Annotated in this window: 55 protein-coding genes (1 of these 55 running past the window's edge); 25 read left to right on the top strand and 30 right to left on the bottom strand. The window is 56.6% G+C overall.

Annotation, left to right across the window (positions count from 1 at the left end):
* The 14 genes from ACR0ES_RS15805 to ACR0ES_RS15740 all read left to right on the top strand — a co-directional run.
* Positions 1 to 387: hypothetical protein (locus ACR0ES_RS15805; RefSeq protein ID WP_480488061.1), on the top strand; the 387-nt coding region annotated here is incomplete at its 5' end.
* An 89-nt stretch (positions 388 to 476) separates the two neighbouring features.
* Complete coding sequence (locus ACR0ES_RS15800) at positions 477 to 1,277, top strand: transporter substrate-binding domain-containing protein (protein ID WP_480483375.1); 801 nt, start codon at positions 477 to 479, stop codon at positions 1,275 to 1,277.
* Between the two features lie 72 nt (positions 1,278 to 1,349).
* Positions 1,350 to 2,012 carry an amino acid ABC transporter permease gene (locus ACR0ES_RS15795; protein WP_209507537.1) on the top strand — a complete coding sequence of 221 codons (663 nt, stop codon included), beginning with the start codon at positions 1,350 to 1,352 and terminating at the stop codon, positions 2,010 to 2,012.
* A gap of 11 nt (positions 2,013 to 2,023) precedes the next feature.
* On the top strand, positions 2,024 to 2,686 hold the full coding sequence (locus tag ACR0ES_RS15790) for an amino acid ABC transporter permease (protein ID WP_480483377.1): 663 nt from the start codon (positions 2,024 to 2,026) through the stop codon (positions 2,684 to 2,686).
* The gene (locus ACR0ES_RS15785; RefSeq protein WP_267366726.1) at positions 2,683 to 3,405 is read left to right on the top strand and encodes an amino acid ABC transporter ATP-binding protein; all 723 of its coding nucleotides are present in this window, start codon (positions 2,683 to 2,685) and stop codon (positions 3,403 to 3,405) included. Before ACR0ES_RS15790 ends, ACR0ES_RS15785 begins: the two co-directional genes overlap by 4 nt.
* Before the next feature lie 37 nt (positions 3,406 to 3,442).
* Positions 3,443 to 4,402, top strand: a complete 960-nt coding sequence (locus tag ACR0ES_RS15780; protein ID WP_480871265.1) for a dihydrodipicolinate synthase family protein — start codon at positions 3,443 to 3,445, stop codon at positions 4,400 to 4,402.
* Entirely contained in the window at positions 4,393 to 5,325 is a 933-nt protein-coding gene (locus ACR0ES_RS15775) for a 4-hydroxyproline epimerase (RefSeq protein WP_480871264.1), read from the top strand. The genes ACR0ES_RS15780 and ACR0ES_RS15775 overlap by 10 nt, the downstream gene beginning before the upstream one ends.
* Before the next feature lie 66 nt (positions 5,326 to 5,391).
* Positions 5,392 to 6,642 carry an NAD(P)/FAD-dependent oxidoreductase gene (locus tag ACR0ES_RS15770; RefSeq protein ID WP_480871263.1) on the top strand — a complete coding sequence of 417 codons (1,251 nt, stop codon included), beginning with the start codon at positions 5,392 to 5,394 and terminating at the stop codon, positions 6,640 to 6,642.
* Positions 6,643 to 6,657: 15 nt separating this feature from the next.
* The gene (locus ACR0ES_RS15765) at positions 6,658 to 7,758 is read left to right on the top strand and encodes a cis-3-hydroxy-L-proline dehydratase (protein WP_480623681.1); all 1,101 of its coding nucleotides are present in this window, start codon (positions 6,658 to 6,660) and stop codon (positions 7,756 to 7,758) included.
* 8 nt (positions 7,759 to 7,766) lie between these two features.
* Positions 7,767 to 8,792, top strand: a complete 1,026-nt coding sequence (locus tag ACR0ES_RS15760) for a trans-3-hydroxy-L-proline dehydratase (protein ID WP_480559080.1) — start codon at positions 7,767 to 7,769, stop codon at positions 8,790 to 8,792.
* 226 nt (positions 8,793 to 9,018) lie between these two features.
* Entirely contained in the window at positions 9,019 to 9,699 is a 681-nt protein-coding gene (locus ACR0ES_RS15755) for a GntR family transcriptional regulator (protein WP_480478132.1), read from the top strand.
* 71 nt (positions 9,700 to 9,770) lie between these two features.
* Positions 9,771 to 11,285, top strand: a complete 1,515-nt coding sequence (locus tag ACR0ES_RS15750; protein WP_480871262.1) for an aldehyde dehydrogenase (NADP(+)) — start codon at positions 9,771 to 9,773, stop codon at positions 11,283 to 11,285.
* 397 nt (positions 11,286 to 11,682) lie between these two features.
* Positions 11,683 to 12,603 carry a FecR family protein gene (locus ACR0ES_RS15745; protein ID WP_480871261.1) on the top strand — a complete coding sequence of 307 codons (921 nt, stop codon included), beginning with the start codon at positions 11,683 to 11,685 and terminating at the stop codon, positions 12,601 to 12,603.
* A gap of 45 nt (positions 12,604 to 12,648) precedes the next feature.
* On the top strand, positions 12,649 to 14,868 hold the full coding sequence (locus tag ACR0ES_RS15740; RefSeq protein WP_480871260.1) for a CHASE2 domain-containing protein: 2,220 nt from the start codon (positions 12,649 to 12,651) through the stop codon (positions 14,866 to 14,868).
* Between the two features lie 83 nt (positions 14,869 to 14,951).
* On the opposite strand, the gene ACR0ES_RS15735 is transcribed toward ACR0ES_RS15740, so the two are convergent.
* From ACR0ES_RS15735 to ACR0ES_RS15710, 6 genes are all read right to left on the bottom strand, one after another.
* Positions 14,952 to 15,947, bottom strand: a complete 996-nt coding sequence (locus tag ACR0ES_RS15735; RefSeq protein WP_480483400.1) for an ABC transporter ATP-binding protein — start codon at positions 15,945 to 15,947, stop codon at positions 14,952 to 14,954.
* The gene (locus ACR0ES_RS15730) at positions 15,944 to 16,978 is read right to left on the bottom strand and encodes a Gfo/Idh/MocA family protein (protein ID WP_480483403.1); all 1,035 of its coding nucleotides are present in this window, start codon (positions 16,976 to 16,978) and stop codon (positions 15,944 to 15,946) included. The genes ACR0ES_RS15735 and ACR0ES_RS15730 overlap by 4 nt, the downstream gene beginning before the upstream one ends.
* Entirely contained in the window at positions 16,975 to 17,814 is an 840-nt protein-coding gene (locus ACR0ES_RS15725; RefSeq protein WP_267366204.1) for a carbohydrate ABC transporter permease, read from the bottom strand. The genes ACR0ES_RS15730 and ACR0ES_RS15725 overlap by 4 nt, the downstream gene beginning before the upstream one ends.
* Before the next feature lie 12 nt (positions 17,815 to 17,826).
* Entirely contained in the window at positions 17,827 to 18,741 is a 915-nt protein-coding gene (locus ACR0ES_RS15720; protein WP_267366203.1) for a carbohydrate ABC transporter permease, read from the bottom strand.
* Between the two features lie 65 nt (positions 18,742 to 18,806).
* Positions 18,807 to 20,060: an ABC transporter substrate-binding protein gene (locus ACR0ES_RS15715; protein WP_267366202.1), complete on the bottom strand. Its 1,254-nt coding sequence runs from the start codon at positions 20,058 to 20,060 to the stop codon at positions 18,807 to 18,809.
* A 24-nt stretch (positions 20,061 to 20,084) separates the two neighbouring features.
* Entirely contained in the window at positions 20,085 to 20,972 is an 888-nt protein-coding gene (locus tag ACR0ES_RS15710; protein WP_480483407.1) for an N-acetylmuramic acid 6-phosphate etherase, read from the bottom strand.
* 166 nt (positions 20,973 to 21,138) lie between these two features.
* On the opposite strand from ACR0ES_RS15710, the gene ACR0ES_RS15705 reads away from it, so the two are divergent.
* From ACR0ES_RS15705 to nagA, 4 genes are read left to right on the top strand one after another with little or no spacing between them, the layout of a single operon-like run.
* Positions 21,139 to 22,017: a glucosamine kinase nucleotide-binding domain-containing protein gene (locus ACR0ES_RS15705; RefSeq protein WP_480871259.1), complete on the top strand. Its 879-nt coding sequence runs from the start codon at positions 21,139 to 21,141 to the stop codon at positions 22,015 to 22,017.
* Complete coding sequence (locus ACR0ES_RS15700) at positions 22,014 to 22,769, top strand: GntR family transcriptional regulator (RefSeq protein ID WP_209507520.1); 756 nt, start codon at positions 22,014 to 22,016, stop codon at positions 22,767 to 22,769. The genes ACR0ES_RS15705 and ACR0ES_RS15700 overlap by 4 nt, the downstream gene beginning before the upstream one ends.
* Positions 22,770 to 22,798: 29 nt before the next feature.
* Positions 22,799 to 23,827 carry an SIS domain-containing protein gene (locus tag ACR0ES_RS15695; RefSeq protein WP_480773802.1) on the top strand — a complete coding sequence of 343 codons (1,029 nt, stop codon included), beginning with the start codon at positions 22,799 to 22,801 and terminating at the stop codon, positions 23,825 to 23,827.
* Complete coding sequence (gene nagA, locus ACR0ES_RS15690; RefSeq protein WP_480871258.1) at positions 23,824 to 24,957, top strand: N-acetylglucosamine-6-phosphate deacetylase; 1,134 nt, start codon at positions 23,824 to 23,826, stop codon at positions 24,955 to 24,957. Before ACR0ES_RS15695 ends, nagA begins: the two co-directional genes overlap by 4 nt.
* A gap of 58 nt (positions 24,958 to 25,015) precedes the next feature.
* On the opposite strand, the gene ACR0ES_RS15685 is transcribed toward nagA, so the two are convergent.
* Together ACR0ES_RS15685 and ACR0ES_RS15680 are read right to left on the bottom strand one after the other, a co-directional pair.
* Positions 25,016 to 25,903 carry a c-type cytochrome gene (locus tag ACR0ES_RS15685; protein ID WP_480871257.1) on the bottom strand — a complete coding sequence of 296 codons (888 nt, stop codon included), beginning with the start codon at positions 25,901 to 25,903 and terminating at the stop codon, positions 25,016 to 25,018.
* Positions 25,904 to 25,917: 14 nt separating this feature from the next.
* Positions 25,918 to 26,385, bottom strand: a complete 468-nt coding sequence (locus ACR0ES_RS15680; protein ID WP_480559064.1) for a c-type cytochrome — start codon at positions 26,383 to 26,385, stop codon at positions 25,918 to 25,920.
* An 86-nt stretch (positions 26,386 to 26,471) separates the two neighbouring features.
* Here ACR0ES_RS15680 and ACR0ES_RS15675 point away from each other — a divergent pair, with 86 nt between their 5' ends.
* The 3 genes from ACR0ES_RS15675 to ACR0ES_RS15665 all read left to right on the top strand — a co-directional run bounded on the left by ACR0ES_RS15675 (position 26,472) and on the right by ACR0ES_RS15665 (position 29,488).
* The gene (locus ACR0ES_RS15675) at positions 26,472 to 27,317 is read left to right on the top strand and encodes a LysR family transcriptional regulator (RefSeq protein WP_480871256.1); all 846 of its coding nucleotides are present in this window, start codon (positions 26,472 to 26,474) and stop codon (positions 27,315 to 27,317) included.
* A gap of 300 nt (positions 27,318 to 27,617) precedes the next feature.
* Positions 27,618 to 28,547: an MBL fold metallo-hydrolase gene (locus tag ACR0ES_RS15670; RefSeq protein WP_480871255.1), complete on the top strand. Its 930-nt coding sequence runs from the start codon at positions 27,618 to 27,620 to the stop codon at positions 28,545 to 28,547.
* On the top strand, positions 28,544 to 29,488 hold the full coding sequence (locus tag ACR0ES_RS15665) for an MBL fold metallo-hydrolase (protein WP_480871254.1): 945 nt from the start codon (positions 28,544 to 28,546) through the stop codon (positions 29,486 to 29,488). The genes ACR0ES_RS15670 and ACR0ES_RS15665 overlap by 4 nt, the downstream gene beginning before the upstream one ends.
* A 1-nt stretch (position 29,489) precedes the next feature.
* On the opposite strand, the gene ACR0ES_RS15660 is transcribed toward ACR0ES_RS15665, so the two are convergent.
* The 14 genes from ACR0ES_RS15660 to ACR0ES_RS15595 form a co-directional block, all read right to left on the bottom strand.
* Positions 29,490 to 30,548, bottom strand: a complete 1,059-nt coding sequence (locus ACR0ES_RS15660; RefSeq protein ID WP_480871253.1) for a YeeE/YedE family protein — start codon at positions 30,546 to 30,548, stop codon at positions 29,490 to 29,492.
* A 52-nt stretch (positions 30,549 to 30,600) separates the two neighbouring features.
* On the bottom strand, positions 30,601 to 31,824 hold the full coding sequence (gene hemA, locus ACR0ES_RS15655; RefSeq protein WP_480871252.1) for a 5-aminolevulinate synthase: 1,224 nt from the start codon (positions 31,822 to 31,824) through the stop codon (positions 30,601 to 30,603).
* 1 nt (position 31,825) lies between these two features.
* Positions 31,826 to 32,260 carry a DUF302 domain-containing protein gene (locus ACR0ES_RS15650; protein ID WP_480871251.1) on the bottom strand — a complete coding sequence of 145 codons (435 nt, stop codon included), beginning with the start codon at positions 32,258 to 32,260 and terminating at the stop codon, positions 31,826 to 31,828.
* Between the two features lie 80 nt (positions 32,261 to 32,340).
* On the bottom strand, positions 32,341 to 33,603 hold the full coding sequence (locus tag ACR0ES_RS15645; protein ID WP_480773811.1) for an FCSD flavin-binding domain-containing protein: 1,263 nt from the start codon (positions 33,601 to 33,603) through the stop codon (positions 32,341 to 32,343).
* Between the two features lie 25 nt (positions 33,604 to 33,628).
* Complete coding sequence (locus tag ACR0ES_RS15640) at positions 33,629 to 34,309, bottom strand: c-type cytochrome (protein ID WP_480773812.1); 681 nt, start codon at positions 34,307 to 34,309, stop codon at positions 33,629 to 33,631.
* Between the two features lie 29 nt (positions 34,310 to 34,338).
* The gene (locus tag ACR0ES_RS15635) at positions 34,339 to 35,379 is read right to left on the bottom strand and encodes a c-type cytochrome (RefSeq protein ID WP_480773813.1); all 1,041 of its coding nucleotides are present in this window, start codon (positions 35,377 to 35,379) and stop codon (positions 34,339 to 34,341) included.
* A complete protein-coding gene (gene soxC, locus ACR0ES_RS15630) occupies positions 35,363 to 36,634 on the bottom strand; it encodes a sulfite dehydrogenase (RefSeq protein ID WP_480773814.1) in 1,272 nt (423 codons plus the stop codon). The genes ACR0ES_RS15635 and soxC overlap by 17 nt, the downstream gene beginning before the upstream one ends.
* Positions 36,635 to 36,699: 65 nt before the next feature.
* The gene (soxB, locus tag ACR0ES_RS15625; protein ID WP_480773815.1) at positions 36,700 to 38,397 is read right to left on the bottom strand and encodes a thiosulfohydrolase SoxB; all 1,698 of its coding nucleotides are present in this window, start codon (positions 38,395 to 38,397) and stop codon (positions 36,700 to 36,702) included.
* Between the two features lie 87 nt (positions 38,398 to 38,484).
* The gene (soxA, locus tag ACR0ES_RS15620) at positions 38,485 to 39,330 is read right to left on the bottom strand and encodes a sulfur oxidation c-type cytochrome SoxA (RefSeq protein ID WP_480539213.1); all 846 of its coding nucleotides are present in this window, start codon (positions 39,328 to 39,330) and stop codon (positions 38,485 to 38,487) included.
* Between the two features lie 70 nt (positions 39,331 to 39,400).
* Entirely contained in the window at positions 39,401 to 39,730 is a 330-nt protein-coding gene (gene soxZ / locus ACR0ES_RS15615; RefSeq protein ID WP_209507503.1) for a thiosulfate oxidation carrier complex protein SoxZ, read from the bottom strand.
* 34 nt (positions 39,731 to 39,764) lie between these two features.
* A complete protein-coding gene (soxY, locus tag ACR0ES_RS15610; RefSeq protein ID WP_209507502.1) occupies positions 39,765 to 40,181 on the bottom strand; it encodes a thiosulfate oxidation carrier protein SoxY in 417 nt (138 codons plus the stop codon).
* A 46-nt stretch (positions 40,182 to 40,227) separates the two neighbouring features.
* A complete protein-coding gene (gene soxX / locus ACR0ES_RS15605; protein WP_267366181.1) occupies positions 40,228 to 40,704 on the bottom strand; it encodes a sulfur oxidation c-type cytochrome SoxX in 477 nt (158 codons plus the stop codon).
* A gap of 131 nt (positions 40,705 to 40,835) precedes the next feature.
* A complete protein-coding gene (locus ACR0ES_RS15600; protein ID WP_480488024.1) occupies positions 40,836 to 41,414 on the bottom strand; it encodes a thioredoxin family protein in 579 nt (192 codons plus the stop codon).
* Positions 41,415 to 41,428: 14 nt separating this feature from the next.
* Complete coding sequence (locus ACR0ES_RS15595; RefSeq protein WP_267366182.1) at positions 41,429 to 42,169, bottom strand: cytochrome c biogenesis CcdA family protein; 741 nt, start codon at positions 42,167 to 42,169, stop codon at positions 41,429 to 41,431.
* A gap of 80 nt (positions 42,170 to 42,249) precedes the next feature.
* Here ACR0ES_RS15595 and ACR0ES_RS15590 point away from each other — a divergent pair, with 80 nt between their 5' ends.
* Genes ACR0ES_RS15590 through ACR0ES_RS15580 form a run of 3 tightly spaced genes read left to right on the top strand, consistent with a single transcriptional unit; the run spans position 42,250 to position 44,137 of the window.
* Entirely contained in the window at positions 42,250 to 42,624 is a 375-nt protein-coding gene (locus ACR0ES_RS15590; RefSeq protein ID WP_480488022.1) for a hypothetical protein, read from the top strand.
* A gap of 52 nt (positions 42,625 to 42,676) precedes the next feature.
* Positions 42,677 to 43,033 carry a metalloregulator ArsR/SmtB family transcription factor gene (locus ACR0ES_RS15585; RefSeq protein ID WP_480483447.1) on the top strand — a complete coding sequence of 119 codons (357 nt, stop codon included), beginning with the start codon at positions 42,677 to 42,679 and terminating at the stop codon, positions 43,031 to 43,033.
* Between the two features lie 42 nt (positions 43,034 to 43,075).
* Positions 43,076 to 44,137 (top strand): YeeE/YedE family protein, encoded by a 1,062-nt coding sequence (locus tag ACR0ES_RS15580; RefSeq protein ID WP_209507496.1) that lies wholly within the window; start codon positions 43,076 to 43,078, stop codon positions 44,135 to 44,137.
* A 92-nt stretch (positions 44,138 to 44,229) separates the two neighbouring features.
* Here the strand turns inward: ACR0ES_RS15580 and ACR0ES_RS15575 are convergent, their stop codons facing one another.
* The 6 genes from ACR0ES_RS15575 to ACR0ES_RS15550 all read right to left on the bottom strand — a co-directional run bounded on the left by ACR0ES_RS15575 (position 44,230) and on the right by ACR0ES_RS15550 (position 50,400).
* A complete protein-coding gene (locus ACR0ES_RS15575; RefSeq protein ID WP_480773816.1) occupies positions 44,230 to 46,035 on the bottom strand; it encodes an ABC transporter ATP-binding protein in 1,806 nt (601 codons plus the stop codon).
* A 1-nt stretch (position 46,036) separates the two neighbouring features.
* Positions 46,037 to 46,966: an ABC transporter permease subunit gene (locus tag ACR0ES_RS15570; RefSeq protein WP_209507494.1), complete on the bottom strand. Its 930-nt coding sequence runs from the start codon at positions 46,964 to 46,966 to the stop codon at positions 46,037 to 46,039.
* A gap of 10 nt (positions 46,967 to 46,976) precedes the next feature.
* Positions 46,977 to 47,900, bottom strand: a complete 924-nt coding sequence (gene oppB / locus ACR0ES_RS15565; RefSeq protein ID WP_480871250.1) for an oligopeptide ABC transporter permease OppB — start codon at positions 47,898 to 47,900, stop codon at positions 46,977 to 46,979.
* 66 nt (positions 47,901 to 47,966) lie between these two features.
* Entirely contained in the window at positions 47,967 to 49,595 is a 1,629-nt protein-coding gene (locus tag ACR0ES_RS15560; protein WP_480773817.1) for a peptide ABC transporter substrate-binding protein, read from the bottom strand.
* Positions 49,596 to 49,834: 239 nt separating this feature from the next.
* The gene (locus ACR0ES_RS15555) at positions 49,835 to 50,137 is read right to left on the bottom strand and encodes a hypothetical protein (RefSeq protein ID WP_480773818.1); all 303 of its coding nucleotides are present in this window, start codon (positions 50,135 to 50,137) and stop codon (positions 49,835 to 49,837) included.
* A 14-nt stretch (positions 50,138 to 50,151) separates the two neighbouring features.
* On the bottom strand, positions 50,152 to 50,400 hold the full coding sequence (locus ACR0ES_RS15550) for a hypothetical protein (RefSeq protein ID WP_480773819.1): 249 nt from the start codon (positions 50,398 to 50,400) through the stop codon (positions 50,152 to 50,154).
* Between the two features lie 80 nt (positions 50,401 to 50,480).
* On the opposite strand from ACR0ES_RS15550, the gene ACR0ES_RS15545 reads away from it, so the two are divergent.
* Positions 50,481 to 50,645: a hypothetical protein gene (locus tag ACR0ES_RS15545; RefSeq protein ID WP_480539211.1), complete on the top strand. Its 165-nt coding sequence runs from the start codon at positions 50,481 to 50,483 to the stop codon at positions 50,643 to 50,645.
* 195 nt (positions 50,646 to 50,840) lie between these two features.
* Here the strand turns inward: ACR0ES_RS15545 and ACR0ES_RS15540 are convergent, their stop codons facing one another.
* Positions 50,841 to 52,352, bottom strand: a complete 1,512-nt coding sequence (locus tag ACR0ES_RS15540; protein WP_480773821.1) for a class I adenylate-forming enzyme family protein — start codon at positions 52,350 to 52,352, stop codon at positions 50,841 to 50,843.
* Positions 52,349 to 52,719, bottom strand: the final stretch of a protein-coding gene (gene sauS / locus ACR0ES_RS15535) for an acylating sulfoacetaldehyde dehydrogenase (RefSeq protein WP_480871249.1). 1,051 nt of this gene lie beyond the right edge of the window; 371 of the gene's 1,422 nt are visible here — the last part of the coding sequence; its start codon lies beyond the right edge, outside the window; its stop codon occupies positions 52,349 to 52,351. Before sauS ends, ACR0ES_RS15540 begins: the two co-directional genes overlap by 4 nt.

Genomic DNA, 52,719 nt, shown 5'->3' with positions numbered 1-52,719 from the left:
TCTACCAAAGCATCGAAAAACAAATGGGACGAGAAAAACTCAACCAACTCCTCGACCTGCTCGAAGAACTACAAGCCGTCAAAGTCTGACCGAACGCGCATTTGGCTGCGCGGGTCAGCATTGCCGCTTTTCTTTGAAAGACACAGGCTGGAGTTGCCTGGGCGACCGCACACTCCCATCACAAAAGGTATTCCGTCTCAAGCTGAAATCTCCCCAGCCTCTGAGCACAATGCACCTTCACGTTTGACGACGGGCCACGTTCAGCCAAAAACCTCCAACTCCAGTAGCACATGGTGTCAAATCCATTTGGCCGCCAACGAACGAGGGCCTTCCACGCGGGCCAAGTCAGTCATTTCAATCACATCCAAGAGCCACGACACCTTTTGAAAGCTGGCTTTTCCTGCTCAACAAAATACTGGATGTTGGATACAATATCCTCTATAGCTGCGCGTATCGATTGATTCAGGGAGGATCACATGCTCAAGAAACTCGCCGCACTGGCGGCCCTCACCACTATCACCACAGCTCCTGCGATGGCGGACACGCTGGACGATGTCGTAGATCGCGGGACATTGCGCTGCGGAGTTGTGTTGGATTTTCCGCCAATTGGGTATCGCGACGCGAATAACGAACCGGCAGGCTTTGACGTCGAATACTGCAATGATCTGGCCGCCGCACTTGAAGTTGAGGCCGAAATCCTGCCGTTGACCTGGGCCGAACGCCTGCCAGTGATCGTCACCGGACGCGCAGACGTTGTGTTCGGAGCAACCTCGGACAGCCTTGAACGGGCGCGGACGGTGGGCTTTACCATTCCTTACGCCATCTATTATGCGCAGGGTGTCGTGAATGCCGAAAGCGGCATTGAGACCTTCGAGGATATCCGTGGCAAGCGCGTGGCCGCCGCGATCGGCACCGTGCCCGAGCAGGAATGGCTGAAGATCGCCGCCGAATGGGGCGAAGAAGGCAATTACCAGGGCTACCAGTCCGAGAATGAGGTTTTCCTGGCGGTGGCTCAGGGCAAGGCCGATATCGGCATTACCACAAACACTGCCGTGCTGCCGATTACCCAGCAATATGACACTGTTGTTGCCGGCCCTCGCATGCCATGGACCACCGACTACACTTCGGTTGTAGGCAAGCGCGAAGATGTCACCTGGCTGAACTTCCTGAACCTGTTCGTGACCCACCAGGTGCGATCGGGCCGCTATCAGGAGCATTGGGGTAAATATGTCGGCGGCGAAGCGCCTGAGCTGCGCATTCCCGGCGTAATGTACTGACCCTTTCCTACTCCATGCTTTCGTCCGGCTATGGCCGGGCGAAAGGACCGGTAGATTGCGTGAGGAACACCCGTGTTCGACTATAACTTCCATTGGCGGCCGGTGATGAAAAGCCTGCCGGACCTGCTTGAGGCATCGCTGCTGACGATACAGGTTGCCGTGCTGGCAATGGTCCTTGGCATTATCATCGGACTTTGTCTGGCGCTGACGCGGCTGCACCTGAAAGGTCCGCTTTACTGGTTCGCCTCAGCCTGGGTCGAACTGGCGCGCAATACTCCGGCGCTGTTCCAGCTGTTCTTTTTCGGCTTCGGGCTTGGTGCCTTTGGCCTGCATCTATCGCCGTACTTCATCGTGCTGGCCGGGCTGACATTCAATTGCGCCGGTTATCTGGCTGAAAACTTCCGTGGCGGCTTTCAGGCCGTCCCCGAGACACAGCTACGCGCGTCCCGATCGCTGGGCATGACCGCGTGGCAGGCTTACACACGCGTCGTGATTCCGCAGGTGTTTCGCATTGTCTATCATCCGATCACGAACCAGATGGTCTGGGCTGTTCTAATGTCGTCACTGGGTATGCTGGTCGGCTTCCGGGAATTGTCGGGCGAGACCCAGTTCTTTGCCTCGCGCACTTTCCGAATCTTTGAATATTTCGCCGTCACCGCGGTCATCTACTACGTGATTGTCAAAATCATCCTGCTTGCCTCGCGCCTGCTGGCGTCCCGGCTTTTCCGCTACTGAAGGAGGCACAGATGCAACCCACTGTCAGCTTTTTCAGCGGCTTCAACATCAACGATCTGTGGTTTCTGGGCGAAGCCGCGCTGCGAACGCTCTGGATTTCAGTGCTTTCGATTTCCATTGGAACGGTTTTTGGCGTGGTGTGCGGTTGGCTTCTGTACGAGGGCAAACTGGCAGCGACCCTGACGTTGGCTCCGGTTCTGGATATTTTCCGGTCGGTCCCTCTGATCATCCAGCTGGTGCTGTTTTACAACTTTGCACCTATTGTCGGGCTCAATCTGGACCCGTTTGCCTCGGGCGTGGTGATCCTGTCCATCTACACGGCAGCACTGGTTGCGAATGTGGCGCGCGGCGGGATTGAAGCCGTTGGTGATCCGATGCGCCGCGCCGCGCGCAGCCTGGGCATGACCTATTGGCAGGATCTGCGATATGTCGTCTTCCCGATCGGAGGGCGCGCGGTGTTCCCTGCATGGGTCGGGGTCGCGCTGGGTGTGATGAAAGACAGCGCGCTGGTCTCGGTTCTGGGCTATGTTGAACTGCTGAAAGCCAGCCAGATCCTGATCACCCGCACGCAGGAACCATTCCTGATCCTGACAATCGCTGGCGCGTTCTATTTCGCGCTCAGCTATCCGATTTCGCGGTATTCCGCGTCGCTAGAAAAAAGGTGGGCCCAATGATCGAAATTCGCGACCTGCACAAATATTTCGGATCGCTGCATGTGCTGAAAGGCATCGATCTGGATGTGCAGAAAGGAGAGGTCCTGTCGGTGATCGGTGCGTCAGGCTCCGGCAAATCGACCCTTCTCTATTGCATCAATGGGCTGGAACCGATCCAGCAGGGATCGGTTCGGGTTGATGGCATTGATGTTCATGCTAAAGGCACCGACATCAACAAGCTGCGCACAAAGCTGGGGATGGTGTTCCAGCAATGGAACAGCTTTCCGCATCTGACAGCACTGGAAAACGTTGCGTTGGCCCCGAAGATTGTCAAAGGCAAGTCGAGGGACGAGGCGCGTGACATTGCCGCAAAGCAGTTGACCCATGTAGGGTTGGGCGAAAAGCTGAACGTCTTCCCCTCGGCCTTATCGGGTGGTCAGCAGCAGCGTCTTGCCATTGCCCGCGCGCTGGCGATGGAGCCGGAATACATGCTGTTTGACGAAGCCACCTCTGCGCTGGACCCTGAACTGGTGGGCGAAGTTCTCGACACGATGCGGCTTTTGGCTGAAGAAGGGATGACGATGATTTGCGTCACGCATGAGATGGGTTTCGCTCGTGATGTATCAGACCGGGTTGCTTTTTTTCATCAGGGCGTGATGGAAGAGATCGGCCCGCCCGCCCAGATTTTTAACGAAGCCCAATCTGAACACACCCGCAAATTCCTGGCGAATGTGCGATAAAAGCCCCCGCCCCAAAACAATTAGGAAGGTTACCTTCATGTCCCAGAATATCTTCACCGGCACCATGCCAGCCCTGATGACCCCCTGCAAACCGGACCGGACACCGGATTTCGACGCGCTGGTGAAAAAGGGCAAGGAAATGATCGCAGCGGGTATGTCTGCCGTGGTCTATTGCGGCTCGATGGGCGACTGGCCTCTCTTGTCGGATGCCGAACGGATGGAAGGTGTCGAACGTCTGATCACGGCCGGACTGCCCGTTGTCGTCGGCACCGGTGCTATTAATTCGAAATCAGCCGTTGCGCTTGCCGCGCATGCGCAAAAGGTTGGTGCGGCAGGGCTTATGGTGATCCCACGTGTATTGTCGCGTGGATCGTCCATCGCGGCGCAGCGTAACCATTTCAAAGCGATCCTGTCGGCTGCACCTGATATCCCGGCAATCATCTATAACAGCCCGGTTTACGGCTTTGCGACGCGCGCCGATCTGTTCCTGGAATTGCGGGCAGATCATCCCAACCTGGTTGGGTTCAAGGAATTCGGTGGCAAAAGCGATCTGCGCTATGCGGCGGAACACATTACCTCGAAAGATGATCAGGTTACACTGATGGTTGGTGTGGACACCGAGGTCTACCATGGCTTCGTCAATTGCGGCGCCACCGGCTCGATTACAGGGATTGGCACTGCCCTGCCTAAGGAGGCACTGCTGCTGGCTGCCCTGTGCCAGAAAGCGGCGGCGGGCCATGCCGAAGCGCGCCTGCGCGCGCGCGAGCTTGAAGAAGCCTTTGGTGTGCTGGCCAGCTTTGACGAGGGCACCGATCTGGTGCTGTATTACAAACACCTGCTGGTCCTGAACGGCGAAGAGGAATACCGTTTGCACTTCAACGAAACCGACGAGTTGACAGATGCCCAGCGCAACTATTGCGAACAGCAATACGACCTGTTCCGCACTTGGTTTACTGATTGGTTCGGCCAGGGCGGAGTCATTGCTGAATGCATGTGATTGACAGTCACACAGGAGGAATGCCTACGCGGGTGATCCTCGACGGCGGCCCCGATCTGGGGTCCGGCCCGCTGGCCGAGCGTGCACGACGCTTGGCCAGCGAGCATGAGGTGTTCTACAAATCCATCTTGCTGGAGCCGCGTGGGCAGCCCGGAATGGTGGGGGCGCTTCTGGTCGCGCCCGAAGATCCAGGGTGTGAGACCGGCGTGATCTATTTTGATGCGGATGCAGTTCTTGGCATGTGCGGGCATGGCACCATCGGTCTGGGCGTCACTCTGGCACATATGGGCAGAATCCGGCCGGGCACGCATCGGGTTGAAACTCCGGTCGGTGTCGTCTCGGTGGATTTACTGGACGCCAATACCGTACGCGTCACAAATGTCGAGAGCCGTCGCGTGCAGGCAGCAGTGCAGATTGAGGTTGGCGGCTATGGGTCGATAACCGGCGATCTTGCCTTTGGCGGAAATTGGTTCTTCATTGTTGATCCCAGCCCAATCCCGGTGAACCCGGGAAACATTCGGGCGATGACCGATCTGACCATCACCATACGCGAAGCCTGCATCGCACAGGGCGTGCATGGCGAAAACGGAGAACTGGTCGACCATGTGATCCTTCAGGATCAATCCCCCAACAAGGATGTTCACAGCCGCAACTTTGTACTGTGCCCGGACAATCAATATGACCGGTCGCCCTGCGGTACCGGCAGTTCGGCGCGCCTCGCCTGTCTGGCGGCAAACGGGGTGCTGGAAGCAGGGGAAGAGATTGTGCAGGAAAGCGTGATCGGCAGCCCCTACGTGCTGAGCTACCAACCCGGCCCGAACGGAAGTGTCATTCCCACCCTTACCGGGCAGGCGCATATCATGTCGGAAGGCAGGTTGGTTTTCGCGCCGAATGATCCGTTCCGTGATGGCATCGCGCTTTGAAGTCAAGGCCGGGGACAGACGCTGTCCGGTCCCCGACCCCGTACCACTATTTGAGAACCTGTAACCATGCAGCATGACACCAAGACGGACATAGTTGTGATCGGTGCTGGCATCATTGGCATCAGCGCTGCGCTAGAGTTGCAAAAGCGGGGAAGGCAGGTGCTTGTGCTGGACCGTGAAGGCGTTGCAGCCGAGGCGTCAAAGGGCAATGCCGGGGCCTTTGCCTTTACAGATATCGTGCCGCTTGCAACGCCTGGGATCATGCGCAAAGCGCCAAAATGGCTGCTTGATCCGTTGGGGCCTTTGTCGATCCCGCCCGCTTATGCGCTGAGTATTGCACCGTGGATGCTCCGGTTCTGGCGGGCCAGTTGGCGCGATCGTTATGCAGCCTCACTATCCGCACAAGCCGCGCTGATGAACCACAGCCGTGCGGCGCTGGAGCGTCAGATCGAGCATGTAGACGGCGAGGCGCTGATGCAGCGCGAAGGCCAGTTGCAGTTGTTCGAGAGTGAGGGCGAATTCCGTGCCAGCCTGCCCACCTGGAACCTGCGCAAGGACCATGGCATCCCGTTTGATCTTCTGGACAGCCCGGATGCTATTGCCGAAATTCAGCCCGGGCTGAACCGGCGATTTACCCATGCGGGTTTTACCTCGACATGGATGAATACCGTCGACCCTGCCCGCTGGACCGAGCATCTGGCGGCACAGTTCATCGCGCGCGGTGGGCAGGTAAAGATCGCAGGGATCACGGCACTGAAACCAACCGATGACGGCGTGCGCCTTGACACGGACAACGGCGACATTTCGGCAGGTCAGGTGATTGTTGCCGCCGGAGCCTGGTCACACCAGCTGGCCAAGACCCTGGGGGATCATATCCCGCTTGAGACCGAGCGGGGTTATAACACGACCCTTCCCGAAGGCGCTTTTGACCTGCGCACTCATCTGACCTTTGGGGGGCATGGGTTTGTGGTAACCCGGATCAACGGCGGCGTGCGCATCGGCGGTGCAGTCGAACTGGGTGGATTGAAGCTGGCCCCGAATTACCGGCGCGCTGACACGTTGCTGGCCAAGGCCGGGCGCTTCATGCCAGACCTGAACCTGGAAGGCGGCACGCAATGGATGGGCTTTCGCCCTTCACTGCCTGACAGCCTGCCAGTGATTGACCGATCTTCGCGCGCACCACAGGTACTTTATGCCTTTGGCCATGGTCATCTGGGGCTGACCCAATCCGCAGGCACGGCCGAACTGGTGGCCGATCTGGTCACTGACGCCAAGCCGGTGCTCGATATGTCACCTTTCTCATCCACACGCTTCTAATCTGGAGAACACCTTATGAAAATCACCGGGCTGAACGTATATCAGGTGGATCTGCCGCTGAAAGAAGGCCGCTATAGCTGGTCCAACGGCAATTTTGTCGAAGTGTTTGACAGCACCGTTCTGGAAATCATCACAGATGAAGGGTTGAAGGGCTATGCCGAATGCTGCCCGCTTGGCTCGGCCTATCTGCCGTCTTTTGCGCTCGGCGTCCGGGCCGGGCTGGCAGAGCTGGCCCCGCATTTGATCGGGCAGGACCCACTGAATATCGGTCAGATCAACCGTACGATGGATGCGGCCTTGCGGGGTCATCCCTATGCTAAGGCTCCGGTGGATATTGCCTGCTGGGATCTGCTGGGCAAGGCCACGGACCAGCCGCTTTACACATTGCTGGGGGGCGCTGCGCAGGATGATGTGGTGCTTTATCGCGCGATCAGTCAGGAAGCTCCCGAGATCATGGCCAAAAAGATCGAAGGCTATGCTGCCGAAGGCTACACCAAGTTTCAGCTCAAGGTGGGTGGCGAGGCCAATGACGACATCGACCGTATCCACGCCACCCGCGCCGTTCTGAAAAAGTCGGACCTGCTTGTAGCAGACGCCAATACCGGCTGGACCCGGCACGAGGCCGCACGCGTGGTGGGCGCGATTTCGGGTCTGGATGTCTATGTGGAACAGCCTTGCCTGACCTATGAGGAATGCGTGTCGATCCGCCGCCGCACCGCGTTGCCCTTCGTGATGGACGAGGTGATCGACACTCCCAACACGCTGGTCCGCGGCATTGCCGAAGACGCGATGGATGTGATCAACCTGAAGATCTCGAAAGTCGGAGGGTTGACCAAAGCCCGTCTTATGCGTGACCTCTGCGTGGCGCACGGCATCCCCATGACGATCGAAGACACCTGGGGCGGTGACATCACCACGGCGGCCATCGCACATCTGGCCCGTTCAACGCCGTCCGAGTTCACATTCTCTGCCACGGATTTCAACTCTTACGGCACGGTGGACATTGCCGAGGGTGCGCCAAAGCGTGTCAACGGCCGGATGACCGCACCCGCCCATCCGGGTCTGGGCGTTACACCGATTTTTGACGCTCTGGGCGAGCCTGTCGCACAATATTGAGAGATCCGATGCGGAGCAGCAAAACCGTTCATGTCATTTCAGCCCACGCAGAAGGTGAAGTCGGGGATGTTATCGTTGGGGGCGTTGCCCCGCCACCGGGCGACACCTTGTGGGAACAGCGCAGCTTTGTCGCGGGCGACCAGACGCTGCGCAACTTCGTTCTGAACGAACCCCGGGGCGGTGTTTTCCGTCATGTCAATCTTCTGGTGCCCCCGAAACACCCCAAGGCCGACGCGGCCTTTATCATTATGGAACCCGAAGACACACCGCCGATGTCGGGTTCGAACTCGATCTGTGTTTCAACCGTATTGCTGGATGGCGGGATCATTCCGATGCAGGAACCCGAAACTCATATGGTGCTTGAGGCCCCGGGCGGGCTGGTTCATGTCCGGGCAGAATGCAGCGGTGGCAAAGCGCAACGCATTTTCGTGCAAAACCTGCCCAGCTTTGCCGACAAACTGTCTGTCCCACTTGAGGTACCCGGATTGGATACGATCATGGTTGATACCGCCTATGGGGGTGACAGTTTTGTCGTGGTCGATGCACAGGCTTTGGGATTCGAGATTGTCGAACATGAGGCCCGTGACATTGCCCGATTGGGGGTGAAGATCACCAATGCAGCCAATGAACAGCTTGGGTTTTCGCATCCTGAAAACCCGGATTGGGACCATATCTCATTCTGTGCTTTCTGCGGCCCGATCAGCGAGACCGAAACCGGATTGACCGGAAAATCTGCCGTGGCGATCCAACCCGGCAAGGTTGATCGGTCGCCTACAGGTACAGCGGTTTCCGCGCGCATGGCGCTGATGGCGGCAAAAGGATTGATGTCGCCGGGTCAGACGTTCGAGGCGGTCTCGATCATCGGATCACGGTTCACCGGTCGGATTGTCGATACCACCGAAGTGGCCGGCCGTACCGCGATTGTCCCCGAAATCAGTGGGCGCGGCTGGATCACCGGAATTCACCAACACATGCTTGACCCGGATGACCCCTGGCCTGGCGGGTATCGCTTGTCGGACACCTGGGGTGTCTGACTAAACAGTGCATTGGCCGCGCCCGCTCTCAGGGAAAGGCAGTTACAGAAGGTTCCATTCGCTCTTGGTCTTACCTCGCTGTCTCAGCAGGGTTGAATCACCATGGATATTGGATGCATTATCAAGCGGAGTGTCCTTAATCAGCTTTCTGGGTGGCCGAGTCGCGGCTCAGCTTGGAATAACGCCGGTAACCGGTAGCTGTACCCAAACAAGTGGCAGGAAAGATATGGCAGGAAAGCGCGCAATAACCAAGCAAAGCCTACCAGATGTCATCGCGAACGATCTTCGTGAACGTATTCTGAACGGTGAACTTGCCGAAGGTGAAGCTATTCGCCAGGAAGCTCTGGCCGAGGAATACGACGTATCGCGGATGCCCATCCGCGAAGCCCTAAAGCGTCTGAACGCTGAAGGCCTGATTCAATGGGCCAATAATCGGGGCGGATCAGTCACCAAGCACTCCCTGAATGAAATCGGAGAGATATTCGACCTTCGAATGCTTATTGAAGTCGATCTTTTCCGCAGAGCCATTCCGCAGATGACATCTGCCGACTTTGCGCGATGCAACGACATATTGACACAGATGGAAGCGTCTTATGACGAGAATGACGTCGGGAAGTGGGGGATCCTGAACTATCAATACCACTCCGCCCTTTACGCGGCATCGCAGAGGAAACTGACAAATGAATTGCTGGATCGCGTCAATCTGCAATCAGACCGCTATGTCCGAATGCATCTGAGCGTGATGAAGCAGCGGGAACCGGCGAAAAAAGAACATCGAGAGCTGTTGAAACTAGCGCAAGCAGGGAACGTCGACGAAGCCTGTGACATGCTGATGCGGCACATCCGGCGAACAAAGGAACAACTGCTGGAGATGATCGTGGCAAAACGCGCCATGGAGGAGACCTAACAGGGCGCTTGATTGCCCTCCTTAATTGGATACATTATCCATAACATTAGAATCGTAGATATGGAACATTCATGACCTGCTCCCCCCATGGTAAGCACCTCATCGCTGGAAATTGGCTTTCAGGTGACACGGTTTTTCAGTCACAGCCCGCTTTTGGATCTTCACACAGTTTTTCGGTGGGGCGTCTTCAGGATGTTGATGCAGCTGCGGAAGCTGCCGAAGAAGCATTCTGGAGCTATGGTTTTTCGACCCGGGAAGACCGCGCGGCATTTCTGAATACCATAGCAGATGAGATCGAAGCCCGCGCCGAGGCGATTACTGCAATAGGCACGCAGGAAACCGGCCTGCCCGAGGCCCGTCTGCAAGGAGAGCGGGGTCGCACATCGGGTCAACTTCGCTTGTTTGCCACACATATTCTGAGCGGTGAGTATCTGGATCGGCGCCACGACGGCCCGTTGCCAGACCGCTCGCCGCTGCCGCGCCCGGATCTGAAAATGATTCAGCGCCCTATTGGCCCTGTCGCTGTATTCGGTGCTTCGAATTTCCCTTTGGCCTTTTCAACCGCAGGCGGCGACACCGCAGCCGCTTTGGCTGCTGGGTGCCCCGTTGTCGTAAAAGGGCACAGCGCTCACCCGGGTACCGGTGAGATCATTGCCGAGGCCATACATGCTGCCATCGAACGCTGCAAAATTCATCCCGGTGTTTTCAGTCTGATTCAGGGGGGTGACCGGACCGTAGGTTCCGCTTTGGTACAACACCCGCTGATCAGGGCTGTCGGATTCACTGGCTCATTGGCTGGTGGTCGGGCACTGTTCGATCTGTGTGCCGCGCGTCCTGAACCAATCCCGTTTTTCGGTGAACTTGGCTCGGTCAACCCGATGTTCATTCTCGATGCTGCGCTGACGAACCGGGGCGACAACATTGCTCAGAACTGGGCTGGGTCGCTGACCATGGGCGCAGGCCAGTTCTGTACCAACCCCGGGGTCGCCGTAATGCTGGCGGGTGCAGCAGCGGACCGCTTCGCTGAGACCGCGCGAACCGCCCTGTCAGAGACACCCGCGCAAACCATGCTGACCGACGGCATCGCCGACGCTTATCGAGCCGGTCAGGCAAGGATCGCCAATATAGCAGATGTGCAGGAGGTTCTGAGCTCGATGTGTGATCAACGCACCGCGTCCCCTTACCTGTATCGCACCAATGCTGTGAACTTGCTGGCAAACGAAACCCTTGGTGAAGAGGTTTTTGGCCCGCTGGGCGTAATAGTGACCGCTGAAACGCCTGACGAAATGCGGGCCGTCGCACACAGTCTGCAAGGTCAGCTGACCTGTACCCTGCATATGGATGATGCGGACATGGACACCGCGCGTTCCCTGATGCCGATCCTCGAGCGCAAGGCCGGGCGTGTACTGGCCAATGGCTTTCCCACGGGCGTCGACGTCTGCGACAGCATGGTGCATGGCGGCCCCTACCCCGCTTCGACCAATTTCGGTGCTACTTCTGTCGGCACATTGTCGATCCGGCGGTTCTTGAGACCCGTGTGTTACCAGAACATGCCGGACGCATTGTTGCCCGAACAATTCCTCTGATCCTTCAACAACACGCTGCAAGAGCGTCAAGGCTCATCGCAAGGATAGCGATGAGCCACGTGTCCTATGCTCGAATTTACCGAAGGCTGTGCTTCGGCCTGTTCAGTTAACTTGCTAAGCGCCTACCAGTTTGCTCGACTTACGGCTCTCAGATCCATAGGTGTAAGCCTGTTGTTCACACGTTCTGACCATGTCGGAGACAATCGCCCGCATACCCGTGTGTGCCCAAGCTAGAAAACGTGGGCCAAAAAACAACTTGCTACAAATACACACCATAATGCATAAATATTGCTAGCATTTTAGAGTATTTGAATAAGAATAACACATCTCTGGGGGCAAAAATCGAGCTTGGCGCGCTTCGCGCTTACTTAGACCCGTTGGGGGAAGGGGCTCTGGTTTGGCTTGGTTAAAGATTGTGTTGGTTGTATTTGTTGTCGCGCTCATGCCGGCGCAGGCCCTTGCCAACATCGGAACAGTTATCAGCGCCAAACAAGGCGCTCAGATCATTCGCGCCGGAAACGCGCAGCCTGTCATTTCAGGAATGGATGTGGTGTCGGGCGATACGATTTCTACAGATCACAGCGGTTTGGTTCAGATCGTTTTTGTGGATGAAACCAAAATTGCAGTTGGCCCCAATGCGCATATGGTGTTGGACGTGACCATGCTGCGCGGCAACCGAAAGGCCAAAAGCTTTGCCGTGCAAGCACTTGGTGGCAGCTTTCGATTCATTTCCGGCAAGAGCAGAAAAAGAGCCTATTCGATCAAGACCCCGACTGCGACAATGGCAGTTCGTGGCACAACCTTCGACATGTGGGTCGTATCACAAACCCAAAGCGCAATGCTTGTCCTGCACGGGACGGTTCAAATGTGCAGTGCACAAGGGTCATGCAGGTCCACAGGCCGCGTATGCAGCATGTATGCCACCAGTGGAGGCGGATCAGTCGGGCGGCCTGCTGATCAGGCGCAGTATGACCAGGCGCTAAAATCTGGTTTCCCATTTGTTCAGTCGCAGGAAAGCCTGCTGCCTCCTTTGCAGGTACGGGTTGAGGGGTGTTCTGGCGAAGGCGCGCCCGTGCAACAGGCCAAAGTCGACAGGGCCGACATTCGCAGAACTGCGCCCCAGCCGCGCCCAGTCAGCGTCGCAGCGCCGCCAACCCCCCCGTCAAACCCAGAGCCAGAAGTAGAACCAGAACCGGAGCCGGAAGAACCAGAACCAGAACCGGAAGAGCCTGAACCGGAACCCGAAGAACCTGATCGAGAGGACCCAGGTCAGGAAGATCCAGAGCAGCAAGAATCAAATAGTGAGCTGTTCCGGTAGCGTTGTCGAAAAAGCGGAAATGGACTCACTTGTCCGGAGAACGACGTGAGCGACGAAAAGCGAAAAACTAGGACAGGGAAATGGGCGTTCCGCCTTGTCGGATTGTGTCTGATCCTGGTGGGTTGTTTCATCCGGGTCATGGATCCCTATCCGGTGCGAATGACCCGTCTGATCTATTTCGACGTTCTGCAAAGGTCATCTCCGCGAGAGTTCAATCCTGACCTCCCCATACGGGTTGTAGATATTGACGAGGCCTCTCTGGCCAATTGGGGGCAATGGCCCTGGCCCCGAACACTGGTGGCGCAGATGGTTCAAAATCTGGGTGAATATGGCGCTGCGGCCATCGCATTTGATATGTTGTTCGCTGAGCCTGACCGGTTTTCCCCCTCACGGCTTTTGAACGATCCGTCTTTGGCAGGGGTTCTCACAGTGGAACGCCACGCTCGGAAGCTCGACAATGATGTCTTGCTTGGGATGGAAATCGCTTATTGGCCGGTCGTTCTTGGGACTGCCGCACGTTTGTCTGCTGAAGGAAATCCTATCTCTGCGAAAGCAGGTATCATTGAGTTCGGGGAAAATCCCGCCGCGGGTCTAATCTCAGTTCCTCATTGGACGCCAATTGCGTCTCCGTTGGACCGGACTGCGGCAGGTATTGGTGGGGTCAACGTCTCGCCCATCGGCGGAACCGGTATCATGCGCCGCGTGCCGGTTCTTTGGCGCGGGCCAGATGGGCTGTTGCCGGGTCTATCGATTGAAGCTCTGAGAGTTGCCTTGGGCGAGACCAATATCATGGCCGAAGGTGCGCAGGACGAAACAGGCATCATGTTGGCGGTTGAGGTCGGGGGATACCGGATACCAACGACAGAAAACGGCGAGATTTGGCTGAGATACCGGCGTGATGCGCCCGAGCTGTATATCTCGGCCAACGATATCCTCAAAGGTTCGGATGATGCGGACGTTCGGGCGGAAGTTGAGGGGCGGATCATCCTGGTCGGAACGTCGGCCGCCGGCTTATTCGATATGCATCAGACGGCGCTTGGGGAAAGCGTTCCCGGTGTTTCAATTCATGCCCAGGTTCTGGAACAGGTGTTGACCAACGAAATGCTAAGTCGCTCGGACGTGACCGCAGCGCAGGAAATGCTTGCCTTCGCCTTTCTCGGGCTTGTCGTGATTGCCGTCATGTCCAGTTTCGGTGCGGTTGCATCTTTCATTGCAGGCGGTGTCGCCGCTGCCGCCGTTCTGACAATCAGTTGGCTGGTTTTTCAAAACCAGTCGGTTTTGTTCGACGCCACATTTCCGCTTATCGGTGGCATGGCCAATTTCGGGCTTCTGGCAGGGTATCTTTTCTTGTCCACCGAACGGGAAAAGCGCAAAATCCGGAAAGTCTTCTCTCATTACGTCGCCCCGGAAATCCTTGATGAGATGGAAGCCACCGGGCATCAGCTGCAATTGGGAGGCGAGACGCAGGATATCACAGTGATGTTTTCCGACATCCGGGGTTTCACACCTCTGTCTGAATCCGCATCTGCCACCGAGCTAGTCTCACTGCTGAATGCGCTTTTTTCCAGTATCGGCGATCAGATACTGGCTGAACGAGGAACCATCGACAAGTTTATCGGCGACGCTGTTATGGCGTTCTGGAACGCGCCTTTGCCTGTCGCTGACCACCCGTGCCGGGCTTCATTAGCCGCGCTGAAAATGCGGCGCGCTTTGGCAGAGTTCAATGCATCCGACATCATGCAAAACCGCCCCCCTATCGCGCTGGCAACGGGACTTGCCACAGGGCAGGCCTGCGTCGGCAACATCGGCTCGCAGAAACGGTTCAACTACACGGTTATCGGTGACGTCGTGAATGTCTCAGCACGGATCGAACAATGCTGTCGAACAGTCGACTATGACATCGTCGTTTCCAACGGCGTCCATGAAATCACGCATGGGGATCTGGCCATGTTAGAGGCCGGGCATGTTGATCTGAAAGGCAAAGCCAACCCGGAACCCGTCTTTGTTTTGGTGGGCGATCAGGCCCTGTTGCAAACAGCGGCATTCCAGGATCTCAGGGCTGCACATGCAGAGCTGATTTTGGCGATCACCAATCGACACCCGAACAGCCTGGTCAAGACCTTGTGCCAACAGTGCGAAGAACTGGCTGAAGACATCGAGCCCGGCTTGCGTCAGTTCTACAGGGTGCTGCCCGGTCGTGCCGCTGACTTCCGGTCGAACCTACCATCCGGGCAATTCATGTTCACACGCCACAATCTTGGTTAACCAGCCACGTTTTCCGGCGTTTGCCCTCTTTGGGTCACGCTCACACCGGAACAAACTGATGCAGAACGGGTCGAAAACTGCCGTTACTGTAGTCTCTGCCCGTCATTTCCGAAGTAATATGCACGGTTGGGATCAAACCCGAATTGTACATCGTCACCCGGAGCAATTGCATGCTGGCCAAACAAACGAACTGTAATTGGCACGTTACTGGTTTGCAGAATGACATTGGTATCACCGCCCAACTGCTCAACATGCGAAACGGTGCCGGCGATCGGTCCGCCGCTTTCCAGGCGGATGTCCTCCGGGCGCAACCCCAGTTCGCGCGCATCGCCCGGGGTCAGGTTGTCCGCAGGCAGAAAATTCATGGACGGTGAACCAAGAAAGCCCGCGACAAAGCGGTTTGCCGGGTTGTTGTACAGCTCCATCGGGCTGCCGACCTGTTCCACCCGTCCGTCGCGCAGCACCACAATCTTGTCGGCCAGTGTCATCGCTTCTGTCTGATCGTGCGTGACATAAATCATCGAGGCCGAGAGTTGCCTGTGCAGATTTGCGATCTCGATCCGGGTGTTCATGCGCAAAGCAGCATCAAGATTGGAGAGCGGTTCGTCGAACAGGAACAGCTTGGGTTGGCGCACGATGGCGCGACCGATGGCAACACGCTGGCGCTGCCCCCCCGACAGTTCGGATGGGTAGCGGTCAAGATAGGGCTCCAACCCCAGCATCCGGCTCGCCTCCGCGACCCGCTCGTCGATCACGGCTTTCGGCTGGCGTTCCTGTTTCAGGGCAAGGGTCAGGTTGCCGCGTACATTCAGGTGCGGATAAAGCGCGTAACTCTGGAACACCATGGCGATGCCACGTTTCGAGGGCGGGGTCAGATTGACCTGCTCGCCAGCAATTCTGATCTCACCCGATGTCGCGTCTTCAAGCCCTGCAATAACGCGCAGAAGAGTGGACTTACCGCATCCGGAGGGACCGACAAAAACCACAAACTCGCCGTCCTCAACCTCAAGATTGATGTCCTTCAGGACCTCTACATTGCCAAAGGATTTGTGAATGTTTTTCAGTGAAAGGGCGGTCATTGGCGGGTCTCCTCAAGAGAAACGGGTTGGCCAGTGCGGATGCTCTGATCAGCGGCCAGGCAGATGGCAAGGGATTGTACGGCGTCGGACATATGGCGGGTCAGGTCGATATCCTCGGCGATGGCGCGCAGCATATAGGCTTGTTCAGCATCGCACAGTTCCTGATGGCCGGGCTCATCAGGCATGTCGATAATCCTGTCGCCCTGCGGCGTGTGAACCAGAAGGCCACCAACCTTGGTGTGACCATCGATGTCCGCTGACGCGCCCTTGTTTCCGTCGGTAATCGAAACAGACCCGTTGGGCGACACGATGTCCTTCACGAAAAACGCGGTTTCGGACATCATCGGACCCCAACCAGCCTCGTACCACCCGACCGAACCGTCGTCGAACACGACCTGAAACTGGCCGTAATTGTACATGTCAGGCGCGATTTCATCCGACAGGCGCAGACCCATGCCATGAACGCGAAGGGGGTTTGCGTCGGTGATCTGGCACATCACATCGACATAGTGCACACCGCAATCCACGATGGGCGACGTGGTCTGCATCAGGGCCTTGTGCGTCTCCCACTCAGAGCCCGAGGATTGTTGATTCAGGTTCAGACGGAACACATAGGGGCCACCCAGAGTGCGAGCCTCGGCGATCAGACGCATCCAGGATGGGTGGTGGCGCAGGATATAGCCCACCACCAGCTTACGGTTTAGCCGCGTTGCTGTTTCGACCACACGCTGCGCATCGGCAACGTTGGTGGCGAGCGGTTTTTCGACAAACACATGCGCACCCGCCTCCATCGCGGCGCAGGCGTAATCCGCGTGACTGTCCGAGTAGGTCGCAATCACAACCAGATCGGGTTTGGTTTCGGTCAGAGCGGCCTCAAAACTTGAATACACCGGATAGCGCGTCAGATCAGGGTGATCTACGCGGCCGGATCGGTTCACCAACCCGACAATCTGCGCGTCCGGGTGATGGAGATGTGCCAACGCATGGCTCAGCCCCATGTTCCCAAGGCCTGCGATCAGGACGCGGGTCATTTCACCGCTCCTGACGTGATGCCGCGAATGAGCTGTCGCGAGAAGATCACATAGAGGATCAGCACCGGCAGGATCGCCATTGAAAGGGCTGACAGGACCGCGTTCCAGTCTGTCACAAACTGACCGATGAAGACCTGGCTTCCCAGCGTCAGTGTCTTGGTCTCTTCCGCGGGGGCCAAGATCAGCGGAAACCACAGATCGTTCCAGATCGGGATCATGTTGAATACGGCAACCGTTGCCATTGCCGGACGCACCAGCGGCAACACAAGCCGAAAGAAGATTGTGTATTCACTAAGGCCGTCAATGCGGCCCGCATTCTTGAGGTCGTCACTCACCTGTTTCATGAACTCACTGAGGATGAACACCGCCAAGGGCAGGCCCTGCGCCGTATAGACAAGGATCAGCGCCCACAGGGTGTTCACCAGCCCGGTCGCCACCATCATTTCCAGGATGGCCACAGTGCCGATGCGGATCGGGATCATGATTCCAAGCGCCAGGTACAGACCCATAAGCATGTTGCCCTTGAACCTGTATTCACTCAGCGCATAAGCCGCCATTGCGCCAAACAGCAGGACCAAAGTCAGGGATGCAACGGTCACAATCAGAGAGTTTTGGAAATAAAGGAAGAAATCCCCCTGTTTCATCACTGTCTGATACCCGATCATCGAAAAACTGTCGGCATCGGGCAGCGCCAGCGGTTCGCGAAAGATCGCCTTGCGGGTCTTGAAGCTGTTGATCAGGATCACGAAAACCGGAAACAGTGCGATCAGCGTATAGAAGATCAGTGCACCATGCATCGCGAAGGTGTTTAGCGGGTTGGAGCGGGCCTTGTTCATGTCATCTGCTCCTTACAGCTGGTACCGGCGCATCCGGGTCTGGATGCCGAAAAGGTAGACACAGACACCCAGCAGGATGATTGCAAACATCGCACCAGCGATGGCCGAACCCATATGCGGATCACCCAATTGCAGCTGGAAGCCAAAGAATGTGCGGTACATGAAAGTGCCAAGAATATCGGTCGAGAAGTCAGGCCCCGCCAAGGCACCCTGTGCAGCATAGATCAGATCGAAGGCGTTAAAATTTCCGACAAATGTCAGGATTGAGATGATCCCGATCGAAGGCAAGATAAGCGGCAGCTTGATCTTCCAGAAGGCACTTGTGCCGGTGATGCCATCCACTTCCCCGGCTTCCAGGATTTCCTCAGGGATCGATAGCAAAGCCGCGTAGATCAGCATCATAGGGATACCGACAAACTGCCAGACCGAAATCAGCGCCAGAGTGGTCAAAGCGTATTCCTCCTTTCCCAACCACGGGGCAAAGAGGGATTTCAACCCAACCGCATCCAGCATCGAAGGAGCGATGCCCCAGATGGGCGACAAGATCAGTTTCCATGCAAATCCAACGATCACAAAGCTCAGGATTGTCGGAATGAAGATCGCCGACCGATAGAGAACTGCAAATCGCAGGCGCGGATGGCTGAGCAGCGCTGCCAGCGCGATGCCGATGGGGTTCTGCACCAGCATGTGAATCAGAAAGAACCAGAAATTGTTGCCCAGCGCATTCCAGAACTGTTCCGACCAGATCGGATCGAAAAACAGCGTTTGAAAGTTCTGCAGTCCAACAAAAACGCGGCTCTGGTCGACCTCAGAGTAAAGGGCCAAACGGAGCGTGTTGAACAGGGGAAAGATCATCACCGCTGTGTATACAAGCACGGCTGGTGCCAGAAACACGACGATATGCCAGCGGATGCGGGGGCGGGTCATGGGAACGCTTTCGATGGAATGCTTGGCGTACCCGGGCAACTCATGCTGCCCGGGTATGGTTCAGCTTACTGATGTGGTGCGTACCACGAGGCGAGGCCCGCCTGTAGTTCTGCACCCAGCTCTTCAGGCGACTTGGCACCTTTGATCGCGGCAACGGATGCGCCCCAGGTCTCGTTCTCGAGGTTTGGTGTGCCGCGCGACAGGATTTGATAAGTCGAGCGGATGGTCGATTCACATTCTTCACGCCAACCGACGATTTCCTTGGCCAGCGGGTCCTGCAACTCGACCGGAGTGCTCGACAGCGGGAAGAAGCCGGGCAGAGCGTTGCCGAAGATTTCAGCAAACTCGGGGCTTGCGACCCAGGTCAGGAATGTTTCAGCGGCTTCAGGATTCTTTGTGGCCGCGTTCATGCCGATGCCGATATCCGTATGGTCCGAGATATAGCAGGTGTCACCTGCATTCTGAACCGGCGGCTTGAAAGCACCCATCTCGAAATCGGCTTGTGCGTTGAAGCCGGAAATCTCCCATGATCCCGCAGGATAGATGGCTGCGCGGCCCAAAGTGAAGATGTTCTGGCTGTCGGGATAGGTCTGTGCTTCGTACCCGTCACCCAGATACGCACCCCAGCGGGCCAGCGTTGCGTACGGGGCTGTCCAGGCTTCATCCGTCAGCTTCTGTTCGCCTGCGATCAACGCCTGACGACCTTCTTCACCCTTCCAGTAGTTCGGCCCGATGTTATTGTAACCCATCGTGGCAGCTTCCCATTGGTCGTTGGTACCCATCGCCATTGGGATGTAAGTGCCGTCTTCTTTGATCTTGTCCAAAGCGGCAAAGAACTCGTCTTCTGTGGTCGGCACTTCGAGGCCCAACTCGGCAAAAGCGTCCTTGTTGTAGATGAAGCCGTGAATAACCGATGCCATCGGCACGCAGAAGCTGGCCGAACCGTCATCCGTCTGCCAGGCAGACTTTGCAACGTCCGAGAAGTTGTTCATCGCCTCGACCGAGGACAGATCGGTCAGGTGACCGGCCTCATAAAGCGCCAGCGAAGCATCGAAGGGGCGGCAGGTAATCAGGTCACCGGCAGACCCCGCATCAAGTTTCGAGTTCAAAACCGCGTTGTATTCTGCCGGGGCAGACGGCGTGAACTGGACTTTGATGCCAGGATGTTTTGCTTCAAAGGCCGGGATGATCTGGTCCTGCCACAGTGTCAGGTCATCGTTACGCCAGCTTTCGATAGTCAGCGTGACGTCCTCGGCATAGGCGGCAGAGGCTAACAGCGTCCCACCAAGCAAGGCCAGTTTCAGGCTATTACGTTTCATTGTACTCTCCCATTTGGTTTGCAGTTATTTATCAGGTGTCAGTGCCGCGCTCAGAACTCCGCCCGTTTCTTTCAGGCGCACATTGGCTGCCGCCAGTGAAACGCCGCGAGCGGCGATGAGAATGGCGGATTTGGTGTCTCCTTGCGCTTCAGCCAAGGCGTTTTGGGCGGTGCCTGCATCAACTCCGGCGATCCGGGCGACGATGCCGGTCGCACGCGCCCGCAGCTTTGCGTTGTCTGCTCGCAGGTTGACCATCATGCCCTCGTGAACATGACCCAACTTGATTGCCATAAGGCTGGACAGCATGTTCAGCGCGATTTTCTGGGCTGTACCGGCGCCCATTCGGGTTGAGCCTGAAATCAGTTCAGGCGGGGTGGCAAGCAGAATCGCGTGATCGCATTGCGCCAACAGCGGGCTGCCCGGGTTGTTGGCTATCCCGATCGTGCTGGCACCCGCAGCACGCGCAAGTCGCGCGGCCTCAAGTGTATAGGGGGTGGTGCCACTGGCAGAGACAGCAATGACCGTGTCGCTGCGCATAAGCCCGGCCAGCCCTTCGACCAGCCCGTCGGTGTCATCCTCGGTTCCACCGGGCATATGCGCGGATTGCGGCAACCCTCCGGCCATCAGGATATGGACTTGGTTTTCGTCGATGCCGAAAGTACCGCCCAGTTCCATTGCATCAGCCGCAGCCATCAGCCCCGAAGACCCCGCCGCCGCGTAATACAATGAACCACCTGATGCCAGACTGCGGGCCATGGCGTCGGCACCGTCGCAAATCGCACGCAGGGCACCCTGTGGGGCACCGGCCGCTTCCTGCTGACCCCTGGACAGGGCCAGCGCCGCCTCTTCCAGCGGTCGGTTGCCCAAATCGTATGCGTCTGGGTGGAGTTGTTCGGTGATGTGTGGCAGCACGTGTTTCTCCTCGTTGCCAGAAAGCATACCTATACAATACCATTTGTCCACCAATTTTTTTTCAGCCGCTATTGGCCTTATAATTCAACGTATTTTCGATCTTTCCGCCCTTATTGGATTTACTTTGGCATTTACAGTTCAACATAGGCATTATATAGGTATCATCATGCTTAGGCCGAAAAACAACCCTATCATCGCAGCAGACGGCGGCGGAACGAACTGTCGGATCGCCTATGACGATGGCCAGCAGCGACTGGTGGTCGAGGTTGGCCCCGCCAACGTCGCCAGCGATTATGCCGGCGCGATTGTACGGCTGAAAGACGGCCTGAAGATGCTTGCGACCAAGCTCAGTGTTCAGCCCGAGACCCTGAAGCCGATACCGGCGTATTTTGGGCTTGCGGGAGTTACAGGTGATCAGATCGCCCAGCGGGTGGCGGCGGATTTGCCGTTGGACAGTATACTGGTCGAGGATGATCGCCACCCTGCGCTGGCGGGCGCGCATCAAGCAACCGACGGTGCAATCGCCCATTGCGGAACGGGTTCGTTTCTGGCCCTGCAATCGCAAGCCGGCCGACGCTTTGCCGGTGGCTGGGGCTCTGTGCTGGGGGATGAGGCCTCTGCTCAGTGGATTGGGCGCAGAGCGCTTTCGGTGACGCTGGATGCATGGGACGGGCTGGTGCCAAAATCCAACCTGACTGAGGGCTTGCTGAACGCATTTGGCAGTACAAGCGGTATTGTCGCTTTCGCGGCCGCGGCACGACCACATGAATTCGGCCAGATCGCGCGACAGGTGACAGCGGCGGCGAGGTCAGGAGATGAGCGGGCGGTTTCGCTTATGCACGAAGGTGCTGCGCATCTTTTGCAAGCACTGGAAGCAATGGGCTGGACCCCGGCCATGCCATTATGCCTGACCGGGGGTATTGGCCCTCACTATGAGGCGTATCTGCCGGATCGTGCGCGTGGCGCAGTAACAGAGCCCAAAGGTGCGCCTATCGACGGGGCCATCGCGTTGGCCCGGGCTTTCCAAGTGGAGCATTCGGCATGAACGCAGCATCTTTTCTGGCTTCTGACGACTGGCTCGAGAACGGTGGCGGGCCGCGCTATGTCCGGCTGCGCCAGCGGCTGGAAGAAGGCATCGACGCTGGAGTCCTTCCCCCGAATTCCTCATTACCGCCCGAGCGCGAGATCGCCGAGATCACCGGCCTGTCCAGGGTCACCGTGCGCAAGGCCATTCAGGAACTGGTGAAACAGGGCGCAATCGTACAGCGGCAGGGTTCCGGGTCTTTCGTACGGAACGCCGCGCCGAAATTGGAACAATCACTTTCGCATCTGACGTCTTTCAGTGAGGACATGCGCCTGCGCGGTATGGAATCAACCTCCAAGTGGTTGGAACGGGGCGTTTTTCTACCATCACCCGAGGAAACGGCGGTGCTCGGGCTGCCCGCTGACGGACAGGTGGCCCGCATTTGCCGCCTGCGAGAGGCTGGCGGGCGCCCCATGGCAGTCGAACGTGCCTCGTTGCCATTGGACATTCTGCCAAACCCGCTTGCTGTGCGCGACTCACTCTATGATCTTCTGGAAGAAAACGGCTGCCGACCTGTTCGCGCCATCCAGAAGATTTCCGCCGTAAATCTTGAGGCTGAAGATGCAGCTCTGCTTGGTGTCGCTGAAGGCGCGGCAGGGTTGAGCATCCAGCGGATTTCCCATCTGGAAGGCGGGCGCGTCGCCGAATTCACAAAATCCAACTATCGCGGCGATGCCTATGACTTTGTGGCTGAGCTGCGACTTACTCCATGATCTGCGATTCTGATGGAAAGGCTGCCCCGATGACCCCGAAAACGACCCTGATGCGTCAGGAAATCGAAGAAATTCCTGTCGCTGTTGAGCGATTACTCAGCAATGGCGGAGACGCCCTGAGCACAGCAGCGGACGTCGCCCGGAACGGTGGGCTGAAGTTCATGATTTCGGCGGCGCGTGGCTCTTCAGACCACGCCTGCACCTTTCTGAAATACGCAAGTGAATTGCTTCTTGGCTTGCCGATGGCATCCGTCGGCCCATCGGTCGCGTCAGTGTATGGCGCTGACCTGCATGTGGCCGGGGCGCTTTGCCTTTCTGTTTCACAATCAGGAAAAAGCCCGGATATCGTGCAACTTACGCAAAGTGCCCGAAAGGCCGGGGCCAGCACCGTAGCAATCACAAATGACCCATCTTCCCCCCTTGCACTGGCGGCTGAGGCGGCTTTGCCGCTGCACGCAGGCCCCGAGCTTAGTGTAGCGGCGACAAAAACCTTCGTGACCTCGCTGGTTGCCGGGCTTTGGCTGCTGGCGGAACTGAAAGACGACAAAGATCTTCTGGCTGCGCTGCGTGGCCTGCCCAGGCACCTTGATGCCGCGACTCGGTGTGACTGGAGCAGGGCGGCGGCGGCTGTCACCCAAAGCTCGCTGTATACGCTTGGTCGCGGACCAAGCGTGGCGATCTCGAACGAGGCCGCGCTGAAATTCAAGGAAACCTGCCAGATCCATGCCGAAAGTTATTCCTCGGCCGAGGTGCTGCATGGCCCTGTCTCGATCGTGGAAGGCGGATTTCCGGTTATTGCCTTTGCCGCCAATGATCCCGCAGAGCCGCTGTTGGCCGAGGTTGCCGACACGCTCGCGGCCAAAGGGGCACAGGTATTTGCCACCAGCCCAATGGTCACAAAGGCCGAGGTGCTGCCTCATGTCCGCACGGATCATTGGCTAACGGACCCGGTGGCAGCTATCGTGTCCTTTTATTCAATGGTCGAGCAGGTCGCAGTACAGCGCGGGATCAACCCGGATGCGCCACGTCACCTGCGAAAAGTGACGGAAACGGTATGAGCGTCCAGGCGACCATCTACCACGGCGGGCTTGTTTATGACGGCACCAAACTGCACGACGGTGCCGCGCTGCGGCTGGAGGCTGGCCGCATCACTGACATAGGCGTTGACGTGAAGACAGACGCTGGCAAGCTTGTCGATCTGCAAGGCGACATACTGGCCCCCGGCTATGTTGACCTGCAAGTGAATGGCGGCGGCGGAGTGATGTTCAACGCCGCCCCGTCTGTCGAAACGCTTGCGCGTATTGCCGAGGCGCACCGGACGCTTGGGGCAACCTCGATCCTTCCCACCCTGATCACGGATACCGCAGCCAAGACCCGCGCCGCCATCGAAGCGGTCAAGGCCGCGATTTCTGCGGGTGTTCCGGGGATCGCTGGCCTGCATCTGGAGGGACCACATCTTTCGGTAGCTCGGAAAGGTGCCCATGATGCAGACCTGATTCGCCCAATGGATGACGAGGACCTGACAACGCTTGTCGCGGCTGCACAAGCGCTACCCGCATTGATGCTGACGGTTGCGCCTGAAAACGTATCAATTGCGCAGGTAAAAGCGCTGGTCTCGGCCGGTGCCGTTGTATCGCTGGGCCACAGTGATGCGGATTTTGATACCTGCCTGTCTTATGCCGAGGCCGGTGCGTCCTGCGTCACGCATCTGTTCAATGCCATGAGTCAACTGGGCAATCGATCTCCGGGGCTTGTCGGGGCGGTTCTGGCCTCGGGTCGATTAAACGCCGGACTGATCGCTGACGGCATTCACGTTCACCCCGAAGCCATGCGCACAGCCTGGGTCGCCAAGCGGGGCCCGAGCCGGATATTTCTGGTCAGCGATGCGATGGCACCGGCTGGCACGGACCAGCGCATGTTCGAACTGGAAGGCCGCCGCATTTCCCGCAAAGACGGGCGTTTGACACTGTCTGATGGTACTTTGGCGGGGGCTGATCTGGACTTGACCACAGCGCTGCGTGTCCTGACCACGCAAGCAGAAGTGCCGCTGGAAGACGCATTGGCCGCCGCAACTCGCATACCCGCCGAAGTGATGGGATTAACCGACGCGGGTCGGCTGGCCATAGGAGAGCAATGCCCGCTGATCCGTATTGCCAGAGATCTGAGCAATGTAGACGCGCTGGTTTGACCCAGTGCCATAAGACCTGCGCTGACAAAATCCAGAGTTTCTGCAACCATTAGTCAATTCACTGAACGGGAACGGATTTCAGGTAAGCAGCAATGGCCAATCGGTCTTCATCGCTTAGTTTCGAGGTGTTCTCGATGACTTCGACCATTTCGCCTCCGGCGCTGTCATAATCCGGTGTGAAACCGGATTTCAGATATTCAGCGATGTCAGCCTCAGACCAGTCAAGCTGGGCAGTGGTCAGACCGGGGATGCGCCCTTTGCCATTCGGATTTGGCGCTCCGGTCAGCCAAAGATCCCGCTTCAACCCTCCCAGTCCGTTTCGTGGTGTATGGCATTCTGAGCAGTGCCCCAAAGCTTCCACCAAATACCGGCCCCTGATTTGCTGATCGGTCAGATCACCTTCGACCACCCAGCCCGAGCCTGAAAACAGAAGCTTCCACAACCCCAGCCCGCGCCGGATGTTGAAAGGGAGCCCGACGTCATGCGGGATACTTGCCGCATCAGACGCAGGCAGGGTGTTCAAAAACGCATGAAGCGCCGCGACGTCCTCGACCGTCATCTTGGCATAAGACGTATAGGGGAAGGCCGGGTAATAATGCTGTCCCTTGGGGCCTGTTCCATGTTTCAGGGCATTGGCCAGATCTAGCGCAGACCATGATCCAATTCCGGCGTCTGGATCACTGGAAATGTTTGGAGCTACAAACGTACCGAAATCCGTTTCAAACCGGCGCCCGCCAGCAAGAACAAGCTTTCCTTCCTCGCGGGGATCCGGGGCCGAGTGGCATGAGGCGCATCCAGCAGAATAGAAGACAGACGCCCCTCTGGTCACGTCGGGGGTCAGACCGGCCACCTGTGCCGGATCAACTCTTTGCGGCCGGGTTAGCAGCAAACCGGCCAACCCAACCATAAGCATGACTAGAACGGCGAAAAGTAGAATGCGCCGCACTGATCGATACTCCTTTAATTTTCTGGTGCTCTGTAAGCTTTGTGACAGGCCGAGCAGGCTCCGCCAAGTTGGCCCATCGCCCCTTTCAGGGCTTCAACATCCTGACCTGCCGCAGCCTGCATCGCAACAGCGGCATCGGCCAGTGCCTGCCCTTTAGCGCCGACATCTGCAAAGTTCTCCCAAATAGCGGGCAAGGCGCGGGTGGACGGGTCTGACACATTATCCGAACCGGCTGGCCACATCGCGGATTGGTCGATCTGCGACACGACGACGATATTATTTGCGGCACGCGTAGCCGCTTCGGCATCATATTCTGCCTCTCCCTTGGCCATGGCGCCCAGCGTGCCAAGGTTGAAAGCGTAAAGCTGCATAATCGAAGTCCGCGCTTTTACAGCCGGGTTTTCGCTATCCTGAGCAATTGCAGTTCCAACTACGGCCAAGGACAAAAGACCTGCCGCAAAGATCGAAGATTTCTTCATCATGGTGTGGCTCCCTGTTTAATGTGCCATATGATAGCTTGAACGATTTTTCTTGTAATTGTTTGTTATTCGGCCTCACCTGTTCATTTATGAACAACGACAATTGGGACAATATTCGGTATGCCCTCGCCGTCAGCAAACACGGCTCGTTGAATGCGGCGGCGACAGCCCTGGGCGTTGCACATGCAACCGTCCTGCGCAGGGTTGCCGCCTTTGAACACCGATATGGCTGCGCTGTTTTTCGGAAAGACCCGTCGGGGTATTCGGTTCTTCCTGAAGCCAGAACAATTCTGTCCGCCATGGAAAGCGTTGAAGACGCCGTACTTTCGGTCGAACGCGCCGTTGTGGGCGCAAATCGTTCGCCTGCGGGTCATGTGCGTATCGCGTCCACGGACAGCCTTTGCCAGTTTGTACTGCCACAGATACTAAACTCAATTTCCGCTCTCTACCCCAGCCTCGAACTGACGATCCTCAGCGGAAACAGCCACCATGATCTGACCAGGTTAACCGCGGATATAGTTGTCCGCCCTTCGGTTCAACTAGGTGAAGGCTTGACTGGAGAGCGCGCAGGAACTTTGCACTTTGGGGTTTATAGTGACGGTACCCATGACCAAAAATGGATGCGGCTTGATGGGGCCCTCAGCCGTTCACTCCCGGCCAAATGGTTGGCTGAACATGTTCGCGCTGATGACATGACAAACGGAGCAGACAGTTTTCTGGTGCTTCAGCAGATGGTTGCATCCGGTGTGGGGAGAGCTTTTTTACCTGCGTTTATAGGCGACGCTGATCCCCGGCTTCATAGGTTGAACGACATTGATCCCCGAATCGAGGTTCCACTTTGGGTCGCAACGCTAGAGGAAATCGCACACACGCCAAGATTTGCGGTCGTGCAACGGGCACTGGTTGAACACCTGCCGCATGCACTGGCTGGGTGACGTCACAACTAAAGTAAATTGGTGGGTCATTTGGCGTTGAAATCTCCGGCAAGTCGTGGCGGGTGCCCTGCACCCGCAACAAGACGTCCTGCGCCGCGATGCTCAGGTTTTCACCGCCGCTCCAGGTAGTCGTTTCTAAATCTGTTTCGCCAAGACGTGTCAAAGGTACTTTGGGAAGGGCCAGATATGCGACACCTTGCTGCGAACGTTCCAACGCAAGTGGTGAAAAGCCCCAGAGAGAATGTGCCGCCCGTGCCATTCATCATTTACAAATACAAACATTCATCTTATTGATTTTGTATGAGCAGAGACCCAAATTTCTCCCGGCGGACCTTCCTGTCCCAAGGCGCATGTCTGGCGGCGCTCTGCCTGCGACCCAACTTTGCGATTGCGGAAATGACAATTGGCCAATCGGCAAGGATATCAACTTTGTCAGATGGGTATCTGTCATTGCCGCCCGAAATGGTCTTTGGGGCAATGCCCGAGGCAGAGCTGACAGAACTTCTGAACCGCTATCAGGCAGATCTGACCAGCTACGAGCCCGAGTGCAACATTGTGCTCTATCGCGATGACCAGAATACCATACTGTTCGACGTCGGGGCCGGGCCAGACTTCATGCAAACCGCTGGCAAACTTCCGGAAACTCTGGACGCCGCCGGGTTGTCTCCGGATGAGGTCACGCAAGTAGTTTTCACCCATGCTCATCCGGATCACATCTGGGGTGTCCTCGACGACTTCGGAGATCCTCTCTTTCCCAACGCCAGATATCATTTTGGCCGCAAGGAATGGGATTATTGGTGGAACCCTGCAACCGTTGACACGATAGGAGCCGACCGCACGGCATTCGCGGTGGGCGCAAAGCGGCGCATGGAAGCCATCGAAGACATGGTTGCATTCTTTGATGATGGGCAGGAAATCCTTCCCGGTATCGCAGCACGCGCTAGTTTCGGGCACACGCCCGGACACATGGCCTTCGAAATTCGCAAAGGCGGTGACGCGGTGATGGTCGTGGGCGATGCGCTCGGCAATCCACACGTCGCGTTCGAGCGTCCAGACTGGCTGAGCGGTACGGATCAGGACCCCGGCGCCGCGGCAAGTGCCCGGAAATCGCTGCTGGATCAGATTTCTCATGCCCAAATGAAGATTATTGGATTCCATTTGCCAAATGGCGGAATTGGCCGTGTCGAAAAGGCCGGTTCGACCTATCGATTTATTGGAGAGCCTGCATGATGCGCGCATTGTTGATTGTCTGTACCCTGGCCACGCAAACCTGGGCCAGTGAGGATATTGCAGACCAGTACCCGCAGAGCGTTCTTTACTCGAAACCTGTCGAATTTATTCCCGGCGTCTTTTCCGCCATCGGTGCAACCGCACCCCCGACTTATGAGAATTCGGGCCACAACAATAACCTCAGCTTCATCGTGACCGGAGAGGGTGTTGTCGTCATCAACGGTGGCGCGGCCTATGTGCTTGCCGAAGCGCTTCATAAGGAGATTCAAGCGCTCACGGATCAGCCCGTGAAGCTTGTCTTCAACGAAAACGGTCAGGGGCACGCTATGCTGGGGAACGCCTACTGGTCGGAACTTGGGGTGCCCATCGTCGCTCATTCAGATGCGGCGGCTGAATTCGAAGAATATGGACCGCAAATCCTTGCAGGGATGCAGGCATATAACAAGGACAAGGCAGAAGGAACGGTTTTAACCGGTCCGACCGAAACGTTTGACGATGAATACGTCGTCGAACTCGGTGATTTTCGTATCGAAGCCAAACATCTTGGACCTGCGCACAGTCCCGGCGACATTTCGATCTGGTTGCCCAATCAAAGCCTTGTCATCGCCGGTGACATGGCATTTCACGAACGTATGCTGCCGATCTTTCAGGACACCTACACCGCAGATTGGCTTGAGACCTGGGACAATGAGTTCGAAGCACTGGAAGCCAGATATGTGATCCCCGGGCACGGTCATCCTACGAACATGGATCAGGTGCGCCGGTATACACGCGACTACCTGATCTACCTGCGCGCAAAAATACAGGAACATATGGATGCTGGCGGCGATCTGGCCGAGGCCTATTACGTCGACCAATCCCCTTACGCCCATTTGGACACGTTCGAAGAACTGGCTACAAAAAACGCCGGTCGTGTCTACGAACAGATGGAATTCGAATAAGTCAGGACCGTCGAAGAACGGGCATTCGCATCATCATCCGATGGGTGGCGACGGCCCCAACCCACATCGAGAAGACGGCAAGCCACGCAGTCAATGACAAGGCCGATCCCCCGGACAATCCGGCACCGACGGCGCAGCCACCTGCCAACATTGCACCAAACCCCATCAAGACGGCCCCGACAAGGTAACGCTCCATCGGAGTATCCGGGCCGAACTGTTCGATTTTCCATTCGCCGGAAAGAACTGCAGAAACAGCGGCGCCAATTACAACGCCCGGAACCAGACCAATGCCAAAGGACAGCGCAATGTTCCGCTCGGCCACCAGCGCCATCAATGTATCCGTTGCCGGGCCGGTGAACGTGACCGAAGACACCGGCACGACTTCGAAGGAGGCTTGTGCAATCGCAAATGTCATCAACCAGCCAAGCGCCACGGCGACACCAACTCCGGCGGCCGTGACAATCTTTGTCACTGTCACCTGCTGGCGCACTGCAAACACGACGGCCAGAACAAAGGTCCCTGCGGCAAAGACTGTGTACGCTATGGGTGAAAACCCAAGTAGTGCCGAAAGGTCGCGCGCATTGCCACCTGTGATCGTCCAAATACCGGACAGCGCCTCGCGCGCGGGGCTGAGCACACCCGTGTAAGCCGCTTGCGCGACCAACGTCAGAACCAACCCCGTCACCATTGCCCGCAGATTGCCGCATGAGGCCAGCACCAACAGGCGCGACGCGCATCCGCGCGCCAAAATCATTCCGGCGCCAAACATCAGACCGCCGATCACCGCCCCACTCAGGCTGCCTGTTGACGCAATTGAACGCGCCCCGGACAAATCCAGCCATTCAATCGAGACGAACCCCTGTACCAGCATCAACGCCGACGTGAATGCGATCAGCCAGACGGCCAGACGGGGCCCAAGTTCGCCCTCGGCGACTTCAACAGTGGATGCCCGCAAGCAGAAATGAGATTTCTGAGCGGTAACTCCGAACAGGATGCCAACAAGCAAACCGGCGACAGCCAATGTGCCCGAATCTCCCAGCAGATCGATGAGGCGTTCCATAGACAAAAACTCTCACCTCTTTACGTGTCCGTCTTTGCCTTCCGTCAAGTTCTCACTGTGCGGCCATCGGTTTGCGCGCAAGCTGGCACTGTGTCCACAACGCACCCAATGCCTCGACCAACAGGGTTACATCTTCTGACGAATGTACAGGTGACGGTGTGATCCGAAGACGTTCGGTGCCTTTCGGGACAGTGGGATAGTTTATCGGCTGGATATAAATCCCATAGTCGCGCATCAAGACATCCGAGATAAAGCGGCACTTAACCGGGTCGCCGACCATGACCGGGATTATGTGGCTTGGGTTGGGTGTGTGCGGTATGCCCAAAGCGTCCAGCCTGCCGCGAACCTCGCTTACGCGTTGCTGATGCAAACACCGTTCCGCATTGCTTTGCTTGAGGTGCCGAACGGATGCTGCGGCACCGGCGGCGACGGCCGGGGGCAATGCGGTGGTAAAGATAAACCCGCTGGCAAAGGAACGGACAAAGTCGACAAGTTCCTTTGACGCCGCGATGTATCCACCAACCACGCCGAACGCTTTGCCCAACGTGCCTTCGATGACCGTCAGGCGATCCATCAACCCTTCGCGTTCGGCAATGCCGCCACCGCGCGGGCCGTAAAGCCCTACTGCATGAACCTCGTCCAGATAGGTCATCGCGCCGTACCGATCCGCCAGATCGCAGATTTCGGCAATCGGTGCGATATCGCCATCCATCGAATACACACTTTCAAACGCGATCAGTTTTGGCGCGTTGAACGGCAGTTCCATGAGATGTCGTTCAAGGTCCTTCAAGTCGTTATGCTTCCAGACCCGCTTTGCGCAACGACTGTGGCGGATACCCTCGATCATCGACGCGTGGTTCAATTCGTCGGACAGAACCGTGATACCGGGAATTCGCGAGGCCAGAGTTCCCAATGCAGCCCAATTTGAAACATACCCGGACGTAAAAAGCAGCGCTGCTTCCTTGCCATGCAGATCTGCAAGCTCCTGCTCAAGCAGAACATGTTCATGCGTGGTCCCCGAAATATTCCGGGTCCCGCCAGCACCAGCGCCACAGCCATCAATCGCCCGGTGCATGGCTGCCAGAACCTTTGGATGCTGACCCATTCCCAGATAATCGTTCGAGCACCAGACCGTAACTTTCTCAGGTCCGTTTTCTGCATGGTTGTGTGCAGTTGGAAAGGCGCCGCAATGGCGCTCAAGCTCAGCGAAGACCCGGTAGTTTCCTTCGTTCTGCAATTGCTTCAGCTGGTCACGAAAATACTGTTGGTAGTTCATTTCAGTTTCCAACGGCTTCTTCTACGATACCGGCCAACAGGGCTTCGACTTTCTCCATCGGTCCGTCAGGATAGCTTCGGTAGCCCACTTTGACACCGCCTTCGTCCTCGGCCACGAAGATCCCGTAGGGGCAATAGCCGATATTCATCGGGTCGGCCTCCATCATCTCGCGCGAGAGCTTTGCGGAACAGAAGATAAATATCTCAGCGGCTGTGAAGATTTGCTTGTCGCTGCCGACATCCGCCCCCGTCCGATTCAGCATCTCACCAACATGGCTCACATAATCGATAACCAGCCCCTGCCCAACAATTGCTGATTCAACGGCAAAGGTTGCATCATCAAAGCTCCCATCAAAGGGAACGGCAATGACCTCCTCAGCAATAACCGGGTTTGCCAATACAACTGAAAGTGCGGCTAATGCGATAAAGTGTTTCATGATGATGTTCCTCCTCCTGAACCACATTTCTTCAGATTTCACCGCCAAGGCTTTGACACCGGTCAAAGCCTTGGCGTTTCTTAGCCGAACATGTCCGATGTGATGCCGGCATACCAACCCAGCGACTCTTGGTAGGTTGCTTTTCTCAGGTCGGAATTCTCGCCGGTCTGGCTGATAAAGCCGTCCACCTTGGCAATTTTTTCAGGCGTCGCTTCATAAGTGGCACCGACCTTGACCCCGTCATCCGTATCAATGAGAGACCAGCACGTGTTCGAGAACTTGGCCGGGAAGATCTTTGATCCGGTCAATGCGCCACGAACCGCATTGGCACAGACTTTCGCCTGGCTGTTGGCCGAAAAACCGGATTTCGGCATGTCGCCTTGCTGACTGGCATCACCAAGAACATAGATGTCAGGGTCAGCTTTCGATGACATGTTCACCGCGTTCACCGGTGCCCAGTTGCCATCGGTTACACCGGCCATTTCCGCAATACGCCCGGCTTTCATGGCCGGGATCACGTTGCAGACGTCGACCTTGGTTTCTTCACCGTCGATGGTCACCGTCATGGCATCCGGATTGACCGAGACATTGCCGCCGCCAAAATCCTCTCCGATCCAGTCGATCATGCCTTCGTAATGGTCGGCCCAACCTTCCTGGAACAAAGACATCTTGGAAAATTTGGCCTTCGGATCAGCAATGATGATTTTCGCTGTCGGATTGTTCGCCTTCAGCACATGCGCAACCATCGAAACCCGCTCATAAGGTCCGGGCGGGCAACGGTACGGGTTCGGCGGTGCGACCATCGCAAAGGTTCCACCCTCGGGCATCGCCATAACCTGCGCCTTCAACAGCTCGGTTTGAGAGCCCGCCTTATACGCATGCGGCATCTTGTTCTGTGCAGTTACATCCCACCCCTCGACCGCGCCATCGACAAAGTCGATACCCGGGCTCAGGATCAATTTGTCATAAGGAATAGATCCGCCACCCGCCAATGAGACAGTTTTGGCGTCACGATCGACACCCACGGCCCAATCGTGAACCACGTTGATACCGTATTTTGCGGCAAGCGTGCCATAGCTGTGCGCAATGTCCGAAAGCTCTTGAAACCCGCCCAGATACAGGTTCGAGAAAAAACAGGTGTAATATGTTTTGGACGGCTCGATCAGAATGACATCAATCTCACCCTTGCTGTCTTTGGCGATATAGCGCGCCGCGGTTGCGCCGCCTGCCCCGCCCCCGACCACCACGACACGGGGCTTGCCCTGCGCCAGCACCATCGGGGCCGACAGCCCGGCAGCAAGTACCCCTGCGGTTCCCAGAAATGTCCGTCTGTTGAGTGTCATCGCGTTTCCTCCCCCTTAGGCATTGTCACTGTGGGTTGTTGAAGTAAGCGGCCAATGCCGCGATCTCATCACTGCTCAGGCGGCCCGCGATCATCTGCATGACGGGATGCGGCCGCTGTTTGTCCTTGTAGGCGTGCATGGCGACAACAAAATCCTGGTCGGGCCAGTAAACGATCGAAGGAATCCCATCATCGCCACCCTCTATCTGGTGGCACGTCGTGCATTCGCTGCTCAGGTATTCGCCATATTCGGGATCGCCCTGAATCGCGAGGATTTCGGGGTTGACGGAATGGTCCGTTCCCTTTGCCGTTGGGTCGGCTTCGGGGATGTCTTGCGGGTTGTCGGAAAACACACGCAAATAGGCAATTACATTGGCCCGATCTTCCGGGTTCTCGAGCCCACGAAAGCTCATTCTGGTGCCGGATGCGAAGGCACGGGGGTTTTCAATGTAAGCCGACAATGTGTCGGCATGCCATTCCAGCCCCGAAGTACCCGCACGGATCAGGCTTTTGGAATAGGTGAACTCCGCAAGCCCGGCAGCCCGGCGGCCAAAAATACCATTCAGATGCGGACCGATCCTGTTTTCAGCGCCCGCGCCGACCTGATGACATCCTTCGCATTGGGCAAACACAAGTTTGCCAGCTGCTGCATCGCCAAGGTCCTCAGTCGCGGCGGCAGCGGTTGCCAAGATACTCGCAGCAAACATGACACCTGTTGCCCACCGCCGCCGCATGATCAGCTGCCGAACGACTTCAGGTAAACAATGACAGCGTCGATATCATCCTGTTTCTTGAGGCCGGCAAAGGACATACGTGTCCCCTTCATATAGGCTTTGGGCTTGGCCAGAAATGCAGCCATTTCTTCATCTGTCCAAACCAACCCATCCTCGGCAGCAGCTTTCATCGCCTGAGAGTACTTAAAGCCTTCGGCACCAGCCGCATTGGCACCGGCAACACCGTTCAGTGCCGGACCGGTGCGATGCTTGGCGCCGTCCCCGACCTGATGGCAGGACTTGCACTTCTTGAAAACTTTTTCGCCACTTTCGATCATCACGGGATCAAGTGCCGCTATGTCCTCAGCAGGTTCATCGACTTCGACGGATGCTTCTTCGGAAACAGCCGCCTGGTCCGGACTGTCAGCCCCGGCTTCGTCAGGCGTTACATCCAGAACGGCGGCGCGCTTGGTGATTTCCACGCCTTCTTTGCAATCCGTCATGCATGGCTCATCCGTCCAGAAATGCGCCTCGGCCGTTTCGCGGTCATCCACGATGAAACCCCCGGCATTCGGCATTTCCACTTCAAGGAAATTTTCGTGCGACAGCGTGAACTCATCATCAACGATGTCATTGGAATACAGTATATAGGCGACAATCGCGTAAACGTCGTCAGGCTCCAGCGTTTGTGCGTCTCCAAACGGCATCGAACGGTTCACATAGTCCCATACCGTCGAAAGGTGCGGCCAGTAAGAGCCCACTGTTTTCAGCGGGTCTTTATCTGCAAGCGTGCCCTCGCCGCCCGCCAGTTTCGGCCAGTTGTCCACACCTTCAGCAAAATCGCCATGACAGATCGCGCACCGTTCGGCAAAGACCTCTTCGCCGGTGAACACGTCGCCGGAACCTTCGGGCAATCCGGTTCCGTCAGGTGCAATGTCGTGGTCCCACGCCGCGATTTCTTCGGGCAACGCAGGGCGCCCAAGTCCAAGCTTGTCTGCATGGGCTGGAACCGCCACGCATAACCCAAGGGCCGAGGCGGCCAATAGCTTACGATACTTCGACATTTTCCGCCTCTCCGTTTTCCTTGATCCACCAGGTCTGGATACAATTGTTGTGGTAGATTGAGTTCTCGCCCCGCACGTCCCGCAGCTGAGCTTTGCTGGGTTGGACGTAACCGGTCGAATCCTTCGCGCGGGCCTGTAACAACATCTCTGAACCGTCCCAGTTATAGTCCAGATAAAACCGGGTCAGCGCCTTGTCTGTCCCGGAGGCCGCCAGACGTGCCGGAACCCAGTTCTTGCCACCATCCACCGACACGTCGACGCCGGTAATTGAGCCCCGCCCGGACCAGGCCAACCCGGTGATCACCAACGGCCCCGGCCCATGCGTGATCGGCGCTTGCGGGCTGGGCGATGTGACGACCGATTTGGCGTCCATGACCCATGTCCACTTGCGTGATGTTCCGTCTTCGAGAGTATCCGTATACTTGGATGTCTCTTCGCGGCTTTCGATAGCCATCTCGGTGACCTCGACCCGGCGCAACCACTTGACCCACATGTTGCCTTCCCAGCCGGGAACGACAAGACGAACGGGATATCCGTGCTCCTTGCGCAAAGCCTCACCATTGGCCTTGAACGCAACAAGTACGTCATCCATTGCCTTTTCCAGTGGGATCGAGCGACCATTCGAGGAAGCATCGGCGCCTTCTACGTAAACCCATTTGCCTTCGGGCTTTACCCCGGCCTCTTCCAGCAGAGTGCGCAGCGGAACACCGGAATATTCCATGTTGTGGATCATTCCGTGCGTGAACTGCGCGCCGTTGAGCTGCGCACCGGCCCATTCCATACCCGTATTGGCAGCGCATTCGCAGAAATAGATACGGTTTTCACGCGGGAAACGTTCCAGGTCTTCATATGTGAAAATCAGCGGAGTTTCGACCAGACCGTTGATCATCAGACGGTAGTCCGCCTTGCTCAGTTCGATCGCACCCGAATGGTGCCGCTCGAATGCGCATCCCTGCGGGGTGATCGTGCCGTCCAGCGCGTGGATCGGCGTGAAATTGATCGAACTGATTGTGTCTGCGGTCAACCACTCGACGTTGCGCCGTACGACATCACTCTCGAATTGGATTGGCAGGCCGTAGGGGGTTGCATCTACACCTTCGCCCGTTGCCTGTGCCCATTCCTGAACCTGAGTGATCAGCGGGTCAGGGCCTGCGGCGCGCGCCGCTGAGGCACCGACCGCACCTACGCCAACCGCGGCAGCACCGCTTAGAAACTGGCGACGCGATGGGGCTTTTGCCCTTGGATTCTCGCTCATTTTGTTTGCCTCCGTCATTCGATCAGCAAATCTTGTATTCAATGTTTGACATTCGGTTCGCGCTGTCAGGCTCCGATCACCTCGACCGATGTATTCGGCTCGACGGTGACGGTGCCCTGATTACGAATGTGGTTTTCGACGACATCCCAGATGGGCGGGCCTTCGGTGCCCTCGTTGACGCTGGCCCAACCGGCCACAACATAGGATTTCTCCGGATCAATCGCCTCACCCGTCTTGAGCAGGGTCATGTCGCTGATCCGCTGCCCTTGCGGTTTGGTAACATCGATACGGTACCCAAGGCCGCCGACACGCACCATGTCGCCACCCTGCTGGTAATAGGGATCGGGGTTGAACAGGTTGTCGCCAACATCCTCGAGGATCACGTGAATGAATTCACCCGTCATTTCCGTACGATACGCATTCGGATAGGACATCGAAGTGACGTTCCAGATATCCTCACGCGTGATCTCCTGACCGGGCAGGATCGACGGACCCCAGCGCACACCCGGCGACATGGCAATGTCTGCCTCGCGCTCGCTGATCAGTGCATCGCAGATCAGATCGTCCCACGTGCCATTGAAGTTTCCGCGCCGATAAAGCAGCGAGTCCGTCTTGCCGATCACTTCGCTTAGTGCCGCATCATATGGTGCACGCTGTTCGTTGATCAGGGCCGTGAGTGCCGGATCAGGTGCGATGACGTCTGAAAAGATCGGGATCAGCTTGTGCTTCAGCCCCATCATCTGGCCATCCCGCACGTCCAGATCAACGCGGCTGACGAATTTGCCGTTCGAGCCGGACGCGATAATATGCGTCTTTTCGACCAGAACCGGTTCAGGCAAAGCGTCATGGGTGTGACCGCTCAGGATTACGTCAATCCCTTGAACACGGCTCGCCATTTTTTTGTCCACGTCAAAGCCGTTATGGCTGAGGACGACGACCACATCGGCACCTGCGTCGCGCACCTCGTCCACCATGGCCTGCATGTTCTCATCCCGGATCCCGAACGAGTACTCCGGGAACATCCAACTGGGGTTGGCAATTGGCATATAGGGGAAAGCCTGTCCGATGACGGCAACCTTGGCCCCGCCGCGTTCGAAGAACTTGTAGGGCTTGAAAAGCTCCGCAGGTTCATCCCATTCCGCGTCAAAGATATTCTGACCCAGCGCCGCAAAAGGCAAACCTTCAACGATCTCGTTGACCCGCTCGCTGCCCAACGTGAACTCCCAATGGAATGTCATCGCATCGGGCTTGAGTGCATTCATCACGTTGACCATGTCCTGACCCGCCGTCTGATAGCAGGTATACGAGCCATGCCAGGTATCGCCCCCATCCAGCAACAGCGCATCTGGCCGGTCGGCACGGATGGCGTTGATAACGGTCGAAACCCGGTCAAGTCCTCCGACGCGGCCATAGGTCTTCGCCAATGAAGCAAAGTCATTGTAGGTCAGCGCATAGGCGGACGGGCTGCCATCGTCGATCCCGTAAGCCTTGCGAAACGCGGCCCCCGTCACATGCGGCATTTGCCCGCGCGCGTCTCCGATGCCCAGGTTGACCTCGGGCTCGCGGAAGTAGATCGGTTTGAGCTGCGCGTGGATATCCGTGATATGAATCAGGCTGATATTTCCAAAGGTCTCAAATTCCAGCAACTGGTCCTGGGTCAGGCTTTGCTGGGCCGCCAGCCTTGCCCAGTTCCCGAAACCGGATGCCCCGTACAGCGCTGAGGCCGCCATGGAGACCTGTAGAAAATCACGTCGCGATATCATTTGTCGGCTTTCCTGTTTCACATATAAATGTGTGAATGTAGTAGAAATGAAAAACCCGCGCCCGGGAATCCCGGCGCGGGTTCTTTGTTACTGACGCACGGCCGGCGTTTCGACCGAAAGCCCGTTGCCGCGCGATGCCACATAAAGCTCCAATGCCCGGAATTCGTCCGAACCTTCAGCAAAGGTTTCAGCGCGTGTATCACGAATACAGCCGCGGAAACGGTTGTGGCGCGAGATCAGCTTGGCCTGTTTCAGACGATAAGTCGGGAAACCGTTGACCATCCCTTGGCTCAGATGGTCGGCCCGGATCATGTTGCCCCAGTTGTCTTCGTGACAGTTGGCGCAGCTCAGCTCCAGCTGACCATATCGGGTGTAGTACATTTCCTTGCCCTGCTCCCAATATGGGGCAGCATCGCCATCAATGGCGACATTCATGGGCAGCCCTCGTGACTGAAAGGCAATCAGCGCGACCATGCCCTGCATATCGGCACCAGACCATTTCCACGCATCTGCTTCCATGCGTTCCGTACGGCACTTGTTGATCAGATCTTCCATCACAACCAGCTTGCCGGTATCCGCATCGACCTTCGGCATGGACGCCTGCAGCCCTTTGAAGCTTTCCACATCATCGTGGCACGAAGAGCAACTTTTGCCAGCCGCGCCATCGACAGCCTCATAAAGATCAGCCGCCTGGTCGACAAAAATCATAGCCGGGTTGTCGAAATCGTCGATCTGCAACGCCTGCGTTTCATCGGTTCTGAAATGCCACCCCGAGTAGATCGTATCGAAGTTCTCGACATGGGCCGGGGCCTCGGTCACCGAAACCATTTCCAGCTCTTCGTTGATCACCAGCTTGTCTTCGTCAGGTCCAGCTGCCACTGAAATCGGGAAAGCCAGAACTGCCGCGATCGCCGTGAGTGCTTTTTTATTCATTGCGTTCCTCCCTTGGGTGATCAGCGCAGGTTTTAAGCACCGGCGCTGATCTGCCGTTACGGTCGAGCCGTCAGGCGATCTCGATCGGTTTTTTTGTGTCGTAAACGGACCCGTCATCGTCATACCACGTGAAAACGAATTCCCCGGCTTCAGGCACGGTTGCATCGAACTGAAAGTACGGGTTTGTCGAAATCGCCGGCTCCATCGTCACGTCTATCACCAGCTCTCCGTTAAACTCGCAGGTGAACCGATTGATGATCGAGCGCGGAATGACGTTGCCTTCCTTATCCTTACGCTGGCCACTTTCCATATTGTGGCTGATCAGTGTTTTGATCGTGATTGCTTCGCCAGCAGCGGCTGTTTTTGGAACCTTGACGCGGGGTTTTACACCGGATGCCATTGGTTGTTCTCCTGTTCTTCAGGGCGCGTGGCGATCAGCCGCCGCAGCCGCCAATTGTCACTTTTACGGTTGCCGAAGCCTTGGCAAAGCTACCATCAGCCATTTTGGCCACAGCAATGACATCTTGCGTTCCTGCAAGACGAATGCGGGTCGAAGCCGCCTGCGCAGCAGCCAGCGGGCCAAAGTTGAACGTGGCAACGCCGGGCTCGGGGTTTCCAGCCGCTACGATCAGAATTGCTGCCGCACCCGGCGCGCTGACTTCGATCGGAACGGTATTTCCGTTCTCGGCAATTTCCGGCGCCGTCAGCGTCACACCGCCGTCGGCCATGTCTGCACCGCCAGTAAACGCGGCTATCGCGTCTTCCGCAGCCGCATTTGCGCGGAACGGCATCAGGGTCAGGACCGCAGCGCCCAGACCAAGAGCCAGAGTCTCGCGACGAGAAAATTCCATTTTCAATCTCCTTTGGATCCTCACGAATTCACGCCTGAAAGCGTGATTATTGTTCTTTTAGGGTTGCGAGGAACGCGACGACGTCCTCGATTTCCTGTGCAGTCAGGATTGACGTCAAAGGCCCTGACGGGGCTTTGCCCGTATAGGCGTCGCCCGGGCGGATATAGCCGTCATCCTTGTAGAAAGCCGGCATGACCGTTCCGTCAAACGTCATCTTGGCATTTGCGACCAGTCCTCGAAGCTCCGCCTCGGACCACCGGTCCCCGGCCCCATCCAGCAGCGGACCGACTTCGCCATGGAACGGAATATCCGCCAAAGCCGTGACCTGATGACAGGCCACACAGTTGCCCTTGGATTTCTCGCCCACGATGACCGCACCGTTTGCCGCATCGCCAGCGACGCCGGTCAATGAAGCCTCCACCGCGCCATAATCGTCGAACTGTACCTCTTTTGGTCCTGTTTCTGCCGCGATGGCGGCACTGCCTGTTATGATACAAGCCAAAGTCAAGTGTCTCAGCTTCATGATCCCTCCCATTTGCTACCGCGCCGATGGCGCTTTGCGACCCAAAGCCTCTGTGTACCGTAGTCGACGGGCAGGGTTCATCGCAACATTAAATTCATCTTAATGAATTTTTTTATTTATACTGCACCGCGTCAATCTTGCGAAACATTGTTTCGTTCTTGAATGCGGCGCGCATGATACCGTTGAAAATCTTCCCCATTATCAAGCTCGTACCGTTCTTCATTGACCCAGGTAAAAAGATCGAGGGTCGTTCCCTTGGAGAACGCCCCGGGCATGACCGCAACGGCCGCCTCGATTGCTGTGGCATCCTCTGATACGTCCTCCGGCAGGAAAACCAAAGTAGGGGTGAACAGAATCCCCCATTTGCGCATCAGTGATCTTTGCTCGGCTTCTTCTCCGTCAAAATCGATGGCCATCGTACTTCCGTGTAAGTCCAGCTGAACGACAAAGAAGTTTTCCTCGATATACGCAGACAGGTCGGGTTGGGGGAAAACCTCTTCATGCATCTTTTTGCAGTAGATGCAGCCCTGTTGTTCAATGAACAGAACCAGCCGCTTGCCTTCCCCCGTCGCCTCTTCAAGGTCTTCACGAAGGTCTTTGAACGTGTCCCGCATCCACGGCGTTTTATGCAGACCGTCATCCCCCAGTTCAGCCGCGGAAACCGCCCCAGCAAACAGCCCTGCAATCAAGAACAATACTATCCGTTTCATGGTGTTCTCCCGAATTAGCCAATGGCCGCCAGCCAAGGCATGTGATCCAGCATCCATTGTGCGATTAGATTTATGGAATTGGTCGCGATCAGGATGCCAAAAAGAATCAGTAAGACACCCATCGCCTTTTCAATCATTCCCAGATGTTTCCGGAAACGTGCCATCCATTGCATGAAGGGCCGAACCAGAAAGGCTGCCAGAACAAACGGCGCTGTCATGCCAACCCCATAGACGAACAAAAGCACGGCGCCACGCCAGGCGGTCTCGGTTCCGGCCGCCGTGAACAGGATCGCCGCCAGAACCGGCCCGACGCAAGGCGTCCAGCCAAAGGCAAAAGCCAGCCCCAGAACATATGCCCCGATCACGCTTACATTTGTCGTCTCGCCGATATCTGCACGAAACTGTCGATACAGGAACCCGATGCGGAAAAGACCCAGAAAATGCAGGCCCATCGCGATGATGATGAGCGCAGCGATCCATCGCAGAATGTCGAAATACGCGCGAACCAGCTGACCAAAGATCGACGCCGTGGCCCCAAGCGCCATGAAGACCGTGATGATCCCTGCAGCAAAAGCAATCGCTGACAGGGTCGCCCGACGGCGAACATCCGGGGTGATCGTCGAACCGGCCGAAATCTGCTCCATCCCGACGCCTGCAAGATAGCTGAGGTAGAACGGGACAATGGGCAGAATGCAGGGGGACAGGAACGACAAAAGCCCCGCGATCAGAGCCCCTGCAAACGTGATGTCGAGCATGGTCAAATCCGTCCAGACAGGTTACTATTCACACATTCAAAATAATAAAGGTGTACCACCCAGGTCAATCGGAGCTTTTGATGCGTCACGTAATACATACATTGCTCGTCATCACATTGCTGATCTGGCCTGCTACGTTGCGGGCCGAAATGGTGTTGCTGATGGCCGAAGAAGACGGGTGTATGTGGTGCGCCCGCTGGGACGCCGAAATTTCCGAGATCTACCCGCTGACAACGGAAGGAAAAGCTGCCCCACTGCAACGAACGGACATCCACGCAACCACGCCCGAAGGGATTACTCTGGACCGGCCGCTTTTTTATACGCCGACCTTTGTATTGCTGGAGGACGGTCACGAAATCGGCCGGATCGAGGGTTATCCTGGCGAAGACTTTTTCTGGGGGCTATTGGGTGTTTTACTACGTGACGCCGGAGTTAAGATCGAGAGCTCTGGTTAAATCCTCGGGATTTACATATACTGTTTTGAATACGTGAAGCCACGAAAGCGAGATGATCGTGTTGGACAAACCGTCGAAACTGCCCGTGTTCACCAAGGACATGTGCAACGAGGACTTGGATAGGATGATGGATAACGCCCAGACGGCGTCCAATTTCCTCAAGGCGATCAGCCATGAGGGGCGGCTGATGATTCTGTGCTATTTGTCATCAGGGGAAAAATCCGTCACGCAGATGGAGGAAATGTTGTCGGCCAGACAGGCTGCCGTTTCCCAGCAATTGTCCCGCTTGCGCTTTGAAGGGCTGGTCAAGACACGACGCGAAGGCAAAACGATCTACTACAGATTGGCGGACGACCGGTCGACTCAGATTCTGGAAGTCGTCTACAATCTTTTCTGTCGGGACAAATAGAAGCCCGCGAGAAACACCGCCAGCTTTGGGAGGAGACTGGCCATGTTCGAACTTCTGGGAGACGCCAATACAGTTGCGCTGATCGGTCTGGTTGGCGGCATTGTACTTGGTCTTGCCGCGCGCATTGGGCGGTTCTGCACCTTGGGTGCGATTGAAGATTATCTTTATGCAAATGACGACCGGCGCCTGCGTATGTGGGCCGTTGCGATTGGTGTTGCGATTGTCGGCAGCCATTTGGGGATGGCGTTGGGTGGGATTGACCCGCTCGGCACGACCTATATTGCGCAGACATGGAATCCGATCGGATCGGTTATTGGCGGATTGATGTTTGGATATGGCATGGCCATCAGCGGAAACTGCGGCTATGGCGCGCTTGCACGCCTTGGCGGCGGCGACCTTCGGTCATTCGTCATCGTCCTGATCGTGGGCCTTTCCGCATATGTGGTCATGTCCGGTCCTCTGGCCTATGTCAGGATCTGGCTTTTTCCCGAAGCCATGGATCTCGGTAATCCACAAAGCGTCAGCTACCTAGCCGAACGGCTGACGTCGATACCGGCATGGGTTACAGGAACGCTTGTCGGCTCTGCCATAGTAGTGTTTGCCCTGACAAATGACCGTTTTCGTAAATCACCTGCGCAGGTTTTTTGGGGTGCGGCGGTCGGATTGGCAGTCGTTTCAGGCTGGCTTGGCACCAATTGGGTAGCCACACACGGGTTTGACGGTGAGACCTTGCAAACACACACGTTTGCCGCGCCTTTGGGTGATACAGTGTTCTATCTCATGACCGCCTCAGGCAACACGCTCTCGTTTGCGGTCGGTTCGGTTTCAGGGGTTCTGATTGGGGCTTTCCTCGGATCATGGTCAAAAGGTCATTTCCGCTGGGAAGCCTGCGAAGATCCACGTGAGCTTAAGCGGCAGATGCTGGGAGCGGCAATAATGGGACCCGGAGCAATAATTGCGGTTGGATGCAGCGTCGGGCAAGGCATCTCCGCTTTTTCTCTGCTGGCCTATAGCGCGCCTATAACCTTTGCGGCGATCTTTGCCGGAGCAGCTCTTGGCCTGCGACAGCTTGTGTCAGGATTGTCTTTCATTCCCGAGCGTTAAGCCCCACCACACGCTACGGTTTCTTCGTACAGTCCCTGCGCAGGTTTTCGGCGCATGCTTCAAGCACCGAAAACCTGCAGCAGACCCTTCTCTCAGCCATTGGCCATGATGGAATCCAGTGTGTCGTGTTCCGCTACAAAATGGTCTGGTGCGACTTCCTGCAGCTTTGGAACATAATCACTGTGACCGTTAACCAGTCGGCTGGGCAAAAAACGCAACGCGGCTTTGGGGTCCAGCGGCGATGGCAGTTCACCCGGCAGTTTGAGGCGCTGCCGCGTCCGCTCTACATCCGGGTCTGGTATCGGCACGGCCGAGATCAGTGATTTGGTATAGGGATGGATCGGTTCCGAACAGATCACCTCACCATCACCCATTTCCACAATTCGCCCGAGATACAGGACCATGATCCGGTTCGATACCGCGCGCACCACGGACAAGTCATGGCTGATGAAAATCATCGACAGGCCAAATTCCTGCTGAAGTTCCTTTAGCAGCTCGACAATCTGGGCCTGAATGGAAACGTCGAGCGCTGAAACCGCCTCGTCGCAGATAATCAGCCTGGGCTTGTTGATCATCGCCCGCGCAATGCCGACGCGCTGGTTCTGCCCTCCGGACAGCTCATGCGGGTAACGGTTGATCATGTTGGCCTGCAGACCAACCCGTTCCATCATCGCGGCGACCATCTGCTTGCGTTCCCGGTCGGTCAGATCGGGGCGGTAGGTTTTCAGCGGCTCAGCAATCGACGCTGAAATCGTCATGCGTGGATCAAGACTGGCCAACGGGTCTTGGAACACGATCTGCAGGTCCTTGCGGTACTTGTTCAGCTCGGATCGCTTCAAGCCGACGATCGGATGGCCTAACCAGCTGACACCCCCCGCGCTGGGTTCGATCAGTTGCAAAACCGCGCGCGCCAGTGTCGATTTTCCGCAACCGGATTCGCCCACGACACCCAGAGTTTCGCCCTTGCGAATATCAAAGCTGACACCATCGACAGCTTTCAGCGGAACCTTGCGCCCGAACAACCCGCCAGAGACATGAATGGGGAAATGAACTTTGACGTCATCAACCTTGAGAAGGGGTTCTTCCGCCTTTTCCAAAGCGCGGGGCGCGTCGCCGGCATCAATCCGGGGCATCGCCTCCAGCAGGGCCCGCGTGTATTCGTGTTGCGGATTTCGGAACAGCGCGCGTGTTTCGCCGGCTTCGACGAATTGGCCCATGCGCATGACCTGAACCCGGTCGCACATGCGCGCAACAACGCCCATGTCATGCGTGATCAGTGCAATCGCGGTTCCCTCATCCTTTTGCAGGTGAACCATCAGATCGAGGATGTCTGCCTGAACAGTGACATCCAGCGCCGTCGTCGGCTCGTCCGCAATAAGCAGTTTGGGACTGCACAGCATCGACATCGCAATCATCACACGCTGTCGCATTCCGCCGGATAATTCGTGCGGGTACTGGTCCAGACGGCGGCCCGCTTCGGGAATGCGCACCCTGTCCAACCACTCCAGACAGCGTGCGCGCGCGGCTGACCCCTTCAGGCCCTCGTGGACCTGCAGCACTTCGCGCATCTGCTGCCCAATCTTCAGATGTGGCGTCAAAGCGGTCAGAGGATCCTGAAAGATCATGCCGACATCATCGCCGCGGATCTGGTTCAGCTTGTTCACCGGCAGGTTCAAAATCTCCTGACCGTTCAGCTTGGCTGACCCGCTGGCATGTCCGGCAGGGGGCAGCAAACCCATTGCGGCCATGAAGGTCTGACTTTTGCCGGATCCACTTTCACCGACGATGCCAAGGCATTCGCCCGGATTGATATCAAAACTGATGTCTTTGACCGCCTCGACGACACCATCGGGGGTGTCAAACCGGACGCTCAGGTTCTTTACGGAAAACAGACTCATATCAGCGGTCCTTCGGGTCCAAAGCGTCACGCAGACCATCGCCGATGAAGAACATCGTGATGATAATGGCGACATAGAATGTCAGTGGGAACATCAATTGCCACAGCGTTCCATAGCCCATGGTTCCCGCCCCTTCTGCGATCAGCCTTCCCAGCGACGTGTAAGGTTCGGAGATCCCCAGTCCCAGGAATGAGATGAAGCTTTCGGTCAGGATCATCTCGGGCACCAGAAGCGACGCATAGACGATCACGACACCCAGCAGATTGGGCAGGATATGGCGATACATGATCGTAAATTCACTGACGCCCGCCGCTCGGGCGGCCTCGATGAATTCGCGGTTCTTCAGGGCAAGCGTCTGCCCGCGCACGATACGTGACATGGTCAGCCAACCAACCGCGCCCAATGCGATGAAAAGCGTGAAGAAGGATCGCCCGGCAACAACCAGCAGAAGAATGATGATCAGAGTTGTCGGGATAGCCAAAAGGATGTCGACAAAACGCATCATCGCGCCATCCGTCCGCCCGCCAAAATACCCGGCAGTAATGCCGTAACACGTACCAACGATCAAAGCGGTCGCCGCCCCGATCAACCCCACAAGCAGGGACGTCGTGGTTGCCTGAATGACGCGGCTGTACAAATCGCGCCCCAGATCATCAACACCGAAATAGTGACCCGTTTCCATAGACGGCATTCCCATGCCCCGGACATCGCCCATGACATTCCAGTCGATCTCTTCATTGCTCCAGACGGCAAAATACGGGCCAATGATCGTGAACAGCACGATAAGCAGCAAAATGAACACGCTGGCCATTGCCGCTTTGTTTCGTACAAAGCGCATTCGCGCATCCTGCCAGAGCGAACGCCCCTGAACGGCTGTATAATCGGTGATTTCTTCGGCCAGATGCGCGGCTTTTTGTGATTTTCCTAGCATATCCAGCCCCTCAGTAGCGGATCTTCGGATCGAACCAGGCATAGGCCAGATCGGTCAGCAGGTTTACCAGAACGGTCAGAATGCCATAGAGGATCGTAACCCCAAGCAGCACGGCATAGTCGCGTGATAAGGCCGAGCCGACATAAGCCTGCCCCAGACCACCGGTCGAGAAATAGATGTCAACAAAGACGGATCCGGTCAGCACATAGACAAACACCGGTCCCAGATAAGATACGACCGGCAGCAAGGTCGGCTTCATCGCATGACGCCAGATTACGGTTCTTGTCGGCAGGCCCTTGGCACGGGCGGTTCTGATGAAATTCGAATTCAGAACCTCCAGCATTGAAGATCGGGTGATCCGTGCAATCGATCCCATGTAAGATGTCGCAAGGGCGATAACCGGCATGATCAGATAGGGCCACTGACCACCATTCCACCCACCGCCGGGCAACCATCCCAGCCACAGGGTGAATGTCAGGATCAGGATCGGGCCCATGATGAAGTTGGGCAGCGCCTGCGCTGCAATCCCCAGCCCAACCGCAAAGTAGTCGATCCAGCTGTTGTGCCGGATTGCGGCGGCAATCCCCAGTCCGATGCCCACCACAGTAGCGACCAGAAAGGACAGCGACCCATAGGTCAGCGAGATCGGAAAGCCCTGCGCGATGATGTCGTTCACATCGCGGTCCTTGAACTTGAAAGACGGGCCAAAGTCGAAATGCACAACGATATTGTACAGATAATCCCAGAGTTGCTTCCACAACGGCTGGTCCAGGCCGTACCGCGCCTCGATATTGGCCAGAACCTGCGGCGGCAATGTCCGTTCTGAGGTAAAGGGCCCACCGGGCGCATAGTGCATCAAGAAGAAACAGGCGACGATCAGCAGCAGAATCGTCGGTATGGCGGTCAGGACCCGCCGAATGACATAGGCAAGCATTCAATGCCCCCAATAGATGGCGCTGCCCCGAAGAAAACTTCGGGGCAGGTCATGGTCAGAAGATGATTACTCGGCGATTTTGTAGAGGTTCTTGGAGTACCAGTTTTGCTCTACGTTTTTGACCGGCCAGTTTCCGACATCGCTATCCATCATGTAGACACCAGCATAGTGATAGATCGGGATAACGGGGGTTTCCTGAGCGATAATACGCTCGACCTCGGTGTACAGCGGAGCCGGATCGTCCGAAGTTTTGGCTTCGGCCAGCAACTCGTCCACGCGGGCATTGTTATACTTGCCGTCGTTGTAGCCCGAATCCGACTGCAACAGGTCAAGGAAGGTTGAGGCTTCGTTATAGTCACCACACCACGCGCCGCGGGCCAGATCAAAGTTCTGGTTGCCCCGCTCTTCCAGGAAGACTTTCCATTCCATGTTGGCCAGTTCAACATTGGCGCCCAGTTTTTGCTTCCACATCTGGCTCAGCGCGACGGCAACTTTCTTGTGGGCTTCCGAAGTGTTGTAGACCATCGAGAAGGTCAGAGGGTTATCCGCGCCGAAGCCGGCCTCGGCCAGCAGTTCCTTGGCCAGTTCATCGCGCTCAGCCTGGCTCATCGATGCCATTTCAACGACCGGGACAGTAAAACCTGCGGTTGCTTCTGGCACGAATGTATACGCGGGCGGCTCGCCACCGGCCTTGATATTCTTGGTAATGATGTCCCGGTCAACGGCTAGCGACAGGGCCTGACGAACTTTGGGATCCTTGAATTCTTCAGGGCCGCTGTCCGACACGTTAAACGTGTAGTAGTAGTTGCACAGGCGCGGGAAGCTGATAGCCTCGCCCGGATGCTCTTCCTGCAGACGCGGGAATTGACCGGCGGGAACTTCGGTCCGGTCCAGTTCACCGGCCAGATAGCGGGTCAGGGCTACGTTTTCGTCATTGATGACCAGTGCCACAACCTTGTCGATGATGGTGTTGTCATTGTCCCAGTACATCTCGTTGCGCTCACGTACCGAACGTTCCTGCGGCAGGTGCTCGGTCAAAACATACGCGCCATTCGACACGATGTTTCCGGGCTTGGTCCATTCATCGCCAAATTCCGCGATCACCTTCTGAGGTGCCGGGAAGGTCGTCGAATGCGTTGTCATCTGCGGGAAATACGGCAGCGGCGCGCTCAGCGTGACTTCCAGGGTCGTGTCATCGATGGCTTTGACACCCAGATCATCAACCGGCTTTTCGCCTGCGATGATCGCTGATGCGTTTTCGATCGACATCAGCTCCATGAACCACGCGTAAGGAGAGGACAGCGCCGGATCAACCGCGCGTTTCCATGCGAAAACGAAATCTCCGGCGGTTACCGGGTCGCCATTCGACCATTTAGCATCGCCGCGCAGTGTGAAGGTATAGACTTTCTTGCTGTCATCGACGGTGTAACCTGTGGCAACGCCCGGAACCAGATTGCCATCCTCATCCTGGTTCATCAGCCCTTCAAACAGGTCGCGTACAATTTCAGCACCGGAAACGTCTTCGACAACCTGCGGATCGACCGAGCTGTGCTCGTCCAGAATGCGGTAGGTAAAGGTTTGATCGTCCGCCAGCGCTTCGCCGGTTTCAGGATGCGTGCCAGCGGCAAACGCGGCACCTGTGATCATGGTCGACGACAAAAGCCCCGCCATTGAGTTCCGAATGTATCTGTTCATGATTTCTCTCCCATATGTTCGTCGCCGCGCGGCCCCACTTGATTGGGGTCGCACGCAGCAGCCGGATTAGACCGACGCCCGCTGGGACTTCGTTCATTTCGATTTTGGTTTTGCCAATTCGCAAGGAACACTGCGTCGCAGCTTTCTTGGTTTCTGTCGGTAAAGAAGTTGCGAAAGTTGTCTTTCACTGCGTTGAACCGTGACATCTTTTGGCTCTGGGATAAAGCCTTGATGAAATTTTAGGCAACCACAAGCAGAAATATCTCCAACGACCTATCGCTGGCAATTTTCTGAGGATCAGCTCGGTCTTCGTGACATTTTCGTGAAGCCACGCGAAATCCGAACAATCCTTCGTGCCCGAATGGCGACTGCATTCTGGCCTCGGACAAACCAAAAAATACGCGAATCAGTGACGTCATTTCAGCAAGCCTGTGGTCCATTACATGTATCACACGGTTCAGAATACCACGGGTCAGATCACTGAGCTTTGTCAGGCTCTGTTGCACAGAGTTGAGCGCGCCGAGTAGTTCGGGTGATCGCATGGGCCTTTCCGTCGTCATGCAGCTTCGGCGATTGCAGTGGCATGACCGGCATGACCCCGAATATCCAGCACCTCTCCAAACGCATTGCAGAACATATCGAAGAACCTTCTAACGAAGACCACCGAGCTATTATCGCACAAGCGGGCCGCTTTGGCGGCTGGTCGTTTTATGTTGAAAATGGCGTTCCAGCCTATGCCTACAACTGGTTGGGGATCGAGATATTTACCGTTTCGGCGTCCGAACCTGTGACCGAAGGTACTCATGAAATCGTCCTCGATTTCGATTATGACGGTGGAAGCCCTGGCAAAGGTGGGACGGCACCCTCTTTGTTGACGAGATGCAGGTGGCACAGGGCAGGACCGACCAGACGCAGGCCATCATCTTTTCGGCGGACGATACAGCAGACGTTGGCTTCGACCTTTCCACACCGATGGCCAAAGCGAACGGCACCGAAGCAGCTTTGCGTTTTACCTGCAAGGTAATCTCGGTGACGGTGGCGGTTGAGTAAGATCGCTCTGAAAGAGGAGAGGCGTTCAGGCACCTGCCACAACGGGTGCCTAGAACCGTTGATGGAAACACGCTTATCATGACGATTGAAAGGCTTTCGGCACTGCTGAAGCTGGCGTCGGTAATTGCCTTTGTGGCTATTCCCGCTTTTGTTTTGGCATTTATTTTTCAGGTAGAGTCGGACCGGCATTGCCATCTACATCTTCAAGTCGCTCGCCTCCTCGCTAACGATTTGTAGGATCCTGTTTCTCTGGATCTTTCCCGACGGGCCCTTTGGAAGATCAATCAGAATGTGAACTTTGTCAGGAGACTTGAAACGGCCTAGCTGGGACTCACAGATCTTTGACAAAGCTTGCGGCGTCAATTCAGAACCTTCTCGAATTTTTACCGCTGCCTCGACGGTTTCACCGTAGCTTTTGCAAGGGCGGGCAAAGGCCGCAGCTTCAACAACGTCGGGGTGTGAATAAAGTGCCTCGTCAATCTCACGAGGGGCTATATTCTCCCCTCCCTTAATGATCAGTTCTTTCAATCGACCGGTCACATAAACATACCCGTCCTGATCCATGCGGGCGAGATCTCCGGTCAGCAACCAGCCATCCGAAGTAAATGTGCCCGCAGTAGCATCCGGGTCATTGAGGTACTCCAGCATCACATTCGGACCGCGTATGACCAACTCACCTTCTGTTCCGGTAGGTACAGGCCGAAATTCCGCGTCCAGAATTGCAACCTCATTTCCATATGCAATGCCGGGTGAACCAATCTTCCGAACGCCGGGGGGCAGCGGGTTTGACAGAATCTGAGCGGCAGTTTCCGTCAAGCCCATGGTTTCCACGATTGGGATTTCGAAACGATCCTCAAAGCCACGCTGCACGTCCGGCGCCAAGGCTGACGACGCAGAGCGCCCGAAACGCACGCGTTGCCGGGTTTGCGCATCCGGACTAGTCTCAGAGTGCAGCAGATGCGAGATAATGGTCGGAACGACCGAGAACCACGTTGCCTCGGCCTTTCCAAGATTGTCCCAGAATTTGCTGGAAGAAAATCGTTCGCACATGGCCAACGATCCGCCTGAGACCAGTGTTCCCATCACCGTCACGCAGAGCCCGTTAATATGATAGATCGGCAAGACGCAAAACCCGCGATCAGCCTCGGACAATTCATGGGCAATTTTGGTCGTCCAACCCCCTGCCAACAGGCTGGAATGTGTGTGGACCACCCCCTTGGGGCGACCGGTTGTTCCGGATGTATACATCAACAAAGCGTGGCTATGAGGCGAGAGGCTATGCAGGTTGCTGCCGGACTCAACGGCATCTGCCACCTTCAACTGTTTGATTCTCGCAGGATTGGCCGTTCGCCTGAACAGGTCCGTTTGATCGGAATGTACAAATCCATAGCACGCGCCGCTGTGTTCCAGCGCATAGGCAACGGCGCTGTCACCCGCGACAAGATTGATCATCGTGGCCCGAAATCCGCCATAGAGAACGCCAAAAAGGACCTCAAGCGCTTCCCGGCAATTGGGGTAGAGGATGGCGACGCTTTCTCCCTTCGCCACACCCCGTTCGGTCAACATGCTTGCGATGCGGCGAGCTGAGTCACGCAATTCACCCCAATTCAGGTCCCGCGCCCCGTCCGGGAAAACGAACCCGGTTCCCCCGCGGCTTGCCCGACGGTCAAGCCAGTCCCGGACGGTTCCCTTGGGTGGTTCGATCATTGCCCCGCCTCCGACCAATAGCAGCCAAATATCGCTTCCAATTCGGGCTCGCGCGGCGGCGTTTCACGGATGATCTTTGTCGTTTGTACGAAATGCCGCCAATGCAGATTGGTGTCGATGGAATTGCCTCCCCAACTGCCGCAGCCCATTGACAGCGAAAAGGGCATGCAGTTGGTGAAGCTGCCACCAGTGGCAAAGGTATGCGCCTGGTTTACAATGACCCGGCAGGTGGGCAGGTCACGACCCAACCCAACCGCGCGCGCGTCGTCGCTGGTATGGATTCCGACAGAATGCCCCGCGCCCTGGTGTTCCAGAATACGAGCCGCGATTACCTTGGCTTCTTCAAAATTTGCCGCTCGATAAAGCG

This window comes from Ruegeria sp. N7, assembly GCF_056531345.1.
This window is presented reverse-complemented; position numbering and strand designations above follow the sequence as displayed.

Bases quoted from the DNA above. Each gene is read 5' to 3' on its own strand.
- ACR0ES_RS15635 (WP_480773813.1), bottom strand. From the start codon at position 35,379: ATGTCGAAGTATCGTAAGCTATTGGCCGCCTCGGCCCTTGGGTTATGC.
- ACR0ES_RS15725 (WP_267366204.1), bottom strand. From the start codon at position 17,814: ATGAACAAGGCCCGCTCCAACCCGCTAAACACCTTCGCGATGCATGGT.
- ACR0ES_RS15800 (WP_480483375.1), top strand. From the start codon at position 477: ATGCTCAAGAAACTCGCCGCACTGGCGGCCCTCACCACTATCACCACA.
- ACR0ES_RS15670 (WP_480871255.1), top strand. From the start codon at position 27,618: ATGAGCAGAGACCCAAATTTCTCCCGGCGGACCTTCCTGTCCCAAGGC.
- soxB (WP_480773815.1), bottom strand. From the start codon at position 38,397: ATGATATCGCGACGTGATTTTCTACAGGTCTCCATGGCGGCCTCAGCG.
- ACR0ES_RS15650 (WP_480871251.1), bottom strand. From the start codon at position 32,260: ATGAAACACTTTATCGCATTAGCCGCACTTTCAGTTGTATTGGCAAAC.
- ACR0ES_RS15640 (WP_480773812.1), bottom strand. From the start codon at position 34,309: ATGTTTGCTGCGAGTATCTTGGCAACCGCTGCCGCCGCGACTGAGGAC.
- ACR0ES_RS15555 (WP_480773818.1), bottom strand. From the start codon at position 50,137: ATGCGATCACCCGAACTACTCGGCGCGCTCAACTCTGTGCAACAGAGC.
- ACR0ES_RS15580 (WP_209507496.1), top strand. From the start codon at position 43,076: ATGTTCGAACTTCTGGGAGACGCCAATACAGTTGCGCTGATCGGTCTG.
- soxC (WP_480773814.1), bottom strand. From the start codon at position 36,634: ATGAGCGAGAATCCAAGGGCAAAAGCCCCATCGCGTCGCCAGTTTCTA.
- ACR0ES_RS15770 (WP_480871263.1), top strand. From the start codon at position 5,392: ATGCAGCATGACACCAAGACGGACATAGTTGTGATCGGTGCTGGCATC.
- ACR0ES_RS15695 (WP_480773802.1), top strand. From the start codon at position 22,799: ATGACCCCGAAAACGACCCTGATGCGTCAGGAAATCGAAGAAATTCCT.
- ACR0ES_RS15570 (WP_209507494.1), bottom strand. From the start codon at position 46,966: ATGCTAGGAAAATCACAAAAAGCCGCGCATCTGGCCGAAGAAATCACC.
- ACR0ES_RS15600 (WP_480488024.1), bottom strand. From the start codon at position 41,414: ATGAAACGGATAGTATTGTTCTTGATTGCAGGGCTGTTTGCTGGGGCG.
- hemA (WP_480871252.1), bottom strand. From the start codon at position 31,824: ATGAACTACCAACAGTATTTTCGTGACCAGCTGAAGCAATTGCAGAAC.
- ACR0ES_RS15665 (WP_480871254.1), top strand. From the start codon at position 28,544: ATGATGCGCGCATTGTTGATTGTCTGTACCCTGGCCACGCAAACCTGG.
- ACR0ES_RS15590 (WP_480488022.1), top strand. From the start codon at position 42,250: ATGCGTCACGTAATACATACATTGCTCGTCATCACATTGCTGATCTGG.
- ACR0ES_RS15680 (WP_480559064.1), bottom strand. From the start codon at position 26,385: ATGATGAAGAAATCTTCGATCTTTGCGGCAGGTCTTTTGTCCTTGGCC.
- ACR0ES_RS15785 (WP_267366726.1), top strand. From the start codon at position 2,683: ATGATCGAAATTCGCGACCTGCACAAATATTTCGGATCGCTGCATGTG.
- ACR0ES_RS15595 (WP_267366182.1), bottom strand. From the start codon at position 42,169: ATGCTCGACATCACGTTTGCAGGGGCTCTGATCGCGGGGCTTTTGTCG.
- ACR0ES_RS15790 (WP_480483377.1), top strand. From the start codon at position 2,024: ATGCAACCCACTGTCAGCTTTTTCAGCGGCTTCAACATCAACGATCTG.
- oppB (WP_480871250.1), bottom strand. From the start codon at position 47,900: ATGCTTGCCTATGTCATTCGGCGGGTCCTGACCGCCATACCGACGATT.
- ACR0ES_RS15750 (WP_480871262.1), top strand. From the start codon at position 9,771: ATGACCTGCTCCCCCCATGGTAAGCACCTCATCGCTGGAAATTGGCTT.
- ACR0ES_RS15735 (WP_480483400.1), bottom strand. From the start codon at position 15,947: ATGACCGCCCTTTCACTGAAAAACATTCACAAATCCTTTGGCAATGTA.
- ACR0ES_RS15645 (WP_480773811.1), bottom strand. From the start codon at position 33,603: ATGACACTCAACAGACGGACATTTCTGGGAACCGCAGGGGTACTTGCT.
- ACR0ES_RS15755 (WP_480478132.1), top strand. From the start codon at position 9,019: ATGGCAGGAAAGCGCGCAATAACCAAGCAAAGCCTACCAGATGTCATC.
- ACR0ES_RS15560 (WP_480773817.1), bottom strand. From the start codon at position 49,595: ATGAACAGATACATTCGGAACTCAATGGCGGGGCTTTTGTCGTCGACC.
- ACR0ES_RS15660 (WP_480871253.1), bottom strand. From the start codon at position 30,548: ATGGAACGCCTCATCGATCTGCTGGGAGATTCGGGCACATTGGCTGTC.
- ACR0ES_RS15550 (WP_480773819.1), bottom strand. From the start codon at position 50,400: ATGAGTACCTTCGGTCACAGGTTCGGACGCCGAAACGGTAAATATCTC.
- soxY (WP_209507502.1), bottom strand. From the start codon at position 40,181: ATGGAATTTTCTCGTCGCGAGACTCTGGCTCTTGGTCTGGGCGCTGCG.
- ACR0ES_RS15760 (WP_480559080.1), top strand. From the start codon at position 7,767: ATGCGGAGCAGCAAAACCGTTCATGTCATTTCAGCCCACGCAGAAGGT.
- ACR0ES_RS15720 (WP_267366203.1), bottom strand. From the start codon at position 18,741: ATGACCCGCCCCCGCATCCGCTGGCATATCGTCGTGTTTCTGGCACCA.
- ACR0ES_RS15705 (WP_480871259.1), top strand. From the start codon at position 21,139: ATGCTTAGGCCGAAAAACAACCCTATCATCGCAGCAGACGGCGGCGGA.
- soxA (WP_480539213.1), bottom strand. From the start codon at position 39,330: ATGAATAAAAAAGCACTCACGGCGATCGCGGCAGTTCTGGCTTTCCCG.
- ACR0ES_RS15715 (WP_267366202.1), bottom strand. From the start codon at position 20,060: ATGAAACGTAATAGCCTGAAACTGGCCTTGCTTGGTGGGACGCTGTTA.
- ACR0ES_RS15765 (WP_480623681.1), top strand. From the start codon at position 6,658: ATGAAAATCACCGGGCTGAACGTATATCAGGTGGATCTGCCGCTGAAA.
- ACR0ES_RS15675 (WP_480871256.1), top strand. From the start codon at position 26,472: ATGAACAACGACAATTGGGACAATATTCGGTATGCCCTCGCCGTCAGC.
- ACR0ES_RS15700 (WP_209507520.1), top strand. From the start codon at position 22,014: ATGAACGCAGCATCTTTTCTGGCTTCTGACGACTGGCTCGAGAACGGT.
- ACR0ES_RS15775 (WP_480871264.1), top strand. From the start codon at position 4,393: ATGCATGTGATTGACAGTCACACAGGAGGAATGCCTACGCGGGTGATC.
- ACR0ES_RS15780 (WP_480871265.1), top strand. From the start codon at position 3,443: ATGTCCCAGAATATCTTCACCGGCACCATGCCAGCCCTGATGACCCCC.
- ACR0ES_RS15575 (WP_480773816.1), bottom strand. From the start codon at position 46,035: ATGAGTCTGTTTTCCGTAAAGAACCTGAGCGTCCGGTTTGACACCCCC.
- ACR0ES_RS15730 (WP_480483403.1), bottom strand. From the start codon at position 16,978: ATGACCCGCGTCCTGATCGCAGGCCTTGGGAACATGGGGCTGAGCCAT.
- ACR0ES_RS15540 (WP_480773821.1), bottom strand. From the start codon at position 52,352: ATGATCGAACCACCCAAGGGAACCGTCCGGGACTGGCTTGACCGTCGG.
- soxZ (WP_209507503.1), bottom strand. From the start codon at position 39,730: ATGGCATCCGGTGTAAAACCCCGCGTCAAGGTTCCAAAAACAGCCGCT.
- nagA (WP_480871258.1), top strand. From the start codon at position 23,824: ATGAGCGTCCAGGCGACCATCTACCACGGCGGGCTTGTTTATGACGGC.
- ACR0ES_RS15585 (WP_480483447.1), top strand. From the start codon at position 42,677: ATGATCGTGTTGGACAAACCGTCGAAACTGCCCGTGTTCACCAAGGAC.
- soxX (WP_267366181.1), bottom strand. From the start codon at position 40,704: ATGAAGCTGAGACACTTGACTTTGGCTTGTATCATAACAGGCAGTGCC.